We start from the raw sequence: 57,671 nt of genomic DNA, 5'->3' as shown, positions 1-57,671 counted from the left end.
CGGCGCGGGTCACAACCGAGATGCGGATCTCGCTGGTGGAGATCATCTCGATGTTGATGCCGGCATCCGACAGCGACTGGAAGAGCTTCGCCGAAACACCGGTGTTTGCCTTCATTCCGGCACCCACCAGGGCGAGCTTGCCGATCTGGTCGTCGTGCTGAACCGAGACGAAGCCGATGGCCTCCTGGTCGGCGCGCAGCGCGGTCAGGACCAGCTGAGCCTCGGACTTCGGCAGGGTGAACGAGATGTCGGTCAGGCCGGTGGATGCGGCGGAGACGTTCTGGACGATCATGTCCACATTGGCCTCGGTCTTGGCGATCAGGCTGAAGATCTGAGCGGCCTTGCCGGGAACGTCGGGGACGCCGACAACGGTGATCTTGGCCTCGCTCAGGTCGGTGGCGACACCGGTGACGATGGGCTGTTCCATCTCGTCACCCTCCTTCGGGTTATAAACGAGGGTTCCCTCGTTGTTGCTGAATGATGAACGAACATGCAGGGTGACGCCGTGGCGACGGGCGAACTCAACGGCGCGAATGTAGAGCACCTTTGCGCCGTTGGCGGCAAGCTCCAGCATCTCCTCGGCGGTGATCCTGTCGATTTTACGCGCCAGCGGAACCACGCGGGGGTCCGAGGTGAAGACGCCGTCGACGTCGGTGTAGATCTCGCACACATCGGCCTTGAGGGCGGCGGCGAGGGCCACCGCGGTGGTGTCCGATCCGCCACGACCCAGGGTCGTGATGTCGGCGGTGTCGAGCGAGAGGCCCTGGAAACCGGCGACGATGACGATCGCGCCCTCATCCAGTGCGGAGCGCAGACGAACCGGGTCTACCTCGACGATGCGGGCGGAACCGTGGTGGGTGTCGGTGCGCATTCCGGCCTGCGGGCCGGAGAACGAGCGGGCGTCATAGCCCATCGACTTGATCGCCATGGCGAGCAGTGCCACGGAGATACGCTCGCCGCTCGAGAGCAGCATGTCGAGCTCGCGCTGATCGGGGATGGGCGATACCTCGTGGGCGAGGTCCATCAGCTCATCGGTCGAGTCCCCCATGGCCGAAACGGCCACAACCACGTCGTTCCCGGCCTTGCGGGTGGCGATAATTCGCTTGGCAACGCGCTTAATGCTCTCGGCGTCGGCAACCGACGATCCACCGTATTTCTGAACGATTAGGCTCACGTGATACTCCTGGGGAAGGGTGCGGGCGTACGGCCCGCCGGATGTTTAGTCTAAATCGTCTTGAATAACGGTCCCGGCATGTTACGTCTTCCCCGCACGGTGGCGGGGAACGTAACCAGGCGGAACCTAGCCAATGACGGTGCGACCCTCGAAGGCGCGACCGAGGGTTATCTCGTCGGCGTATTCGAGGTCGCCGCCCACGGGGAGCCCGGACGCAAGGCGGGTGACCTTGATCTCCAGGGTGGTGAGCAAACGGCTGAGGTAGGTGGCGGTGGCCTCCCCCTCAAGGTTGGGGTCGGTGGCGAGGATGATCTCCTCCACGGTGCCATCGGCGAGGCGCTGCATGAGCTGCCGGATCCGGAGGTCGTCCGGGCCGATACCGTCGATCGGGCTGATCGCCCCACCGAGCACGTGGTAGAGGCCACGGAACTCGCGGGTGCGCTCGATGGCGACCACGTCCTTGGCTTCCTCAACCACGCAAATCAGGGTCTGGTTGCGACGCGGGTCGCGGCAGATGGAGCAGCGCTCCTGCTCGGCGACGTTGCCGCAGATCTCGCAGAAGTGCACGCGGGTGCGGATCTGGCCGAGGATTTCGGACAGCCGGGTGACGTCAACACTCTCGGTCTGCAGGATATGGAACGCAATGCGCTGGGCAGACTTGGGACCGATTCCAGGCAGGCGACCGAACTCGTCGATCAGTTCCTGAACAATTCCCTCGTACATGTGGTTCCTTTATCTCCGCACGGGTGAACCGTGCCGTTTCCCGGTGGTGAGCCGGAGTGTTATCCGCGGTCGAAGCGGGTGGCCGGAATGTAGGCCTGCTCCTCGAGAAACACCGCGCCGAGCATTTCGCGGACGACCGCCTCACCGTACCTGTTTCCCGATGCCGGAGCAAACCGCGTGGTTGCGGTGGGTGCCGAGCGCGTCGGTGCCGCGGGTTCGACGGGAGCTGAGGCCGGGGCAGCGGCGGGCTGTGCGGCCGGTGCCGGGGCCGCGGGTTCCATCACCGCGGCGGGTGCCGGGGGTGCGGCAACGGATGCGCGGGCGGTTGCCGGAGCCGCGGGGGTGCTCGCCGCGGGTTCGGGCGCACCATCGCTGTAGAGCGCGGCGAATCGGCCCGGTGCGGCGGCACTCGCGGCGCCGGGCGGGATGGCGGCACCCGGAGGAATCGCTGCACCCGGGGCAATCGCGGCACCGGAGCCGCCGCGGCCGCCCGGGGTACGCGGCGGACGCGAGCCGCCGCCGCCCATTCCCGGGTCGGGGAACGGGGGCTCATCGTCTGCGGGCGGGGCATCGGCGTCGTCCGGGAACGGGATGTCTTCGTCGGCGGAGGTGGGAGCGGCGGGGGCGGCCGGGGCGGCCGATGCCGGTGCCTGGCTCGCGGCTGCGACGGGTGCCGGGGCCACGGCGGACGATGCCTGCGCGGCGGCTGCCGGGGCGGGCGCGACGGCACCCGGGGCGGACCCCGGAATTGCGGCCACGGCCCAGCCGGTGGCGGCTGGTCCGAGCGTCAGACCATCCGGCAGGATCATCTCGGGTACGGCGGGGGCGGGAGCCGCGGGCGCTGCCGGGATCTCCGCGGCCGGGGCGGGGATCGCCGCTGCCGGGGCTGCGGGCTCGGCCGCGGGTTCCGGCGTCGGTGTCTGTTCCGGCGTCGGTGCGGGTTCGGAAACCGCGGCCGGTACGGCGGGGGTAACGGGCGCGGCGGGAGCGGGTGTTGCGGGGGTGCCGCCGAGTGCCTGCCCCGGAGCGATCGCCGCGGCGGGAGCGTTGGGGTCGGCCTTGGCGGTGAACTTGACCGTCACGCCGAGCACCGCGAGGATCGCGGCGCGCAGGTGCGCGCTCACGCCATCTCCGTTCGGGGAGAGCTGGCGGAAGCCGTCTACGTCGTTCTGGCTCGGGAAGGTCAGGGCGAGAACGTCGTTGCTGTACCCACGAACGGTCGCGCTCGCGGCCACGGCCCAGGAGGATCGCTTTCCGGCGGCCAGGCGTTCGAGGATCTCGGGCCAGGCGTCACGAAGCTGGGCGAAGTCGACGGGGCGTCCGGAGTGCGGGGTTCCGGCGGCGGACGCTGCGGGAGCGTCACTCGCGGCAGCGGGCGCGGGCTCTGCGGGCGAAGCTGCCGCGGGAGTTGCAGCCGCGGGCGAAGCCGCAGCGGCGACGGTTCCATTCGAACCGGGGCCTACGGCCGGGGTTCCCCAGGCAGCGGCGGCGGATGCCGCCACAGATCCGGCCGCGGCGGTCTGCACTGAAGCGGTGGCGGGTACGGGCGTTGCAGCGGGAACCGAAGCAGTAGCCGGCACCGACGCAGTAGCCGGCACCGAACCGGCAGCCGGTACCGAAGCGGCAGCCGGGGCCGCTGCCTGTGCCCGGTTCTCGGCCGGGGCTGCGGCCGCCCGGTTGCCCGCAGCACGCGCGAGGGCGGCACCACTCAGGCCGGACGAGCCGGAGAAGGCTTCGTCGAGGGCCGATCCGGCGGAGGTGAGTCCGCCTCCGATGCCGGAGCCGACCTGGCGTTCGAGGCGTTCGACGCGGGCCAGGGCACCGCGTTCGGAGTCGTCGGCGGCGGGTACCAGTACCCGCGCAACGAGGAGTTCGAGGTGCAGACGCGGGGCGGAGGCACCCACCATTTCGCCGAGAGCCTGGTTGACGATGTCGGCGGTGCGGCTGAGCGCGGCCGGACCAAATGCCGAGGCCTGGGTGGCCATCCGGTCGAGTTCGTCCTGTGGGACGCCGCGGAGCACGGCGGCCGCGGATTCGCCGGTGGCGCCGACCACGATGAGGTCGCGGAGGCGCTCGAGGAGGTCGTCAACGAAGCGGCGGGGGTCCTGGCCGGTTTGGATCACGCGATCCACCGCGGCGAATGCGGCGGCGCTGTCGCGCTGGGCGAGGGCATCCACCGCCTCGTCGAGGAGTGCACCGTGGGTGTAGCCGAGCAGCGCAACCGCCCGCTCATAGGACACCGTGGCATCTTCCGAGCCGGCAATGAGCTGGTCGAGCAGCGAGAGGGTGTCTCGGGCCGAACCGCCGCCCGCGCGCACCACGAGGGAGAGCACGCCGGGTTCGGTGGCGATGTTTTCCGACGCGCACAGGGACTCGACGTACTCGAGCATCTGGGCGGGCGGGATCAGCCGGAAGGGATAGTGGTGGGTGCGGGATCGGATGGTGCCGATCACCTTGTCGGGCTCGGTGGTCGCGAAGATGAACTTCACGTGTGCCGGGGGCTCTTCCACGATCTTGAGCAGCGCGTTGAAGCCGTTCGCCGTGACCATGTGGGCCTCGTCGAGGATGAAGATTTTGAAGCGGTCGCGGGCGGGGGCGAAGACGGCTCGCTCGCGGAGATCACGGGCGTCATCGACACCACCGTGGCTCGCGGCGTCGATCTCGACGACGTCGAGCGATCCGCCGCCGTCACGGCTGAGCTCAACGCAGCTCGGGCAAACGCCACACGGGGTGTCGGTGGGGCCCTCGGCGCAGTTGAGGCAGCGCGCCAGGATGCGCGCGGAGGTGGTCTTTCCACAGCCACGTGGGCCGGAGAAGAGGTACGCGTGGTTCACACGGTTGGTGCGCAGCGCCGTCATGAGCGGAGCGGTCACCTGAGACTGACCGATCAGTTCGGCAAAAGATTCTGGCCGATAACGGCGATAGAGAGCGGTAACCACCTCCCCAGTCTAATCGGCACCCACCGACCGTCCCAGCCCCCGGCTCATATTGGGGGTCGGGATCGTGCTTATGCGCCCGGCCCGAGATCGGGTAGGGCGATTCCGAGGTCGGTGAGGGCCGCGCGCGCGGCGGCGAATCCGCCGCGTCCGTGGACGCCGGGGCCCGGGGGAATCGAGGCGGATCCGAGGTAGAGCCCCGGCACCGGTGTCCGCCAGGGTTCGCGGGCAAATACCGGCCGGGCGAGGAGCTGTCGCAGGTTCGTCGCCCCCGTTCCGATATCACCACCGATCATGCTGGGGTTGCGTTCCTCGATCTGCGCGGCGGTGGTGTGCACGCTCGCCAGGATCGTGTCTCGGAATCCCGGCGCGAGACGCTCGATTCTGGCGGTGATGATCTCGGTGGGGTCGAGGGCACTGCCCGCGGGCACGTGCACGTAGGCCCAGAGGGCTGCCTTGCCCGCGGGGGCGCGGCCGGGATCCAGGATGGACGGCTGGGTAATCAGCACATATGGCTCTTCGGGCATGCGGCCGCGGGATACCTCCCGCTCGGCCCGGGCGATGGCTCGTGCACTCTCTCCGATGTGCACGGTCGGGGCTTCGCGCAGGGCCGGATCCAGCCAGGGCACCGGTTCTGAGAGCGCGAAATCCACCTTCGCTGATCCATTCCCGTAGCGGAATGCACGGAGGCTCCGGCGATACTTTTCGGGCAGTGCATTGCCGGCGATCTGTGCGAGGTCACGGGCCGACGTGTCGAAAATCACCGCGTCGAATCCCGCGATTTCTCGCGCGTGGGTGATTCGAACTCCGGTGAGTACCCGGCCACCGTGAGCCTCCAGATCGGTGAGCAGGGCGGCGGTGACGGCACCCGCGCCCCCGATCGGTACCGGCCATCCCTGCGGGCCATGCCCGTGAGCGGCCAGGATCAGCCCGACTGCGCTGAGCGCGAGGGAGCGAGTGGCACCATTTCCATGCGCGGCCACCCCGGCGAACAGCGCCCGTGCGGGCTCGGTACGTAACCCGAGGGTGGCCTCGCCAATCGGTGAGGCGGCGAGAACCGAGAGGCCCAACCGTGCGGCGAGCACCGGGTGGGCGGGTGCGTTTCCGAGCGGCGCAGAGATCAGGTTGAGGACGGGTTCGAGACGCGAGACCAGCGGCTCAAAGATGCGTCGCCAGCGCACCCCGTCTGCACCGAGCCCCTCGACGGTTCGGTCGAGATCCCGATGGGCAAGAGCCGTAGACCCGGGCGCCAGAGCGTGGGCGTAGGAAAGCTCAGGAACCGCATACGGCACGCGCTTGGTCAGCTCGAATGCATGGAAGAACGGCGAGGTCGCGACCATCGGGTGCACGGCGGAGCCCCAGTCGTGCCAGAACCCGGGGAGGGTGAGCTCCTCGGTGCGGCACCCTCCGCCGGGGGTGTCCGCGGCCTCGAACACGGTCACGTCGAGGCCGGCCCGGGCCAGGGTAACCGCTGCCACGAGGCCGTTTGGGCCACTACCGATAATCGCCGCCGACGTCATGGGGTCAGTCTAGGGCGCGCGTCTGATTTCGGGGGGACAATGACACCCCGCGGGTTCCCCTCGACACTCACGCAGCCGCCCTCATCCCAATCCCCCACAATCACACGGTTTTGGTGAGCTGTCACAGATCGCAACCTGAGCCTCGGACGGGTGACATTTACTCGCGATTCTTCCGAAAATTGTTACCCCACTTCGGTGGGCGGTTCCCAGGATCAATGATGTGATTAACCAGCCGCCGCGCCATAAAGACGCGGTTTTTCACCCTTCGGTTCACCCCGACCACCGTTCGGGGGACCTCTGGACGGCCAAATTACCCGTTGCTAGCCTTTTCGCACGTACGCGGGTATGCGTGCGTCAACGTTCATCCGAATGAGGGGATTCTTCGATGAGAACCAATGCTCCACCGAGTCGAAAGAAGCGCAGAACGCGCGATCGACTCCTGACGGTAACCGCGGGGGTCGCCTTCGGGGCGCTCCTCGCCGTTCCGCTCGGCAACGCCGCGGTTGCGCTTCCGAGCGACGCTTCCGAGGCACAGGGCCAGTTCCTGCGCAGCTCGCTCTTTGGGGCCAACCTCGACCTTGCCGATCTCGCGACCGCGCACTCGGGTAACCCCTCCTCTCCTGGCCCCGCCAGCAACACGCTCAACGTCGCCGCGCTCGGCCTGCTGCAGGTCGGGGTGGGCTCGGTCACCCTTCCGCTCCTCGGCCAGGGCGGCCTGCTCAACCTCGGGGGCCTCGGCACCCTCAAGAGCTACGCGGCATCGCCCACGGCGACCACGTCCGTGGCATCCTCTGGTCTGATCAACGATCAGGGCGCGATCGCCCTGACCCCCGGTCAGAACTCGGGAATCGCGCCCGCATACATTGATCTGGTTCCGTTCTTTGAGCAGGCCGGGATCAAGGCGATCACCGATCCGGTGATCAGTGAGGCGCGCGTCGAGGTGGGTGCCCTGGCATCCCGCATCGAAGCCACGGGTGCTGCGACCACCCCCTCCTCGCAATACGTGCTGTCCGAACTCGGAGTAGCTCTCACGAGCCCCGCGGTGGGCACCCTGGTGACGTCACTGCGAAACGCGGTGCAGACCGCGTTCACCGCGGCCAATGCGCTGGGCGGGACCAACGGCCCCCTCAACAACCTTCTGTTGGCACTCAGGGACGCGATCAACCTCCTGTCGCTGCCGGCTAACCTGGGTGGAGTCACCGTGCTCGGTACGCCACAGATTGCGCTGACCGGAGTCGCCGACGGAGGTCAAGCCCTGATGGATGGGCTCATTGACACGCCGCTCGCAAACCCCAGCGGATCAATCGTGATCAACCTCAAGACGGGCTCAATCAAGCTCGATCTCGCGAAGCTCTTTGTCGAGACAAACCCGACAACGAACATCAATAATCTGCCGCCGAACACGGATGTCATTTCGAAGAGACTCGTCGATGGCATCGTCGCCGGAGTAACCCAGCTGGTTACCACGTTCACCACCAAGGTGACCACCACGGTAACCAACACCATCACGAACCTCGGAGTGGTTGCTACCTTCCAGGTACGAGCGGGGCTCGGCTGTGCCATCACCCCGTTGGCTTGCACAACTATCGGCCTTGAAGTCAGGGGAACCCTGGGTGAGTTCGCCGGTCTCAGCACCACCAAACCTACCGTCCACGTGACCTCCGGAGCCGGCCCCATCGTCGATGCCGTGGTCAACAGCCTTGCTGGCGTCATTCTTGGAGTTGTAAACGGGGTGACCGGTGTCGCGTTGCAAACCGCGGTAAACCTGATCACAAGCACACTATCGACCACCGTGAACACCGCATCGCAGACCCTGACGACCCTGCTGGAACCCGCACTCCGCGGCATTCTCGATCGGGCCGTCGCCATCCGTATTAACGAACAGGTTGGCAGCTGGGCGGCGGGATCCGGCGATCTGGGGGCGAACTCCGCAACCGTTCGTGCGCTCGGAGTTCAGCTTCTTCCGGTGCTCGGGACGGTGGCCTCAATCGGCCTGGCATCCTCGACCATCCGCGTCGCAGCGGATGATCCGGGTGGCGCAGATTCCAGCGCGAATACCAACGCAACGGCAAACGCCACCACCACGGCTGACTCCACCGCCAACACCAACGCGGGTGCGACCACCAACACCGCCGCAAACGCAAACGTGAACGCTAACGCCTCCGCTTCCGCGGCAGCATCAGCGTCCGCAGACGGCAACAACAACACCGGAGCCCAGGCAGCAGCACAAGCAGCAGCCGACGGCAACAGCAACTCCGGAGCCACCGCAGCCGCCACCGCCAACGCCAACGCAGCAGCACAGGCAGCGGCAAACACCGAAGCATCATCCGATGCCTCAACCACCTCCACCGCAACGGCAAACTCCTCGGCAAACGCAGCCGCCCAGGCCGCAGCCGACGGAAACAACAACACCAGCACCAACGCAGCCGCGAACGTGGCCGCACAGGGCAACGCATCGGCAGCAGCCTCGGCCGCCGCCATCGCAAACGCCTCCACGGACGCGTCCGCCACCGCCGCAGCAAACGGATCCACCACGGCAGACCCTAACGCTGGAGCAAACACCAACGCAGGAGCCAACACCACCGCTGACGCGGCGGCCGACCCCGAAGCGGGTGCGACCACCAACACCGCCGCAAACGCAAACGCGAACGCGAACGCCTCCGCTTCCGCGGCAGCATCAGCGTCCGCAGACGGCAACAACAACACCGGAGCCCAGGCCGCAGCACAAGCAGCAGCCGACGGAAACAGCAACTCCGGAGCCACCGCAGCCGCCACCGCCAACGCCAACGCAGCAGCACAGGCAGCGGCAAACACCGAAGCATCATCCGATGCCTCGACCACCTCCACCGCAACGGCAAACTCCTCGGCAAACGCAGCCGCCCAGGCCGCAGCCGACGGAAACAACAACACCAGCACCAACGCCGCCGCGAACGTGGCCGCACAGGGCAACGCATCGGCAGCAGCCTCGGCCGCCGCCATCGCAAACGCCTCCACGGACGCGTCCGCCACCGCCGCAGCAAACGGAACCGCAACAGCCAACCCGGGCGCAAACCCGGCAGCGGACTCGCGCGGAACCGCAGACGCGGCAGCTGATCCCGAAGCGGGAGCAACCACCAACGCAGCGGCGGACCCCAACGCGGGAGCCAACGCCAACGCCACGGCGGACCCCGAAGCGGGCGCAACCACCAACGCAGCAGCCACGACCGCGGCAAACGGCAACTCCGCCGCGGGTACTCCGACTACCGCAACTGCCGCCGCTAACGCGGCAGCTGACCCGCAGGCCGGAGCAACCGCTAACGCGGCAGCTGACCCGCAGGCCGGAGCAACCGCTAACGCGGCGGCAGACCCGCAGGCCGGAGCAACCGCAACCGCAACCGCGGCGGCGAACGGGACCACTGCGGCGAACGCCCCGACGGCAGCAGCCGCTGCCAACGGGACCGCAACCGCGGCATCCGCCACCGCCACCGCATCGGCCACCGCTTCGGCAGAGGCCGCAGCTGCGGCCAACGGTGCCGCGGCCGCCGGTGGTTCCGCTGCTGCCAGCGGTACCACCGCAAGCGCAAGCGCAAGCGCAAACGGTTCTACCGCTAACGGCACCACCACCGCCAACGGAGGCAGCGCCAACGCATCGGGCAAGACGCCCGTAGCCGGTGGCTGGCTCCCGGGCACCGGTAACGACGTACCGTGGTTCCTGATCGGTGGCGCGACCCTCGTGCTGCTACTCGGTGCCGCGCTGCTCACCCGCCAGGTGCGTGCTCGTGACCGTCGGGAACAGGAGGTTTCTGACTAATCTCCCTCGCCGGTGTCGGGGTGCCCTGGGTGCCCCGACACCGGCTCTTCCCCTCGTGCCGGCCGGATCTCCCGGCCGGCACGAGGTAGTCTCGAAAGGCTTTCAACCGTGGGTAAAAAAACTCTCGCTCCCCGCTCCCTTGGAATCCGCATCGTCACCGTAGTGGCGGTTCTCTTCACCGGCTGGCACGTCCTCGCCTCATTCCTCTGGATAGCACCGCCCACTCCCCTGCGTGACGTTGTTCCAGGCAACGCGCTCACCAGCTATATGATCCCCATGTTCGGCCAGTCCTGGAGCGTATTTGCTCCCGAGCCGATCAATGGCGACTACCGATTTGAGGTACGCGCCTGGGCTGCCCCGAATGGCGGCGAACCCGAACTTCAAGACTGGGTGGATGCCACCGCGGTCGAGCTCTCAATGCTCCGAAACAACCTGTTCCCGCCGCGGGCCGGTATCCAGTCCAGTGAGCTCGCCAGCACGGTCAAGGGTCGATATGACGCGCTGACCGATGAGCAGAAGAAGGTCGTTGCCCTGGGCTATTTCAAGGGCGATGATGCCGAGGCCAGGATGGGCGAGGCGCTCGGAGGCGGCGGCCAAAACGCCGCGGTCAACAACTATCTCTTCGCGGACCGGATGGCCCGTGCCTATGCAACCCAGGTTGCCACAGCGCTGTGGGGCACCCCCGATCGAGTGCAGTTCCGCGTGAGCCGCACAAACGTCATTCCGTTTGCCGAACGCAACAATCCCGAGGCCAAGCGCCCGGCCGCGCAGGTGGCGGATATCGGCTGGCGTGCCGACCTCGTCAAGGAGGGCCAGTCAGATGCGGCCTTCGGCGATATCTTCCGTGCTCAGTATGAGGGGATCAACAAATGAGCGAAAGGGTTCGCCTGAGTCCGCAGCAGTGGCTGCGCACGATGGGCACGATGCTGGCCGGTCTGATCCGTGACGGCTGGAAGCTCCTGATCTCCCTGCCCGTTCGCGGCTGGCGGTTTGCCGAATCCTGGCTGCTGGATTCTAAGAAGGCCCGTTACGGCATCGCCGTCTCCCGGATCGTCTTTGGCGTCACCGGGCTGGGCCTGCTGCTCACAAACTTCCGCACCCGCCTGTACTCATTCGGATCGGGTTCGGTATGGAATGACGAGGTCGCCAACATCAAGAGCGATTTCCCAAAAATCTGGATCTTCAGTTCGTTCCACAACGCCATCACCAACGATGTCGCCTACACCGCACTGTACGTCTTGCTGATGCTGCTCGCGGTGCTGGTAATTCTGGGGTGGCGCATCAAGATTGTCCTGCCGGTGTACTTCGTCCTCTGGGTCAGCTTCATTGAGGCCAACGATATGATCGGCGATCAGGGCGACAACATGTACCGCATCGCCCTGTTCTTCTTCCTCTTCGCCGACACCGCCGGCCGCTGGTCGCTGGACGCTCGTCGCCGGAGAAAGAACGGCACCCAGCGGATCCTGCCGCGCGAGGTCAGCAATCTTTTCCACAACCTCGTTTTGGTGATCCTGACCGCACAGGTATCGTTCGTGTATGTCTCAGGTGCCCTCTACAAGGCCGGCGGAACACCGTGGTCAAGTGGATACGCGATCTACAACCCGCTCTCCACCGAGCGGTTCGGGACCTGGCCGTTCCTCACCGAACTGATCACCACCTGGGCACCCCTGGTGGCGTTCCTTACCGTCGGCTCGATGATCATGCAGATGTGCTTCCCGCTGATGCTGCTGACCCGCCCGACCCGCATCATCGCCCTGATCGCGATCATGAGCTTCCACATCGGCATCGGTGTGACGATGGGCCTGCCCTGGTTCTCGCTGACGATGATCGCGATCGACTTCATCTTCATCCGCGACCGCACCTGGAAGGGCCTCATCGACCGTATCCACGGCGGCTACCGCGAGGCACGCCTCGAGGCCACCGGGCCCGGGGGCGGGGCCGAAGACGACTCCACGGCCGCAACGTCCGTGGCACAGCCGGGCCCTGTCACCGCAGCGGGGAAGGCAAAGAAGACGAAGCAGACGGCCCCAGCTCGCACCGGGGACGAGGAGGGGGAAGAAACCCCCGTCACCAAGGAAGAGCGTGAACTGGTACCCACGCCCTCGGTAGCCTCCCGTCCGCGCACTCGTGCCGCGGGCAGTACCCGCAAGCGCGGAGTGGCTCCCGCCTCCTAAGCGGGCATCGCCCCCCAAAAAAACATCGCGGCCGCGGAGGGAATACCCTCCGCGGCCTCGACGTTTATCCGGCCCTAACGCTCGATCGCGGCCAGCGTCTGGCGGGCGATCTCGAGCTCCTCATTGGTGGGGACCACGAGCACGGTCACCTCGGAGTCATCGGTGGAGATGATCTTCGGGCCGCCGCGGCCCTCGTTGCGTTCGGCGTCGATCCTGATGCCCAGGCGCTCCAGCCCGGCCAGCGCACGAGCGCGCACCCGGGGGCTGTTTTCACCCACGCCGGCGGTGAACACGATGGTGTCGACCCGTTCGAGATCAACGTAGTACTTACCCACGTAGCCGCGCAGGCGGTGGTTGTAGACGTCCAGGGCGGTGATTGCGATCTCGTCCCCCTCGGCGGCGCGAGCCTCAAGGTCACGCATATCGGCGGCACCGGAGAGGCCGAGCAGGCCGCTCTTACGGTTCAACAGCGTGTCAATATCCGAGGCCGAAAGGCCCGCCACCCGCTGCAGGTGCACCAGTACCGCCGGGTCCACGTCACCGCTGCGCGTGCCCATGACCAGACCCTCGAGCGGGGTGAAGCCCATCGAGGTGTCCACGGATTCGCCGCCGCGCACGGCGGTGGCCGATGCGCCGTTACCCAGGTGCAGGATGATCTGGTTGAGCTCGGAGACATCCTTGCCCAGGAACTCCGCCGTGGCCCGCGACACATACTGGTGCGAGGTGCCGTGGAAACCGTAGCGACGCACGCGGTGGCGATCGGCCAGATCGCGGTCGATCGCATACCGGTAGGCCTTCTCGGGAAGGGTCGAGTGGAACGCCGTATCGAAGATCGCGACGTGCGGCACGGAGGGGAAGGCCCGCTCGGCCGCGACGATACCGTCGAGGTTCGCCGGGTTGTGCAGCGGCGCCAGCTCGGCGAGATCCTGAATGTTGATCTTCACCAGGTCGGTGATCCGGGTGGCCTCGAAGAAGCGCTTACCGCCGTGCACCACGCGGTGACCCACCGCGATCACCGGATGCTCCTCAACCGAGGGGCCGTGCGCCGCAAAGCGCTCCAGCATCGCCGCAAACGCGTCGACGTGATTTGCGATCGGCACCTCGGAGACGAACGGGGCATCCGCATGGGATTCCACGTTGCGGTGGGTAACCACCGCGATGTCCTCACCGATGCGCTCGATCAGACCGGAGGCCAAAACCTGCTCCCCGACCATCTCAATCAGCTGATACTTCAGCGACGAGGAGCCAGAGTTCACTACCAAAACCGCGGACATGATGTTCCTTACTGCTCGTTTGTGGCCGCGGCACCCGCCTGAATGGCGGTGATGGCAACGGTGTTCACAATGTCCTGGACCAGGGCCCCACGGGACAGATCGTTGATCGGCTTGTTCAGTCCCTGCAGGACCGGCCCGATCGCGACCGCGCCAGCGGAACGCTGCACGGCCTTATAGGTGTTGTTTCCGGTGTTGAGATCCGGGAAGACAAAGACGGTGGCGCGGCCGGCAACCTTCGAGCCCGGCAGCTTCGCGGCGGCGACCGCGGCATCGGCGGCCGCATCGTACTGAATCGGCCCCTCCACCTCGAGGTCCGGGCGACGCTCGCGCACCAGCTCGGTCGCGGCACGAACCTTCTCCACATCCGCGCCCGAACCCGAGGTTCCGGTGGAGTAGGAGAGCATCGCGATCTTCGGCGCCACACCAAACTGGGAGGCGGTCTCGGCCGAGGAGATCGCGATATCCGCGAGCTGCGGGGAGTCCGGATCCGGAATCACGGCGCAGTCACCGTAGACGAGAACGCGGTCGGCGAGGGCCATCAGGAACACGCTGGACACCACGTTCACACCCGGACGGGTCTTGATGATCTCAAAGCCCGGACGAATAGTGTGCGCGGTGGTGTGCGCGGCACCCGAGACCATGCCGTCGGCGAGGCCGAGGTGCACCATCAGCGTGCCAAAATATGAGACGTCGTTAACAATCTCGCGCGCCTTCTCGACCGTCATGCCTCGATGCGCGCGCAGGCGCGCATACTCCTCGGCAAAACGAATGGTGAGTACCGGGTCAAACGGCGACAACACCTCGGCACGAGAAATGTCGAGACCCAGCTCGATGGCGCGCGAACGCACCTCGAAGGGCTCGCCGAGGATCGTGATCCGAGCCACCTCGCGGGCCAGCAGGATGTGGGCGGCACGCAGAATGCGGTCGTCCCCTCCCTCGGGCAGCACGATGTGACGCCGGGCCTGACGAGCCCGCTCGATCAGCCCATACTCAAACATCAGCGGGGTGACCACGCCGGTGGTGGAAACCTGCAGCAGATCGAGCAGGCGATCAACCTGAACGTTCTGTTCAAACAGCGCGAGCGCTGAGTCGTACTTTCGCGGCGACTCGGCGGCCAGACGGCCGCGAGTACGGGTAATCCGCACGGCGGTCTGGTAGCTGCCGTACTCGGTGGCGATGATCGGGGTGACCGACTTCAGGCCGTTGAGCAGACGCTGCACTGGCTCTGGAAGCTCAAAGCCACCGTTCAAGATAATGCCCGAGATCGACGGGAAGTTATCGGAGGCGTGCGCGAGCAGCACGGCCAGGAGCACGTCGCTGCGGTCACCCGGAACCATGACCACGGCGCCCTCGGTGAGGCGCGGCAGCACGTTTTCCATTGACATCGCGGCGAGGACAACGCCGAGCGCCTCGCGGCGCAGCAGGTCGGAGTCACCGCTGATCATGGTGCCGTCCACGGCGTTCAGGATCGACTGCATACTCGGGGCCACGAGGAAGGGATCCTCGGGGATCGCCCAGACCGGCGGGCGCGCACCCGAACCAACGGGCAGTGCGCTCTCGATCGCCTCGACGATCTCGACCGAACGCGCGGCCTCGGCACGGTTCGCGACGACGGCCAGCAGGTGGGCGTGCTCGCTGTGCAGCTCCTGCAGTGCCTGCTCCATGACCTGACGCATATCGTCGGGCTCGCGGGCGGCGGACAGACCCAGCTCCTCACCGGTGCCGGGGCCCTCACGGCCACCCAGCACCAGCAGCACCGGGACACCCAGGTTCGCGGCAATGCGCGCGTTGAAGCCAAACTCAGCAGGGCCGGCGACGTCGGTGTAGTCGGAGCCCAGCACCACGACCGCGTCACACTGCGCTTCGACGGCCTTATAGCGGGCGACGATGTTGGCCAGGGCCTCATCGGAATCGCGGTGAACGTCCTCGTAGGTGACACCCACGCAGTCGTCGTAGTTCAGCGACACGCTCTCGTGCTTCACCAGCAGTTCCAGCACGTAGTCGCGGTCGCTGCCCTCATCGATACGCACGATGGGACGGAAGATGCCGACTCGGGGGACGCGCCGACTCAGTGCGTCTAGAACCCCCAGTGCAACCGTCGATTTTCCGGTGTGGCCTTCGGCCGCGGTGATATAGATACTCTGCGCCATTACGCTCCGTACGGGTGGGTGTTCCTCAAATCCCTCCGAGCCAACGGGTGGCGGGCCCGGAAAGCAAACGACCCCTCGCGCACCCGCCAGAGCCCGGTTACCCTTGCTACGTTTCCGTCCTGGGGGAGTTGGCCTGGATGACGCCACGCGAGGAGTCATCAGTTAGCTTACCCGATTTTACTCTGGATCACATTTCAGCAACAGTGCCGGGGTGTTGACGAACGATCGTTTGTCGCATCCGACGCGCCCCGACACTCCCGGTTAGGAACTCGCCCCACCTTCTGGGTATGATGTTGTTCGTTGCCTCGTGCAACCGCCTTGGAGAATTCGCCTAGTGGCCTATGGCGCACGCTTGGAAAGCGTGTTGGGTGTTACAGCCCTCGGGGGTTCGAATCCCCCATTCTCCGCCACAAAAAATCCCCTGGTTATCCAGGGGATTTTGGCTTTTCCGGACGCGGTTTTCGCGTGCACTCTCCCGCGAATGCGCCGCCAAGATCGCCGCGCACCCCGTGCCCGCGGCCTCACATTCGCGACGCGGAGGCGGCATTTTCACCCCCGCCCACCGCGCCAATTCCGCTTGCTGAACATCACCCGTGAAGTGGGGGTGAGCTCACCGCGGCCGTGTCGCACCACGTACGCATGGCTCGCGCTACGAATAGACGCTCCCCCGGATTCTATTGTGTTTTTGGTGTTTGCGATTAGAGTGCAGGTATGGATCAGACGCTGATGAGTACCGGCACCGCCGCTGTTTTGCTGGGCGTATCGCGCCAGCACGTCGTCGATCTGTGCGAGCGCGGCGAGCTACCCTTCACACGCGTGGGAAAGCATCGGCGCATTTCCCCGCGTGATATTGAAAACCTGACGAATCCCCTCACACCTGACGAACAGCGGTCTCTCTGGCTGCACGAGGTCGTCTTGGGGCAGCTCATTCTGGATCCAGAACGCGTAATAAGGATCGCTCGTCAGAACCTTCACCGTTGGCAGGGGCTCCACCGCAGCGATGGGATGAGCGTTCACTATCTAAATCAGTGGGAGGCAATTCTTGATCGCGGCATCGATGATGTTCGACGCGCGCTGGTCGGCATCGATCGGCAGTCGATCGAGCTCAGACAAAATAGTCCTTTCGCGGGAGTGCTCACGGAGAAACAGCGGGCAAAAGTGCTGCGCAATTTCGCCGCTCATCGCGCCGAACCTCACGGGTTGCTGATCGCATGAATCGAAATCAGCTCGCGCACCTGCTGAGGGCGGCATCACGCGTAGTTGAGGACGCGAACGTCCTCGTCATTGGATCCCAATCTATTCTCGGAACGTATGAGGAAGATGATCTGCCTGTCGAAGCGACGACCTCGATTGAAGCCGATATCGCCTTCCTCGATGACCCCGCGCGGTCCAAGGCAGACAGGGTTGAGGGTGCGATTGGGGAATTCAGCGGTTTTCACGCGATGAACGGAATCTACGCCGAGAGAATTCATATCGAAACCGCGGTTCTTCCGGCAGGGTGGAGACATCGGCTCGTCCAGTGGGACCTGCAATCATCTCACCCTGCAACGCCACATTTTCTCGACCCACATGATCTTGCGATAAGCAAGCTTATCGCCGCACGCGAGAAAGATGTCGCCTTTGTAAATGCACTTATTAGAGCGCACTTACTCGAGGTGCCCGTTCTCGTGGAACGCGCGCGACTCGTTGACGATGCAGAAGCTCTTCGCCGAGAGCGCGTACTCGCCCATCTGAGTAGCTACTGACCCGAGAGGATTCTCCATGCCACTGCCCGTAGAGATCGCCGAACGCCTCGATGCCCTCACCTCGGCCACGCGACGCGACGATGCGCTCACGCTGATCGAGACCCTGCGCCGCGTTACCGGGCTGGAACCCCACCTCTGGAAGGGGATCATCAGCTTCGGCGAGTACCACTACCGATACGAGAGCGGGCACTCCGGCACCGCTCCCGCGGCGGGCTTCGCGCCACGGGCGTCCGCAACGGTGATCTACCTGGCGGACGGCATCGGCACCTATGCGGCAGAACTCGCCCTACTGGGCCCGCACAAGACCGGCGTCGGGTGCCTCTATATCGCGCGACTGGACCGCGTCGATGTGGCCGTGCTGGAGAGTATTCTCGCCCGCTCATTTGCCGCGGTGACCGCGGGAACCTTCCTGCAGCGTGCACGCGACGGAGAGCCCGCAAAAGCGACTGATTAGACGGCATTAGCCTCGCACCGAGTTGCCGACATATTGATACTTTTTGTCCACCATTTGAGGTACGTAAGTTCACTAGGATCGACGTATGTTGTACTGGGGGGACCGCCGTGAAGCCGTGCTGTCCGAAATCACACGGATCATCGCCGACGAGAGCTGGGATGATCTCGCGCCCATTGTCGACCACTCATTTTTTGCGCTCTCCGTCACCGATCCCGACGTCGTGCACGATCTGTGGCAGCACGTGCCCGACGGTTGGCTGAACGAGCATCCCCGCTACCTGATGTCCGCTGCGATCGCGCGCAGTGGCAAACTCGGGTACATCGCGGTTCATGCGGAGGCCCAGAGACGCTTTGAGCACTGGGTAGAGCAAACGCCGCGGCCCGAGACCCGGGACCTCCTCGGCGTCCTCACCACGCGTATGCGTCAGGCGCACGCCGCGGGGCAGTTCCTGCGCGCGGCACAGCTCGCGGATGAGGCGGAACGACTCATCCACACGACAACCGAAACGAGCGGTTTCGACGACGTACTTCCCTCCGTCCTGCTCCTCAACGGGATCGCGTTCCTCCTCACCGGACACCTGCGGCGAGCGCGCGAGTGTTTCTCGGAGTCCTGGCGCTGGGCGACACACGTAATGCCCCATCCCGTTGCGCCGATCGCGGCCGAGCATCTCGCCCTGTGCCTCGCCCTCATGCATGAGTTTTCCGAGGCCCAGCACTGGCTTGACCTGGCGCGGAAGGAGACCCCCACTCGGCACGTGCCCTCGAATCGCTACCCGATGACGGGGCTTCTCGCCGAAGGCCTCATCGCCATCGAGCACGCGGATGATGTGGCCACCGGACGCGTCCTAGACGCCATCGGCTGCCGCGTTTCGGACACCGGGTTTTGGTGGCTCGAAGTGCACGTGCGCGCCCGAGCCGCACTTCACCGCGGGGTCTCCGGCCCGGCCATCCTGTTTGTCGAACGTGAGCTCTCCTCGCGTGCCCGACTGGCGGGGCCCGAGTCCGCGGCCGGGATGCTGCTGCGCGCCGACCTCGCCGATCTCTATCAGCTCGTGGGGAACCTCCCCGCGGCCCATCGAATTCTGGAGCGTACCGGTCTACCGGAAGAGCACCCACTCCTCGCAACCAGCAGGGTGCGGCTGAGCCTGTTAGAGGGAAACCCGCGAGCCGCGCTCGACCGTCTCACCCGCGAGGCCGCGCGCGACACCGAGGCGGGGGCATCCCTGCACACCCGCTGGGCCGTGCTGCGTGCTTCGGCTCTCGGGCAGATGGGCTCCCCCGCAGCGGAAACCGCAATTCGTGAGGCAGCGGAGCTGATCCAGTTCCGGTCCGCCCCCAGCGCACCCGGTGAGGCCGACCCAGCCACGCGGCGGGCGATCCAGGAGCTCCTTCGGACTCCGCCGACCCTCAGCCTGCTTGCCTACCCCTATGGCCGCAGTTCTCGGCTCACGGCGCGGGAGAATGACGTGCTCGGTCTCCTCAGCGCCGAGGCCACGCTGCCCGAAATCGCCGCCGGCATGCACGTCTCCATCAATACGCTGAAGTCACACCTGCGCAGCCTGTATCGCAAGCTCGGTGTGACCACCCGTGAGGAGGCCGTGCGGGTCGCTCGCCATCGTGCGGGTTCCGGGGTCACCGAAACGGCCGCGCCGACACCGGTGACCGGATAGCTGCCACCCCGCGCACGCACGCGTCGGGCCGCCCACCAGTGATGAGCGGCCCGACGTGTGAGATATACGGATGCGACCTCCAAGCGCTCGCACCCGGACGACTCACCTAGGAATCATGCGTCATCCGGCGACGGCCGAAGACCAGTACTGCTCCGGCAAGAAGCAGAACGGCGGTGGCGAGGCCGATCGGACCGGAGAGGTCGGCACCGGTCGACACCAGTTCCGGAGCCGCCTCAGGCACCGGGGTCGGAGTCGGGGTCGGAGTCGGGGTCGGAGTCGGTACAACGGACGGCTCCGGAGTCGGCACCACGACCGGTCCCGGAGTCGTGACGGCGACGGTTGAGGGATCCGAGGTGACCGGGTTACCCGGGTTACCCGGGGTGTGCGCCGAACCGGTTGCGGTGTTGGTGAGCGATCCAGCATCCAGGTCAGCCTGGGTAACCGCGTATGTCGCGGTGCAGGTGGCCTGCGCACCCGGAATGAGCTGTGCAGCCTCGGCCGGGCACACCACGTCCGAGAGCTCGCCGGTACCGCTAAAGTCACCCTCGGTGACCGAGGCATCCGCCAGCGTCACGTTCCCGGTGTTGGTCAGCAGGAACGAGTAGGTGACGGTCTCGCCCACCCGGGTGACGGTGGTCACATCCGCGGTCTTCACCACGGTCAGTGCCGGCGCGGGGTTTGCCGGAACGAGGGCATCGGACGGGTCCGAAACCGGCGGGGTCGCACGGGTACCCGCCGGCGGGGTTCCGGTGGCCGTAGCCGAGTTCGTGATCGAGCCGGCGTCCACATCCTCCTGCACCACGGTGTAGGTTGCCTCACAGGTGAGCTGCGCCCCCGGTGCCAGGGCACCGGTCGGGCACTCCACGGCGGAGAGTTCACCCGCACCGCTGAACGCACCCTCGGTAACCGAAACGTCGGTCAGGGTGAGGTTTCCGGTGTTGGTCACCACGAAGGAGTAGGTGACCTGCTGGCCGACCTCAATCCCCTTCTGCGCCGCCTCATCCGCGGACTTCACCACGGTCAGAGCGGGGTGTGCATCGACGTCCACCACGGCGGTGGAGGGCTCCGAAACCGGTGCCGGAACCGCGGGGTTGACCGGGGTACCGGTTGCGGTCGCGGTGTTGCGCAGCGAGCCCTGATCGATGTCGGCCTGGGTGGCCACGTAGGTTGCGGTGCAGGTGACCTGAGCCGCCGGAGCGAGGGTTCCCGCCGGGCAGATCACGTCGGAGAGCTTACCGGAGCCGGTGAAGTCGCCCTCGGTGATTGCAATGTCCCGCAGGGTGATGTTTCCGGTGTTGGTCACCCGGAACGCATAGGAGACGCTCTCACCGGCCGCCGTGAGCTGTGCCGGGGTCGCCGACTTCACCACGGACAGCGCCGGTGCCGCGGGGGCTTCCACGACGGCGGTGGACGGTACCGAAACCGGCGGGGTGACCGCGGGGTTGGTCGGGGTACCGGTAACGGTGGCGGAGTTATTCAGCGATCCGCGATCCACATCGGCCTGGGTGGCCACGTAGGTAGCGGTGCAGGTAACCTCTGCCGCGGGGGCCAGGGTTGTCGCCGGGCAGACGATATCCGACAGTTCGCCGGTGCCGTCAAATTCGCCCTCGTTCACCGTCACATCGTGCAGGGTGATGTCCCCCGTGTTGGTGACCAGGAACGAGTAGGTGACGCTCTCACCGGCAGCGGTGATCTGCGCGGGCGAAGCGGACTTCACGACGCTCAGGGCGGGTGCGGGGTCCGAGGTGGGGACACTCACCGTCGAGGGTGGCGAGACCGGTGCCTCACCGCGGGGCGGGATGCCCGTGGCGGTGGCGGAGTTGGTGACCGAACCGGCCTCATAGTCGGCCTGGGTGATCGTGTACGTCGCCGTGCAGGTGATCGCGGCGGCCGGGGCCAGCAGAGCGGCACCCGCCGGGCAGACGATATCCGACAGTTCGCCGGTACCGGAGAACTCGGCGTCGTTCACGCTCACGTCGCGCAGCGCGACGTTACCGGTGTTCGTTACCAGGAATGAGTAGGTCACAACATCGCCCGGGGTGACGTCCGCGGCGGGTTCGGCCGACTTCACCACGGTGAGCTTCGGGTCCTGCTCGGCGAACACCACGGTGGTGTTTGCGGGCGGGTTCAGTCCGACGCTGGTGATGTTGTCCGGGCCGTTGGTGTAGCTTCCGGCGGTCTCCGAGGTCACCGGCACGGTGATCGTGCAGGACCGCATGCCCTGCGAGAGGTTGCCGGTTACCCCGATGGTGGACTCGCCGGGTTCAGCGGTCACAACGCCCGCGGGGCAGGTGGTCGCGGTGGTGCCCTCGGCGACGGTCAGCCCGGTGGGCAGGGCGTCGGTGAAGGACCAGCCGTTCTTCGACGCAAGCTCCTCGGTGTTGGTCACGGTAAACGTCAGGGTCGATACCTCGCCGGCCACGCGCTGAGCGGGGCTGAACGACTTATCGAGCTGCGGGGTGGCATCCAGCAGACGGATGTTGTCAAACGAGTGATCGTTTCCAACGCCCGATCCGTTGTTGTTGAGCATCCGGATCCCGACCGAGTTATCGGTCAGCAGAACCGAACCGTTGCTCGTACTGGTTCCCACGGACACCGTCTGCGCGATGCTCTGGCCGATTGCCGGCACCGAGATCGACCGCTGCCCCTGGCAACCGTTGATCTGGCTTCCGGCCGGGACAACGGCGCTCGGGGTGACCAGCTGGAACTGCAGCAGCGGTGCCGAGACGTTACAGTTCACCGCGGCGACATCCACCGAGAAGACCACGAATCGGCCGTTGCTGTTGAGTTCGATCGGGTCGACGGTCTCAAACTCGACCCGTCCGACGCCGGGGTTTCCCGCGGTGTAGGCGGACACGGCAAAGTTCGTCTGGGGATTCGCATTGTCGTTGTATACGCCGAGGGCGTACGCCATCTGCAGAATGTTGTTCCAGTCACGGGCGTTCCGGCAGTCGGCTACCGGGCCCGCGGCGTTTACGGACTGGGTGGCCTGGGTAATCCAGCCGTTGCAGTCGCGCAGCCACACGTCATCGGCGGTATAGCGCTGGCCCTGAGCGCCGACGTACTGGTCGAGCTTCACGATGGGCTCGGCACCCGGCCGGTTCTGGAAGTCTTCCTGGTAGAGCACGGTCGATGCCTGAGGCACCCCGGGCTGTCCGGGAACGGTGGCCTGTGCGGCGGATCCGATTCCCACAATTGAGAGCGCCGCGAGGGCGGTGACGGCGGTGGCACCGAGGATTCGGTTCCCCAGGCTTCGCCCCCTCCGCGACGTCGGGTGTTGGTGTGTACCAACAAACATTTTTGCCTCCATAAGTGCGTATATGAACGGGCATGGGCATCGTCAAAACACGCAGATCCCACCCAGCCCACACTCAGTTAATTGGGCACCGGAAGATCGATTCACATAAAACCTGTGATCTCACCTGAGATTCCACCCCGGGGTGAGGGGCGGCCACCCCCTCTCCTCACCCCGTGTCCGAAAGGGCGTCACGACGCGCATCCCCTCCGCTAGGCTGGAAGGCTCGGCTGCCGAGCACCCTTCTCGAATAAGGAGCCAGCATGACCGATTCCACGCCCTCACCGCTCACCGATGAGTCACGCGATATCAACCGTGCCAACTGGGACGCCCGCGCACCGCTGCACATCGACTCTCCGGGCTACGCCGTGAACGCCCTGATCGGCGACCCCACGCGGCTATCCGAGGTTGTTGCCTACGATCGCGCACGCCTCGGTGACATCACCGGCCTGCGCACCGTGCACCTGCAGTGCCACATCGGCACCGACACCATCTCGCTCGCACGCCTCGGTGCCGTCTCGGTCACCGGCCTCGACCTCTCCCCCGCCTCGATCGCCGGTGCCCGGGACATCGCCGCCCGCGCGGGCGTCGACGCCACCTTCGTGGAATCCGATGTCTACCGCGCCACCGAGGTGCTGGGAACCGAGGTGTTTGATCTCGTCTACACCGGTATTGGTGCACTGTGCTGGCTGCCCGATATCCGCGCCTGGGCACACACCGTCGCCACCCTGTTGGCCCCCGGCGGCCGCCTCTTCATCCGCGAGGGACACCCCATGCTCTGGGCCATCGATGAAACCCGCAGCGAGGGCCTCGTGGTGGGCTACCCCTACTTCGAGCAGCCCGAACCCAGCGTCTGGGACGACGACAGCACCTATGTCGAGACCGACACCCCGCTCACCGCGACCCTCACCCACGATTGGAATCACGGGCTCGGCGAGATCATCGGCGCGCTGCTGGCCGAGGGGCTCACCATCACCGGCCTCGAGGAGCACCGCAGCGTGCCCTGGGAGGCCCTCCCCGGCCGCATGCACCATATTGGCGACGGGGAGTGGGCACTCACCGAGCACAACGAGCGCCTTCCACTGACCTATACGCTGCAGGCGGTCAAGGCCGGCTAACTCGAGGATTCCGCACCGGCCCACGAAACGGTTAGTGTGTGAGGGCAGAGAACGGAGAATCATGCCCGAGCACACCACGCTTCCCCTCGTGGGTCACCCGGATCGTCGGTCATTCTGGCGTGCCTATCTGGTCTACGCCGTGGTCATGCTGCCCTTCTTCGTGCTGCTCTACGGCCTCGCCGGCAACTCCGGTGAGGTGCTCACCGTGCTCCTGGTGCACATCGGGTTGTTGCTCCTGGGTGGCCTCGCCGGTGTCCGCTTTGTCCGTACCACCATCTGGCTCGATGAGGACGGCCTGCACGAGCGCGGTTTCCTCGGCCGGGTGAGCTTCCTCCCCACCGAACGGATCGGCAGCCACGTCGTTCTCGACCTCCACCGCGCCCTCGCCTCCCGCACCACCCCGCAGCTCTTTGTGCTCGACACCGACGATCGGCTGTTCTGCCGCATGCGTGGGGAGTACTGGTCACGCGGAAAGATCGACCGGTTCTCGGCCGCCCTGCCCGGCGAGTGCACCCGACCCACGCACCCCTTCACACTCGACGAGCTGCAGCGCAACCACTCTGACCTCCTCTACTGGTACGAGCGCAGTCCCTTCCGCCTTGCGTAGCGCTAGCGTTCGGGCTCACCTGGCGTAGCGCTAGCGGTAGTAGACGGCGAGCGGGTACGGCCCGTCACTGCGCACCCGCACCTCGGTGTCAAAGAGCGCACCCAGCACATCGTCACGCATGATTTCCGCGGGCGTCCCCACGCTCACCAGCTCGCCATCGCGCAGTGCGACGATGCGGTCGGCATAGGCCGAGGCAAAGTTAATGTCGTGGATCACGATCACAAACGTCTTCCCCAGCTCATCGGCCGCGCGGCGCAGCTGGCGCATCATCGAGACCGCGTGGTGAATGTCGAGGTTGTTGAGCGGCTCGTCCAGCAGGATGTAGCGAGTGTCCTGCGCGAGCACCATCGCCACATACGCGCGCTGCCGCTGGCCTCCCGAGAGCTCGTCGAGGAAGCGATCACGCAGATCACCCAGGCCCAGAAAGTCGAGCGCCCGCTCGACGTGCGCGTGATCCTCGGCGGTGAGCCTCCCGCGCGAGTGCGGGAAACGGCCAAAGGCCACCAGCTGGGCCACCGTCAGTCGGGTAATGAAGTGGTTTTCCTGCCGCAGGATCGAGAGGATCTTTGCGAGCTCGCGGCTCGGGGTGGTCGCCACGTCCGCACCGCCCACCACCACGCTGCCGGTGTCGGGGTCGAGAAGTCGCCCCATGATCGTCAGCAGGGTCGACTTTCCGGCGCCGTTTGGCCCCACCAGCGCGGTGATCCCGCCCGCGGGCAACTCGAGCGATATCGGCCCCAGCACCCGCCTGCCGGCATAGCTCTTGGACACATCGGAGAGCGAAATCATAGCCGCCCCTTTCGCAACAGGAAGATCAGGAAGAACAGGCCGCCCACAAACTCGATGAGCACCGACAGCACCCCGGCGGCGGAGAACACGTGGCGGAGAATGAAGTATCCGCCGAGCAGCGTGATGAGGCCGAGGAGGAATGCGAACGGCAGCACATGGGCGTGCCGGGACGAACCGGTGAGCTGATACGCGAGGGTCGCCACGATGAAACCGAAGAAGGTGAGCGGGCCCACCATCGTGGTCGAGATCGAGATCAGCACCGCGGTGATCACCAGCAGCTGGGTGACCTCCCCGCGGAAGTTGAGCCCGAGGTTGGTGGCGGTCTCGCGGCCGAGTGCGAGCACGTCCAGGCGGTGCCGTTTGACCCAGACGATCGCGATCACCGCACCGATTACGAGCGTCGCCCAGGGAATGTACTCGGGGTTGGAGTTCGACATGTTGCCAAACAGCCGCGCGGACAGCACGTCGAACTCGCTGGGCGTCAGCATGCGCTGCATAAACGTGGCCACCGAGGCGAAACCCATCCCGAGGATCACCCCCACCAGCAGCATCGTGTGCAGGTTACCCAACCGGCCCGAGAAGAGCCAGCGGTAGAGCAGGGTCGCGAAGACCACCATGAGCGCACTCTGCAGCGCCACCTTGAGCAGGCCATCGGTGGCCGCGAGACTCTGCGCGCCCCAGAAGAACACCAGGGCCGTCTGCATCACCACGTACAGCGCCTCGAAGCCCATGATCGACGGGGTCAGGATACGATTGCTGGTCGCCGTGTGAAACAGCACCGTGGCCACCGACTGCGCCGCGGCCACCACGATCATCGTGGCCACCGTGATGCCGCGGCGCTCCACGACGAGCCAGAATCCGCGGCTGCCGGGTTCGGGCCCGATCCCCCAGGTCAGGACGCCGAGCGCACACACCGCGGCCACCACCCCGAGGATCACAAACCGCGGCCAGACCCGCGCCTCTCGAGAGGCTTCGAGCACCCGCGGCTCAGCCACGACGCCGCACCCCGAGGACGAGGGCGATGAACACCGCGGATCCGAGCACCCCGAGAATCATTGAGGCGGGCACCTCGAACGGCATTCGAATCAGGCGACCGATCAGGTCACACACCACCACGATCGCGATTCCGCCGAGGCACACCCACGGGATATTCGAGCGCAGGTTGTCGCCCCGGATCATCGACACCACGTTCGGCACGATGAGCCCCAGGAACGGCAGAAATCCCACCACCACGGTGGTCACACCGGTGGAGACCGCGACCAGGCTGGTACCCAGGATGAGCGTGCGCTGATGGTTGAGCCCCACGCTCGTGGCGATGTCTCGGCCGAGGCCCGCGACCGTAAAGCGATCGGCCACGATGTACGCAATCACGACGATGATCCCGACGATCCACAGCACCTCGTATCGGCCGCGCACCACCCCGGTAAAGCTGCCCATGAACCAGGTGCCGAGCATCTGCAGCATGTTGGTGGTGAGCGCGAGGTAGGTCGTAAACGCCGACACCACGGCCCCGAGCATGATGCCCACGAGCGGCACGATGAGCGAGGAACTCAACGCGATGCGCTGCAGAATGGCCAGGAAGATCATCGCCCCCACAAAGGCGGCGATGCTCGCCACCACCATGCGGGTGCCGAGCGTGGCCTCGGGCACCCACAGGGTGACGAGCAGCAGTCCGAGTGCGGCCCACTGGGTGGTACCGGTGGTGCCGGGCTCGACGAATCGGTTGCGGGTGATCATCTGCATGATCAGCCCGGAAACCGCCATCGCCGAGCCCGCGAGCACGAGGGCCGCGGTGCGCGGAACCCGCGAGATCCAAAACATTTCCGCGCCGAACTCATCGCCGCGAATGTCGTAGACGCCCACATTTAGGGACACCGCGATCAGCGCGGCCACCACCAGGGTGGCCGCGCCCAGCAACACACCGTTCCGGCCCCGGGCACGTTTGCGCATCGGGGCCTGAGCGGGCTGAGTGGTCAGCGGCTGACTCACGCCGCCGCGGAGAAGGCGGTGCCCAGGTCGGTGAACAGTCGGGTGTACGACTGGATGCCCTCATCGAGGTAGAACGAGGGGTCGGCGTAGACGATCTGCCCCTTCGTGACCGCGGTCACGTTCTTCAGCGCCTCGGCGTTTTCGAGGACGTCCTTCGCGGGGACGTAGTCGCTCTCGCCGAATCCGCCGTCGCGATCGAGCACGACGATCCAGTCGGGGTTGGCGGCGGCGATGGCCTCGGGGCTGAGATCGTCTCCGTGGGAGGTGTTTTCGGCGTCCTGCTCGATGGCCGGGGTCAGACCGAGCGTGGGGTAGAGCAGGCCGAGGCTGCGGCCGGTGATCGGTGCCACATAGCCAATCTTGCCGCCCGAGACGATCACGGCGAGGACCGTGCCGATGCCGGCCGAGGCGGTCTTAGCCTCGGTGATCGCGCCGTCCAGACCGCCGGAGAGTTTCGCGGCGTCCTCCCGACGATCAAAGATGCTGCCGAGGATTTCGGTCTGTCGCTTGAGCTCGGAGATGACGTCCTCCTCGGCGCGCGGGTTGATCTCGATGGTGGCGGGCACCATCTTTTTGATCTCCTCGTAGTAGCTGCCAAAGCGATAGCCACCGAGGACCAGATCCGGGTCGGCCTCGATGATCTTCTCGAGGTCCGGCTCGCGGTGGTTCCCGATATCGAGAACGTCGCTGTTGTCTACGTACTTCGGCCAGGCGGTGCCCATCACCCCCTTGGGGGCGGCCACCAGGTCAATGTTCCAGTCGTTGAGCGTTTTGAACAGGGTGTTGTCGAGAGCAACCACGCGGCTCGGCTTCACCGGAACGGTGATCTCGCCGAAGTTGTCGGTGATGGTGACGGTGGATGCGGAGGCACCCGGTGTGGCCGATTCCGCCGTTCCTCCGGGAGCCGCCGTGCAGCCCGTGAGGATCAGGGCGGCCAGCGTGGCTAGCGTGGCCGTGGTGGTCAGTCTGGTGCGAAGCATGCTGTGATATCTCCTCGACGTTAAACGAGTCTGTGCGCACGCCAAATACCGCCCTACCGCGCGCCCACCTCGTCTTCGGTACGGATGAGGGTTCATCCAAAATTAGTTTAGGCTTTCCTAAGTATTAAATGTCAAACGGGTGTGCGCGTGTTTGGTTTTGCCCGGAATTACGCCGATTCTTGGCACCGCCGAAAGCGGCCATCACGGACAAGTCGTGATGGCCGCTTTCGGCGGTGCCCTGTTTACGGTGCGCTATCGTCGCCGACGCGTGCCGAAGATTCCCTCGACGACGCCGGTCAGGAGATTCTTTGTCGCCTTCGACCCCAGAACCTCCTCCAGCACGTTCTTCGGCGGGCTCGCCTTGGTGGATCGTCCGGTTCCGGCGGTCTTTTTCAGGAGGCGCTCGTATTCGGCGTCGGCCTTCTTCCGGGCGGCCTCCTGCGCCTTGTCGATCGCGGCCTGCTGTTTCGCATATTCGGCGTCGATCTTGGCCTGATCCGCGGCCGCCTGGGTGGCCTCGGCCTGGGCGTGGGCAGCGTCGAGACGGGCGGTGAGGATTTCGCGGGCAGACTCGCGATCGATGGCCGTACCGTATTTTGCGAGCAGGGGCGAGGCGGCGATGGCTGCCTCGATCTGCGGCGTCGGGGTGGGATCCATCCGTCCCTGCGGCGCGCGCAGCCTGGTCCAAGCCACCGGCGAGGGCGCACCCTTCTCGTTCATCACGGTGACGACGGCCTCACCGGTGCCCATGGCCTGCAGCACCTCGGCGAGATCGTATCCGGACTTCGGGTATGTCGATACGGTGGCCTTCAACGCCTTGGCGTCGTCGGGGGTGAAGGCGCGGAGCGCGTGCTGCACCCGTGAACCGAGCTGGGCCAAGACATCGGCCGGAACATCCTTCGGGGTCTGGGTCACAAAGAAGATGCCCACACCCTTGGATCGGATCAGGCGCACCGTCTGGACAACCTGCGAGAGGAAGTCCTTGGAGGCGTCGGTGAAGAGCAGGTGCGCCTCATCGAAGAAGAACACGAGCTTGGGCTTGTCCAGGTCGCCGACCTCGGGCAGGGTGTGGAACAGTTCGGCGAGCAGCCACATGAGAAACGTCGAGTAGAGGGCGGGCTGATCCTGCACCCCGGGCACCTCGAGCAGCGAGATGATGCCGCGGCCATCCGCCGCCACCCGCAGGAACTCGGCGGCGTCGATCTCGGGCTCCCCGAAGAAGCGGTCGGCCCCGCGGTCGGCGAAGGTGATGAGCTCGCGCAGGATCACACCGACGGTCGCGGCTGAGAGCCCACCAAGATCCTTGAGCTCGGCCTTGCCCTCATCGCTCGCGAGAAAGGTCAGGACCGCGCGCAGATCCGAGAGATCCAGGAGTGCAAGACCGGCCTTATCCGCGTAGTGGAACACGAGCCCGAGGCTCGACTCCTGGGTGGGATTGAGGCCCAGCACCTTGGACAGCAGCGTGGGGCCGAAGCCGGCGATCGTCGCCCGGATCGGCACGCCGGTGCCCACACCGCCGAGGGAGAAGTACTCCACCGGGAAGCTCGCGGGCGTCCAGTCCTGCCCAAGGGCCGAGGTGCGCTTCAGCAGCTTCTCGTTGCCCTCACCTGGAGTCGCGACACCGGAGAGATCGCCCTTGATATCGGCGGCGAACACGGGCACTCCGTGCGCACTGAGCTGCTCGGTAAGACCCTGCAGCGTGCGCGTCTTGCCCGTTCCGGTGGCCCCGGCGACGAGTCCGTGCCGGTTCATCATGGCCAGCGGGATGCGCACCTGCACGCTGGGATCCGGCTCACCGTTCATCAGCGCACCGATGTCGAGCGCGGGACCCTCCAGGGTGTACCCGGCACGAATAGCCTCCGCCTGCTCGGCGGTGAGCGGGGCACCCGGGGCCTGCGCTGGCGGGGCCTGCGCTGCCGGGGTTGCTGGCGGGGTCGCTGGCGCTGAAGCCTGTGCTGCTGGCGCGGGTGCCTGTTCAGGAGCGTCGGCCTCGGCCTCGGGAGCCGGAGGTGCGGGCGCGGATTCAGCGGGAGCGGGCTCTGCCTGAGCCGCCGGCTCCACTGGGGCCGCGGGAATCACGGGTGCCGCCTGGGCGTTTGCCGCCGCGAGGGCGGCCAGTGCCTCCTGTGCACGGGCGACCGCGGCGGTGGCCTCCTCCTGGGCGCGACGGGCAGCCTCGGCGAGCGCCGCGGCATCCTGTGCCGCGGCATTCGGTGCGTCTGCGGGCGTTCCAGCGGTTTCGGAATTCTTGGCGTCTGCGCTCATGGCACGAGCATAACCATTCCCCCGCCCGGTGTCACTGGGTGATCGGCAACCCCTTCGCCCCAGTTCGGGCCCGGCCCGCCAGAATCCTCCCCCGCTCCCCCGACCTCCCTAATTTGAGCGCTCAATGAGCGCTCAATTTGACGCCGAAAAACGAGGGGCCCCGGCAAAATCCCCCCTCGAAAAACGACGGCTGGTTTTGAGCGCTCAATGAGCGCCCAAAATCAGCCGTCGATGTCAGAGGTCACGCCCCCGCACCCCGCGAACTACGAAACGGGGCGAGGGGTACGCGGCGCACACGGGATCGGCACCGAGGCTAGCGCGCGGCCCCGATCCGCTCGATCACGGTCATGATGGTGTCCGCGGCGTCGGAGGGAACCTCGAGCACCACGCGGCTGAGGGCACCGGCGCTGACCGGCACCGCGTAGTTCCGGAAGCGTCCGCGAAGATCCACGATGGTCTGCCCACGGGCGGGGCCGCGACCGGTCTCCACCACGACCGAGGCGGCCGGGGCAAGGGTGAGCTCGACATCCCCGGTGGCGATGGCGGCGGCCAGCGGATCGTGCAGGGCCGCGCGGCGCTCACCGTAGACGCCGATGTAGAAGTCGAGGTAGGTGTCGAGCATCGCACCCAGGGCGCGCAGTCCCGGCTGCGCCGAGGCCGACAGGCGCTCCTGCTCGGCGGGGCCAACGGTGTGCTCCATCGTGACATCCAGCGGCACCAGCACGGTGTTGAACCCCGAGGTGAGTACGGTCTGGGCGGCGACGGCATCCTTATAGATGTTGGCCTCGGCCGCGGCGGTGGCGTTACCCGGGGCGAGGGCGGCACCACCCATGATCGTGAGCTCGCCAATGAGCTCGGGCAGGCGCGGCTCCAGGGCGAAAGCCAGGGCGATGTTGGTGAGCGGGCCAATCGCAAGCACCCGCAGCGTGCCGGGATTCGCGCGGGCTAGATCGACCAGCAGCTGCGCGGCACTGGTGTCGACGCGGGCGGCATCCACCGCGGGCAGGTCGACATCGCCGATGCCGTTCTCCCCGTGTACAAACGCCACCGTGCCGGCAAAGACACCGTCCAGCGGGTGGTGTGCCCCCACGGCGATCGGAATATCGGTGCGGCCCAGGGCACCGAGGAAGCGCGCGGTGTTCTCGGCGGCCTCCGCCGCACTGGTGTTTCCACTCACGGTGCCCACACCCACGAGGTTCACGCCGCGCCCAATCAGATAGGCGATGGCAAGGCAGTCATCGATACCGGTGTCACAGTCCAGAAAAAACGGATCGGCGAGGGGGTGGGTGGCGACCGACATGCGGGGCTCCGTTCGAGGGGATCAGCGGGTGGCGGAGACGGCCGATCTCTCTCGCGCGGGGCGGAAGAACACGAGCCACATCAGCAGGGCAACACCCGTGCCGAGCAGGGTGCCCGCCAGGGTATCCGTGAACCAGTGCGCGCCCAGCAGATTGCGAGACAGCGCCATGATCACCACGTATATCGTACCGATCCAGGCGATCCACCAGCGACCAAAGATCAGCGCCAGCGCAACCATCATCGTGGCGGCGTTTGCGGTGTGCCCCGAGGGGAACGATCCGTGATCGGCCGAGACCATCAACACATCGGGACGCGGGCGCTCAATGATCTTCTTCACCAGCTGCACCAGCAGGGCACTGATCGCCGAGGTGACTAAGAAGAAGAGCCCGGTGCGCAGGCCGCGCCGCCACCACAGCAGGCCCGAGATCAGCAGGGGAAGCACGTAGGTGCCAACAATCCCGCCACCAAAAGCATTGAGGAACAGGGCGATCGACACCAGTACGCCGCTGTCACGCCAGCTCAGGAGATCCTGCATCCAGGCGTGATCCCAGCGAGTGCTCACGCCGGTCACCACGAGCACCAGGATGATCGCGAACGCCACGAGCAGCGCTCCCCCACCGATACCCAGGGCCCGTCGCCGTGCTGTCGTCATAGTGCATCCCTTACCGAACCAATAGTCGGTTCAGGCTATCCCCGGATTCCCGGCCACGGAGAAACCGCGCGCCGAGAAATCCCGGACGCACCGTGCATCCCCGGTTAGCACACAGATTCTATCCAGGGATGAACGGAAGGCGAAAGGGTGATGACTAGTCGGTGAGTGCGGGCACCGTCCTCGGGCGAACAACCGCCCAGAGCACGATGATCGCGGCCACCGAGGTCCCGGCCATGACCATTCCCATCGCCGGCCCATCGCCGCCCAGGATACCGACCGCCGGGGAGAGAATGCCGGCCAGGCCGAAGTTCACGGCACCCATCAGTGAGGCCGCAATACCGGCGGCGTCCCCGTGACGGGCGAGCGCGGTCACCTGGGTCGCGGGGAACCCGAAACCGCAGGCCATGATGAACACAAACAGCGGCACCAGGATGCCAAACAGCCCGGCACCGGAGCTAGCCAGCGCGATGATCGCGACCGCGGCGATCAGCTGCACGATGGTCGAGCCGGCAAGCACCCACTGCGGGGCGATGCGGCGCATCAGGCGCGAGGAAATCTGCACACCAGCGACGATGCCCACCGAGTTTCCGGCAAAGAGGAAACCATATTCGGTGGCACTGAGCCCGAAGAAGTCCTGGAACAGGAACGAGGAGGCCGAGAGATACGCGAACAGACCGGAGAAGCTGAGCGCACCGATCAGGATGGCCCCCACGTAGATGCGGTCCGAGAGCACCGAGCGATAGCCCGCGAGGGTGGCCTTAAATCCGGCAGAGCGGCGGCGCTCGGGCGGAAGGGTCTCGACGATCCACAGCGATACCGCAACCATTACGGCGATGCCGTAGATGGCAAGGACAACAAATAGACCACGCCAGTCCATGAAGGAGAGGAACATCCCGCCGAGCATGGGGGCCAAAATCGGGGCCATACCGTTGACGAGGGCGAGCCTGGAGAGCATCACCACGAGGGGACGTCCGCCGAAGAGGTCGCGGACGGTCGCGGTGGCTACCACCGCGCCCGCCGCCGCTCCGGCACCCTGCAGAACCCGGAAGATGCCCAGCACCATGAGGTCCGGTGCGAGCATGCAGCCGAGCGAGGCGAGCACGTGCACGGCCGTCGCGATCATCAGCGGCGTGCGGCGCCCCACCTTGTCACTCCACGGCCCCATAAAGAGCTGGCCAATCGCGAAGCCCACGGTGGTGCCGGTCAGCGTGAGCTGAATGGCGGTCACGCTGACGTCGAAGTCCGCCTGCAGCCGCGGGAACGCCGGCAGGTAGAGGTCGATCGTGAAGGGGCCAAGCGCGGTGAGCGCACCAAGAATAAAAACGTAGGCCAGGCGCTGGCGGCGGGAGAGGGCGTCACCGGGGTGTACGACGGTGGTCACGGGGTCCTTTGCAGTGGGGGTCGAAGTATCGAATCGATTCGATGAATCCGTTAACCCTATCGACAACCACCCGGCACGACCAAGCCGAAGGCGACAATAACCGGGCTAAATTTTACGAACGCCCGGGATTGCCGACGAGCGTGCGCGCGCTACCGCTGCAGTTCGGCAGGACGCGCACCCGGGAGTCGCACGGGCATGCGACCCGGATCGGCAATCAGGCGATCGATCACCGGTTCGGCCGCACCGATGAGGAGCAGATCGGCCCCCAGCTCGGCGCGCACGATCTCCGCCTCCTCCCCCGGAGGCACCAGAGCGTAGCGAGCAACCCGCGCGGCCAGCAGTTCGGGCTCACAGGCGGCGATGATGCCAAGGAACCCACCCAGCACAATCCGCGAGGGATTCACGATATTGATCATGCCGCCGAGCGAGCGGCCAAGAATCTCGGCGTGAGTGGCGGTGATCGGATGCGGCGTCGCGCGCAGCAGCCGCTCGAGTTCGGCATCGTCGATATCCGCCCCCGGCGCCACCGCGTCCACCAGGGCGTCGCGGGTCACCGCGCGCTCCAGCGGGATCCCGCCCTCGGTCGAGAAGGTGTGACCAAACTCCCCCGCGTATCCGCCCGCACCGCGAATGGGTCGGCCGCCGAGGATGAGGCCACCACCGATACCACTGGCACCACCATTGAGGTAGATCAGGTCGTCGATGCCGCGGCCCGCGCCGAAGTGATACTCGGCGCGCGCTCCGAGGCTCGCATCGTTGTCCACCAGGACGGGGAGCCCGGTAACGTCGGCCAGCAGCTCGGCGAGGGGGGCGTCCACCCAGCCCAACCGCGGGGCAAGACGCACCATGCCGTCCTCAGCGCGTACGAGGGCCGGGACGGCCACACCAATTCCCGCAATGCGCACGTCCGAGGGGAGCCTGCCGCGCAGCTCACTCACCAGTGCGGCCGATTCGGTTACGGCGCGCTGAACACTCGGTCCGGTGCGGAAGCCGCGACGCACGCGCTCGATCACTCGCCCGCCCAGGGTGACCGCGGCCACGGTGATGGCGTCGTATTCGGGATTGATCGCGAGGACCACGGTGCCCTCGCTCGGCGACACCACGGGCGAGGGGCGCCCCACCACGCCCTCGGTGGCCGGTACGCCCTCCACCACAAGGCCGCGCGATACAAGCTCGGCAACGAGCGCCGCAATTGTCGATCGGTTCAGCCCCGTTTCGCGGGTGAGGGCCGAGCGTGAGAGTGAGCCCTCGCGATGCACCAAATCCAGGATTCGACCGAGGTTGTGGCGGCGCACCGCGTCGAGATTACTACCCGTTGGCTTCACTGACTCCCCTTAGTTTCTCCTGAATCTTACCCCCACAATTATCTTTTGGTGGCGTAAACAACAATTAGCCCGTAATATGTCCTGCAACGCAACAAACTCCCTGGATGAATGGACATCAGCATGGCAACGAAGCCCACCAAAGCCGACCGGTTCTCCTTTGGACTCTGGACCATTGGCTACAACGGAACCGACCCGTTCGGCGGCCCCACCCGCCCCGAACTCGACGTCGTCGAGGCCGTTGAACGACTCAACGAACTGGGTGCCTACGGCCTGACCTTCCACGACGACGATCTCTTCGCCTTCGGCTCGACCGACGCCGCCCGGCAGAAGCAGATCGACCGCCTGAAGCAGGCCATGGCCGACACCGGCATCGTGGTGCCGATGGTCACCACCAACCTCTTCTCCGCTCCGGTGTTCAAGGACGGCGGCTTCACCTCCAACGACCGCGACGTGCGACGCTTTGCGCTGCGCAAGGTCATCCGCAACCTCGACCTCGCCGCCGAACTCGGCGCGAAGACCTTCGTCATGTGGGGCGGCCGCGAGGGCAGCGAGTACGACTCCGCCAAGAACATCGGTGCGGCCCTTGAGCGCTACCGCGAGGCCGTCAACCTGCTCGGCGACTACGTGACCGACAAGGGTTACGACATCCGCTTCGCGATCGAGCCCAAGCCCAACGAGCCCCGCGGCGACATCCTGCTGCCGACCCTCGGTCACGCCATCGCCTTCATCAACACCCTGGATCGCCCCGAGCTCGTGGGTGTCAACCCCGAGGTGGGCCACGAGCAGATGGCCGGTCTGAACTTCACCGCCGGTATCGCCCAGGCCATTGAGCACGGCAAGCTCTACCACATTGACCTCAACGGCCAGCGCGGCATCAAGTACGACCAGGACCTCGTGTTCGGTCACGGCGACGTGATGAACGCCTTCTCCCTCGTTGACCTGCTCGAAAACGGTGGACCGAACGGTGGCCCGGCCTACGACGGCCCGCGTCACTTCGACTACAAGCCGAGCCGCACCGAGGACATCACCGGTGTCTGGGACTCCGCCGCCGCGAACATGGCCAACTACCTGATGTTCAAGGAGCGCGCCGCGGCCTTCCGCGCCGACCCCGAGGTGCAGGAGGCACTCGCCGCCGCCAAGGTGGCCGAGCTGTCCCAGCCCACGCTGAACCCGGGCGAGAGCTACGACGACCTCATCGCCGACCGCTCGGCCTACGAGGACTTCGGTCCCGAGCGCTACCTCGGCGGCCAGGGCTTCGGCTTCGTGCGCCTGCAGCAGCTCGCGGTTGAGCACCTGCTGGGCTTCCGCGCCTAACCCACACGCAGTACCCTCGTGGCGGGTGGATCGTACGTCGATCCACCCGCCCCACAGATTTTCTAAGGACACCCATGAGCCTCGTTGCCGGCGTCGACTCCTCGACCCAGAGCTGCAAAATTGTTATTCGCGATGCCGAAACCGGTCGCCTCGTGCGGCAGGGCCGCGCGAGCCACCCGGACGGAACCTCGGTGGATCCGGCGGCCTGGTGGAGCGCCCTCGGCACCGCGATCGCCGACGCCGGCGGCCTCTCCGATGTGGCGGCGATCTCGGTGGCCGGGCAGCAGCACGGCATGGTGGTACTGGATGCCGCGGGGCGTGTGATCCGTGACGCCCTGCTCTGGAACGACACCCGCAGCGCCCAGGCCGCACTCGATCTGATCGACGAGGTGGGTGCCGACGCCTACGCCGAGCGCGTGGGCGTTGTCCCGGTGGCCTCGTTTACCGCCACCAAGCTGCGCTGGCTGCGCGATGCCGAACCGGAAAACGCCGCCCGGGTGGCCGCGGTGGCACTGCCGCACGACTGGCTGACCTGGCGACTACGCGGCTTCGGCCCCGAGGGCGAGAGCCCGCTCGGCCCGGATCTCGAACAGCTGCGCACCGATCCCTCCGATGCCTCCGGCACCGCCTACTGGTCGGCCCGCTCGGGGCAGTACGATTTCGAACTCTTCACGCGCGCCCTCGGTCGAAGCGCCCGGGTGGCTGGCGCATCGGCCGCAGCGACTGCCGGCGCCTCGACTCCCGCGGGCGAGGTCATCCTGCCCGCGATCGTGGCCCCGGGTGAGGCCGCAGGCACCGGAATCGACGCCCGTCTGCTCACCGGAGCGGTGGCAGACTCCCCCGGGGGAATCACCTCGGGGGTCATCGTGGCCGGCGGTGCCGGAGACAACGCGGCCGCGGGCCTCGGCCTCGGCGCGCAGAGCGGCGACGTCGTGGTGTCGATCGGTACCAGCGGCACCGTTTTTGCCGTGACCGATGCCGCACCGAACGACCCCACCGGCACCGTCGCGGGTTTTGCGGCGGCCTCGGGAGAATACCTGCCGCTGGTGTGTACGCTCAACGCCGCCCGCATCCTCGACGCGATCGCCGGGCTGCTCGGCGTGGATCACACCGGCCTGGGCACGCTCGCACTCGAGGCCGAACCCGCCGCTCGCGGCCTCGTCCTGCAGCCCTATTTTGAGGGCGAACGCACGCCCAACCTGCCGGATGCCACCGCAACGCTGTTCGGTATGACCCTCGACTCCACCGCCCGCCCGAACCTCGCCCGCGCCGCGATCGAGGGTCTGCTGTGCGGCCTCGCCGACGGCCTCGATGCCGCCCGCGAGCAGGGGGTAGACGCCCAGCGCATCCTGGTGATCGGCGGTGCCGCGCAGAACGTCGCCGTGCAGGCGATCGCCGCCCAGGTGTTTGACGTGCCGGTGGTCATCCCGACTCCCGGTGAGTACGTGGCCGACGGCGGCGCGGTTCAGGCCGCCTGGGCCCTCACCGGCACCCGACCGGACTGGGCGCTGGAGATCTCGGCTGCGCCCGCCCCGAATCACCATCCCGAGATTCGAGCCGGATACGCCGCCCGCGCGGTGCGCTAGCCGACGGATGAAACGCCGAACGCCCGGCCCCCTCTCGCGGGTGCCGGGCGTTCGTGTGTTCCGCGGGCTAGTGACCGACCGGCACCGCGATCTGTGCGGACTGCGCGCTGCGTAGCTCGGCCTCGTTGGGAAGCTTGAGGAACATCGTGACGATGAACGCGACGCCGTAGAGGGCGATCAGGCCCCAGGCGATGCCCTGGTATCCGGTCACGGCCACGAGGGCGGCCACGAGACCCGGGCCCACCACGGCGGCGAGTCCCGCACCGAGGTTCAGCACCGACATGATCGCGCCGGTTTCGCCGTGACCGTGGGCGATCGCGAGCGGGTTCATCGGCACGTACGCGCTCGCTCCGGCGCCCATGATGACCGAGGCGAGGGCGATGAGTGCGAAGTTCGGGCCGACGAGCTGCGGGATGTAGTAGTAGGCGAAGATGCCCAGCGCACACAGCGGGGTCGCGATCCACTGGGTCGCCCGGTGCCAGCCGATGCGGTTGCCGAGGTTGCCCCAGACCACGTTGCCGATCACCGCGGAGATGCCGTAGACGGTGAAGACGTTGATCGCGAGGTATTCGGGCAGGTGGATCTCGGAGACCAGGTAGGGCACGTAGAACACGGCCACGGCCAGGGGACCTGCGAGGTTCACGACCTTGACGATCAGCAGCAGCGAAACCTTGGGGCGACGCCAGAGGATCGAGAGACCACGAGCCAGGGCCGCCGAGGCTCCTCCGTGCTCGGTCGGGGCGGTCGCCTCCGCGGTGCGACCGAGGAAGACGATACCGGCGATACCACCGAGGGCGGCGAGCGCGAAGCCCACCCAGAGGGTCGCGATCGCGCCGGTGCCGGGCAGCAGCACGCTCGCGAGGGCCGGGCCGATGATCTGCATGCCGGAGGAGAACGCGAACCAGAACCAGCCGGCCACCGAGGACTGCTTCTCGGGGGCGGAGGAGTTGAGCACCCAGGTGAGGAAGCCGTAGGCGAAGAACGGATAGCCGATGCCGCGCAGCGCGTAGATGCCGATCACGAGGCCGAGGTTCTGGGAGGGCAGCGCCACCAGGATGAACAGCGCGGCGAACACGAGGAACACCACGAGCCCGATGGTCATCACCCGGCGCACGCCGAGCGCCTCGGGCAGCGCGCCCGAGAAGAACGAAGCGATGGCCACGACGATGCCGTATGCGGTGATCACGGCGCTGGCCTCGGCGACGGTGAAACCCTCGGCCGTGTGCAGGTAGTTGGCCAGCCAGACCGATTCGATGCCGTCGCCGATGAGGAACACGGTGACCGCGGCGAGACCGATCGCGATCGGCGCGGTCAGGCCGAGGCGTTCAAGAATCCCGCGGCGCGGGACGAGGGTGGTGGTCATACGGGGGCCTCGGTTTCGGTACGCAAACAGTGAGGGTGCACGGAAGGTACTTCTCCTCATTGAGTGAAACTGCGTGGGGGATGATTTCCTCACGCTAACACGCGATTTTTTGCGCACCCCCGCCCGTTCCCTCCGCCAAAATGACCGTTTCCTAACCGATTGCCTCCCCCACGAAACCCCAGTATCACGGGGATCTCCTCCTCTCACGCGCCCGCACCCTTACCGTTCGGTCACCCATCCTGCCCGCTCTGCGTGGCCCTCGGAGTCGATCGCGGCCTCCGTTTGGGGGTGGGGTGCCCCGGGCACAAAAAACCGAGCGGTTTCCACGAGGGAAACCGCCCGGTTGACTTCCGTTTTCTGAGCGTGAGCCGAGTGCGCTTACCTACCGCGCGGGGAAGCGGAACGAGGCGGCGTGGTGCCCGGGGTCGAGGCGGCTGGAGCCGTCGGCGCGCAGGCGTGAGCGAAGGGTGCCGGTGGGGGCGTCCTCGCGGTAGAGCCCGCGCTTGATGAGCTCGGGCACCACGAGGGTGGTGAAGTCCTCGAGGGAGCCCGGCGAGATGAACTGCGTCAGCATGAAACCGGTGGTGCCGGTGTAGGCGGCGCGCTGCTCAATCTGGTCGGCCACCTGCTCGGGGGTGCCGACGAAGGTGGTGCCCTGTCCGCGGGTGACGCTCGAGAACTGCGCACGCAGCTCGCCCGCGGTGATCGGGGTGGCGGATTTCCCGTGGTTGCGCACGTTCGAGGCGAAGCCCTCGCTGTGCGAGCCCAGGGGTTCGTGATCGGCGTACTGGCTGAGGTCGATCCCGGTGTCGCCGGCGTAGCTCACCAGCTGCGCCTCCAGGTGATAGTTGCTCTGCAGGAGGTCGTACTTTTCCTGCGCCTCGATCTCGGTGCGACCCACCACGAGGCGCATCACGCTGAGCGACTGCACCGCGTTTTCCTCGCGGCCGAGGGCGCGCGCCTGGGTGTTGATATCGATCAGGCCGGTGCGCACCGCCTCGGGGTCGCCGTTGCCCACGAACACCATCTCGGCGTGCTTCGCGGCGAACGCCTTGCCGCGCGGGCTCCATCCGGCCTGGAAGAGGAACGGCGTGCGCTGCGGGGTGGGGCTCGTGAGGTGCGGCCCCTGGACGCGGTAGACCGCGCCCTCGTGATCGATGCGACGCACCCGGCTACCGTCGGCATAGCGCAGGGCCGCCTTGTCCGCGATGATCGCATCGTCGGCCCAGCTGCCCTCCCACAGCTTGTAGACCACGTCGAGGAACTCCTCGGCACGGTCGTAGCGGTCATCGTGCTTGATCTGGCCATCGAGCCCAAAGTTCCGGGCGGCGTTCTCCAGATACGACGTCACGATGTTCCATCCGATGCGCCCCTCGGAGAGGTGATCGAGGGTGCTGAGCCGGCGCGCAAACGCAAACGGGTGCTCATAGGTGGTGCTCGCGGTCAGGCCGTAGGCGAGGTTCTTCGTCTGGGCGGCGAGTGCGGCCACGTAGAGCAGCGGATCGTTCGCCGGAGCCTCCACTGCCCACTCGACGGCGGACTCATGCCCGCCGCCATAGATGTCATACAGGCCGAGGACATCACCAAAGAAGAAGACATCGAGGTTTGCCTGCTCGGCAATGGTGGTCATGTTCTGCCAGAACGGCAGGCGGTCGATACCGAGTCGCTCATCCTCGGGGTGGGTCCAGAGGCTCGGCACACCGCCGAGGCCCACGGCGGCTTGCTCGTAGACGCCAAAGACGAGGGGTTTCTGGGGAGTGGTCATGCTGTCCTTTTCAGGCTAGGGAGTGGGGAGGGGATGCGGGATGGCGGCCACGAGCTCACGCGTGTAGGCGTTCTCGGGGTGTTGCAGAACCTGGTCCGCCTCCCCGATTTCGACGGCGCGGCCGTGCCGAAGCACCAGCACGCGATCGCTCACGTGGTGGATCACCGCGAGGTCGTGGCTGATGAAGAGGTAGGTGAGCCCGAGGGCGCGCTGGAGATCCTGGAGGAGGTCGAGCACCTGCGCCTGAACCGAGACGTCGAGCGCTGAGACGGGCTCATCGAGGATGAGGACGTCGGGGGCGCAGGCCAGCGCCCGGGCGATGGCCACGCGCTGCCGCTGGCCGCCCGAGAGCGAGAGCGGATGCCGGTCGGCGAGATCGGTGGAGAGGCCCACCTGGGTGAGCAGTTCGAGTGCGCGCGCACGCTGCGCCGCTCGATCGGTGATGCCACCGGGGCGATCCGCGTTCACCCGCAGGGCGTCGAGCAGGATCGTGATCACGCGGTGCCGCGGATCAAACGAGCTCAGCGGGTCCTGATAGACAACCTGCACCCGGTGTCGCACGGGCACACGCTCGCGGTTACTGAGGGCCGACCAGGGCTCACCGAAGACGGTGATCTCCCCGGTGTTCGGCGTATCCAGTGCGCCCAGGAGACGCGCGAGTGTCGACTTTCCCGACCCCGACTCCCCGACGATACCGAGGGTGGTGCCCCGGGGAACGTCGAAGCTGATGTCGGCCAGGGCGAAGCCGCCGCGAGCGGTGTAGGTGCGTCCCACGCCGCGTGCGCTGACCGCGGTATCGGCCGTGACGTCTCCCGCGGTGCTCGCGGGCACCGGTGCCCCCGCACGCCCCTCGATCGCCAGCGGCGGGGCCGCGCTCAGCCGCTGTCCGCGACGGCTCGGATCCGGGATCGCCCGGAGCAACGCCCGCGTGTACTCGGCCCGGGGTGCGGTCAGGACCTCCCGAGCGCTGCCGCTCTCCACCACCCGGCCCTCCCCGAGTACCAGCACGGTGTCGGCCAAGCGACCGACGACGCCGAGGTCGTGGGAGATCAGCAGGATGCCGTGGCCACGATCCCGCAACCGCTCAAAGAGGTCGAGAATCTGGGCCTGCACCGTCATATCCAGGGCGGTGGTGGGTTCATCGGCGATGAGGAGTTGGGGACCGGCCGCGAGGGCCTGCGCGATGAGTGCACGCTGTCGCTGCCCACCCGAGAGCTCGCCCGAGCGAGCCCGGACGTACCGCTCGGGCTGGTCCAGCCCCGCCTCGGCGAGCGCGTCCAGCACGCGGGCACGTCGGGTGTCGCGGGTTCCCCAGCGGTGCGCGGTGAGGGCACCACTGATCTCGCGGCCGATCGGGCGCAGCGGATCGAGCGAGGTCAGGGCGTCCTGCAGGATGAGCCCCACCTCGCGGCCACGGATCGACCGCCACTGTCGGTCGGTAAACGCGCGGGCATCGCGGCCGAGGACGTCCAGCCGCTCGGCCCCCACCCGTGCGCCCTGCCCGGCGAGCCCGATCAGGCTGCGCGCGGACACGCTCTTGCCCGATCCCGACTCCCCCACCAGGGCGGTGATCTTGCCCGGCTCCACGGAGAAGCCGAGATCGTGCACCGCGGTGATCCGGCTTCCATCGGCGCGCTCAAACTCCACGCGCAGGCCCTCAACCTCGGCCAGCGGCCCGGTGTACTCCCGTGTGGTCATGGCTGACGTCCTTCCGTGCACTGGTCTCGAAAACGATCGATGGTCGTCATGGCTATCGTCCCTCCGTGCGCTGCTGCAGGAACCGGCCGATAATCGTGAGGCTGAGCGCGCTGAGGGTGATGAAGAGGCCGGGGAACAGCGAGATCCACCAGGCCACCTGGAGGTAGTTGCGCCCGTCGGCCAGCATCGTGCCCCACTCGGGCGAGGGCGGTGCGGCCCCGAGGCCGAGGAACGACAGGCTCGAGGCCCAGAGGATCGCCTGGCCCACACCGAGGGTCGCGATCACGAAGATCGGACGGATGACGTTGGGGGCAATGGTCTGCAGGAGCACCGCGGTACTCGAACGGCCGAGGGCTCGGGAGGCGGCCACGAACTCCCCGTGCTTGACCTTGAGCGCCTGCGCGCGGATGAGGCGAGCGCTATCGGCCACGGTTCCGAGCCCCACCGCGACGATCAGCGGACCGATTCCGGAGCCGAGAATCGAGATGAGGATGAGCGCGATCAGCACGGTCGGAAACACAAACAGCACCTCGATGAGGCGGCCCACCACGAGGTCCACGGCGCGCGGTGCGAGTGCCGAGCCGAGCCCGAGGATGAGCCCGCCGCCCACCCCAATCGCGGTGGCGGCCACGCCAATCAGAAGCGACTGCTGGGCACCGAACACGATGCGGGTGTAGATGTCGCGGCCCGCGTGATCGGTACCGAAGATGTGCGCGGCCCCGGGGGCAGAAAACGCCGCGGCGGGGTCGGTGGCAAACGGGTCACCCCACGCCACGATCTGCGGGGCGACCGCGGCCACCAGCAGAAACAGGGCGAAGGCGAGGGCGAGCGCTACCCCGAACGGGATGCCCCACAGCCGGACGCGGCGCGGGCGGAGGTCCTGCCGCACCGAGGAGAGCGAGTACTGGGTCTGAGTCATGCGCCGTTTACTCCGATTCGCGGATCAATGATGCGGTACAGAATGTCGACGATGATACTCACGAGCACGTAGCCCACCGCCACCACGATGACCACGCCGAGCACCAGCGGGAGATCACGGGAGTTCACCGCCGCGAAGATCACGCGGCCGATCCCCGGGCGGGCGAAAATCTCCTCCACCACGAGGGTGCCGCCAAGCAGCCACCCGATCGACTGCCCGGAGAACGCGAGCGCCGGGATGAGGGCGTGGCGCAGCGCGTGCCGGAAGCGCACCGAGAGATCCGAGAGCCCGCGGGCGCGAGCGGAGAGCACAAACGGCTGGTCAAGCGCCTCGGTGAAGGACTCACGAGTGAGCTGACCGATGAGCCCGGCCAGCGGGATCGCCAGGGTGAGTGCGGGCAGCACGATTCCGGAGAATCCGGTGCCGCCGGAGACCGGGAACCAGTGCCAACCGATCGCGAACACGAGCAGCAGCATGAGCCCGAGCCAGAACTGCGGGAGGCTCGCGGCGATGATCTCGACCACGCGGCCGGGGGTTTCGATCAGGCGGCGACGCCCGGCGGTCAGCAGGGTCGACACCGTGGCGAGGATCCAGGCGAACCCCAGGGCGGTGCCGGCGAGCTGCAGCGTCGAGAGAATCTGCGGACCGAGGATCAGCGACACCGGTTGCCGCTGCAGGTACGAGGTGCCAAGGTCACCCGTGACGAGCTTGCCGAGGTAGATGCCATACTGCACGATCAGGGAGTGATCGAGGCCCAGATCGGCCCGCACCGCGGCGATCTGCTCGTTGGTGAGTGCCCGCCCGTTGGCACCGATCAGCGTCTGCACGGAGTCGGCCCCGGGGACCAGGCGCAGGAGGAAAAACCCGAGGCTCACCGCGACGAGCACCACGCCGAGACCGGCGAGGATGCGCAGCGCGAGGAAGGTGAGGAAGGCACGGGTATCGTCCCGCCGATCCGCGCGAGCGCGAGGATCGGCGGCGGGAGGACTCGGGAGTGCGGCCGCAGCGGGGGGAGCGGCATCAGCGGGTTCGGAGGCATGGGCAGGTTCGGAGGCAGGGGCGGCGAACGCCGGTACGGAGGTTTCCGTACCGGCGGGCACCGCTTCGCTCCCGGATGCGCGTGGCGGGGAGCTCTGGGTCATCGAGCGAGGACCCAGCTGTCGTAGAAGGACGCCTGGTTCGAACGCGGGTCGGTGTTGACCCCGGCCACCCGATCGTTGCGGTACAGGTACTGCAGCGGCTGGATGTACAGCGGCACCGCGAGGGCCTGCTCGGAGATGATCTTCTGCGCGGTCGAGTACAGTGCCTGACGCTTGGCGGGGTCGGTAATCAGGTTTGCCTGGTTGATGGCTGCGTCGAGCTCGGGGTTTTCGTAGCCGGTGCCGTTGTTGTGGTACCCGGCGGCGGTGGGGATGTTCTGGGTGCTCTCGTAGAGGAAGAAGAGCGCGGCGGCGGTGTTCGGGCCACCCCAATAGTCCTTGGTCAGGTCGTAGTCCCAGTCGGCGCGGCGCTGGGCAGCCTGGCCGTCATCGAGCTTCTCGTACTGGAGGTCGATACCAACCTCCTTGACGCTGCCCTGGATCTGGTCGAGCAGGAAGTACTCCTGCGGCAGGGTGCCGAAGCCCATCGAGACGTTCGCGGTGAGGCGCTTGCCGTCCTTGGTGCGGTATCCGGCGGAGTCGCGCGTGGTCCATCCGGCCTCGTCGAGGAGCTTGTTCGCCTTGTCGAGGTTGCGGGTGTAGGTCTTCTCAAACGCCGGGTCGAAGAAGATGGTGCTCGGCGAGAGCGCCCCGCCGAAGCCCTGGTAGGCACCGAAGAACACGCTCTTCAGGCCCGCCTCCACGTCGGTGGCGTAGCGGAATGCCTGGCGCACGGAGACGTCGTTGAACGGGGCACGCTTGGTGTTGAAGTCGAGCTGGACCGGCACGCCGGCGCGCTTACCGTCGATCAGGGTCAGGTTGTCGCTGCTCGTTGCGGTCTGGAAGCTCTCCGGCGGGATCGTCTCGATCGCGTCGACCTCACCCGACTGCAGCGCGGCAAAGCGGGTGGTCGGTTCGGAGATGAAGCGCCAGATGATCTTGTCGAGGTGCGCCGGGCCCTGGTGGGCGGCGGTGGCCGGTGCCCAGTTGTAGTCCTTGTTACGGACCAGGACCACCTGGGACTGCTTGTCCCAGGACTCGATCTTGAAGGGGCCGGATCCGATCGGTGCGGCAGCATTGCCCTCGATACCGCGGGCGATACCGGCGGGCGACTGGATGCCCGCGAAGGAGGAGGCCAGCACCGAGAGGAAGTCGGCGTAGGGCGCGCTCAGTGTGATGACCACGGTGGAGTCATCCGGGGTTTCCAGGCTCTTAAAGTTCTCAAACGCGCTGGAGGTTTCCGAGGCGGCGGTGGCGGGGTCGAGCCAGTAGTCCACGTTGGCCTTGACCGCGGCGGCGTTGAACGGGGTGCCGTCGGTGAAGTGCACGTCGGTGCGGAGGTGGAGGGTGTAGGTCAGGTCGTCCGGCGAGATCTCCCAAGACTTCGCGAGCCACGGCGTGAACGAACCGTCCGACTCCTGGCGCACCAGGGAGTCGAGGTAGGCGCGGGCGATGAGGGCCTGCGGCTGGTCCTGTCCGGCGGCGGAGTCGAGCGAGCGCGGTTCACGGTCGGTTGCGAAGGTCAGCGTACCGCCATCGACGGGCGCACCGACGTCCTTGGTGCCGCCTCCGGGTGTGGCCGCACCGGGGGCCGCACAGCCCGCGAGCAGCGCTGCCAGTGTCAGTGTGCCAAGGAGCGGGAGCAGTTTTTTGGGGCCCAAACGCATCGGGGTGCCTTTCGAGGGGGATGGTGACAATTTGCCACGTGAACGGGTGTCAGCATGTTCACACGCGTATCACAACGCCCGCTATCCGAAAAGACGCCCCGAGTCATCCCCCGTCACACTTCGCAATGCACCACGGCACAAAAAACCGGGTGACCCCCGAAGGAGCCACCCGGCAGTGAGGGCGTGTTACTGAGCCAGACGCTCCGCGGTGCGATCGAAGGCGCGCTCGAGGTCGGCCAGCAGGTCCGCGACGTCCTCGACGCCCACGGACAGGCGCAGCACGTTGTCCGGCACGGCCAGCTCGGTGCCGGCAACCGAGGCGTGGGTCATCAGCGCCGGGTAGTTCATGAGCGATTCCACGCCGCCGAGGGACTCCGCAAGCTGGAACAGCTCGGTGCTCTCGGCAAACGCGATGGCCGCGTCGCGTCCGCCACGCAGGGCGAACGACACCATACCGCCAAAGCCGCTCATCTGCTTCTTCGCGAGCTCGTGGCCCGGGTGGCTCTCGAGGCCCGGGTAGTACACGCGCTCGACCTCGGGACGCGACTCCAGCAGCTCGGCCACGGCCTGCGCGTTCTCACCGTGCTGACGCATTCGCAGGGGCAGGGTCTTGATACCGCGGGTGGTCAGCCAGGCCTCGAGCGGGGCGGAGATCGCGCCCACGGCGAACTGCTGGAAGCGTACAGCCTCGGCCAGCTCGTCATCGTTCAGCACGATCGCGCCCCCGATAACGTCCGAGTGGCCGCCGATGTACTTGGTGGTGGAGTACACCACGATGTCGGCGCCGAGGGCGAGCGGCTGCTGCAGCACCGGGGTTGCGAAGGTGTTGTCCACGAGCACGCGCACGTTCTTCGCGTGGGCGATCTCGGCGAGCGCCGCAATGTCGGTGATCGCGAGCAGCGGGTTCGAGGGGGTCTCGACCCAGAGGATCCTCGTGTTCTCGGTGATTGCCGCGGCCACGGCATCGGCGTCGCCGAGGTCCACCACGGTGTGGGTGATGCCCCACGGGCCGAAGACCCGGCTGATCAGGCGGTAGCTTCCGCCGTAGGCGTCGTTTCCGATGACCACGTGGTCGCCGGGGCGCAGGATCGCGCGCAGCAGGCCGTCCTCGGCCGCGAGGCCCGAGGAGAAGGTGATCGCGTGGGCGGCGTTATCCAGCGCCGCCATCTGCACCTCGAGCGCGGTGCGGGTGGGGTTGCCGCCGCGGGAGTACTCGTAGCCGCCGCGCAGCTGACCCATCCCGGCCTGCACGAAGGTCGAGGTGAGGTAGAGCGGCGGGATCACCGCACCGGTGGTGGGGTCAAACTCCTGGCCGGCGTGGATGGCGCGGGTAGCGAAACCCTCGAAGGAGGAGGAAGCGGAAGAGGAGGTGGTCATGGGGTGTCCTTTCGGAAAGAGCGTGTGCGCGCGTGGCGCGGAGGGGCGTGCGAGGCACGCCAGGAGTGGTGGCGACGGGGTCGCCCGAAACGCGATGTTACGGGGCGATTAGCGCGGACACTCGCCGGTGATACCGGACACGTTCTGGGTCGCGGTGGCGGCGAGCACGGCCACCGGAACCCCGAGGATCTCGCTCATTATGCCGTGGCCTTCGCGGCCAGTGCGTCCAGCAGGATGCCGGGGGTCAGGATCGCGACGGGCTTGCCATCGGTCAGCACCAGCAGAATGCCGTGCTCGTCCAGGGCGGCGCGGGCCTCGGTGATGCTGCGGCCCGAACCGATGGTCGCGATGCTGGCGCCGATGCCGCGGTCCACCGCGGTGTCACCGGAAATCTCACCGGCGAGAATGCCGGAGAGCAGGTCGGACTCGCGCACCGCACCCCAGACCTCGCCGAGTACGGGATCCTCGGTGGTGGTGATGATGGGCAGCGCGGGCAGGCCCAGCTCGCGCAGGCGGGCGCTCGCGGCGGTCACGGTGTCGGTGGGGGCGAGGCGCGGCAGCGCGGCGCTCACGTCCGCGGGCAGCACGCTCGCGAGGGTCTCGCCCTCGCCGTGGTCGTAACCGAGGTCACGCATCCAGGTGTCGTTGAACACCTTGGTGAGGTAGCCGCGGCCGGAATCGGGCAGCAGGATCACCACGACATCCTCCGGGCCGAGCTCCCGCGCCACGCGCAGCCCGGCTACCACGGCCATGCCGCTGGAACCGCCCACGAGCAGGCCCTCCTCGCGGGCCAGGCGGCGGGTCATCGCAAACGACTCGGCGTCGTTCACCGCGATGGCCTCGTGCACGAGCTCGGGGTGATAGGTGCCCGGCCACATGTCCTCGCCCACACCCTCGACGATGTAGGGGCGACCGGTGCCACCGGAGTAGATCGACCCCTCGGGGTCGGCGGCGATGATGCGCACGCCGTCATCCGAGACCTCGCGCAGGTAGCGCGCGGCCCCCGAGATCGTGCCGCCGGTGCCGGCACCGGCCACAAAGTGGGTGACCCGGCCGTCGGTGTCGCGCCAGATTTCCGGACCGGTCGACTCATAGTGGCTCAGCGGGCCGTTGTTGTTGAAGAACTGGTTGGGCTTATACGCCCCGGGAATCTCGGCGGTCAGCCGGTCGGACACCGCATAGTACGACTGCGGGGAATCCGGGCTCACCGAGGTGGGCGTCACCACGACCTCGGCACCGTAGGCGCGCAGCACGTCGCGCTTCTCCTCGCCCACCTTGTCCGGGGTGACAAACACGCACTTATATCCGCGCTGCTGCGCGACCAGGGCCAGGCCCACACCGGTGTTACCGCTGGTGGGCTCCACGATGGTGCCGCCGGGGCGCAGCTCGCCGGACTTCTCCGCGGCGGTTATCATCTTCAGCGCGACGCGATCCTTCACCGATCCGCCGGGATTCAGGTACTCAACCTTCACCAAAACGGTAGCGGTGATGCCCTCGGTGACCCGGTTCAGCTTGACCAGCGGGGTGTTGCCGATCAGGTCCACGACGGACTCTGCGTACTTCATGCGTGTGATTCCTTACTCGCGCCCGGGATTTTCGGGCGGCGGCGGAGAGCTATCCGCAACCATAACTGTAACCGGCGGAAACCGAGTGTTACGTTATCGAGGTTTTCTCGGGATCAGCCGTGCATCTGCTCGGCGAACAGTCGGGCATACAAACCCTCGGTTGCGAGCAGTTCCTCGTGGGTTCCGGACTCCACGATCCTCCCGCCCTCGAGCACAAATATGACGTCCGCGGACACGATCGTCGACAAACGGTGCGCGATAGCCACGGTGGTGCGCCCCTCCGACGCCTGCTCGAGCGCGCGCTGCACCACCCGCTCGGAGAGCGTATCGAGCGCGCTCGTGGCCTCATCAAGGATGAGCACGGGCGGATCCTTGAGTAGAACGCGTGCAATAGCAACGCGCTGCTTCTCCCCACCCGACAGGCGGTAGCCGCGCTCCCCCACCAGGGTGTTGTACCCCTCGGGGAAGCGCGCGATGGTGTCGTGAATATTGGCGGCGCGGGCGGCGGCCTCGAGCTCGGCATCGGTCGCATCGGGCTTTGCATAGCGCAGGTTCTCGGCGATGGACGCGTGGAACAGGTAGGTTTCCTGGTTGACCACGCCGATGCGGTCCACCAGCGACTCGTGGGTGAGCCCGGTCACCGGGGTGCCGGAGAACCGCACGGTGCCGCCGGTCGCGTCATAGAAGCGCGGAATCAGATACGAGATCGTGGTTTTTCCCGCGCCACTCGGCCCCACAAAGGCCGCGAACTGGCCGGGGCGAATGCTGAAGCTGACGCCGTCCAGGGTCGCGCGCTCGCTCTCGGTGGCATCCGGATAGCGGAAGGTCACGTCGTCGAAGTCGATCTGCCCGGCGGGGCCGGGTGCCTCGGCCACGTCCACCGCGTTCGGGGCATCGGCGATCGCTGGCTTGAGATCGAGATACTCGAAGATTCGCGCAAACAGCGCCCCCGAGGTCTGCAGGTCGAGGCCCACCCGCATGATCGAGATCAGCGGGAACAGCAGCCGCGACTGCACCGTGGTGAACGCGACGATCACACCCGCGGAAATATCGAGGTGCCCATCGGTAATCAGGTACCCCGAGGCGAGGTACACGATCGCGGGAATCGAGGACAGGAAGATGTTGACCATCGCGAAGAACCACTGGCCGCTCATCTGCTGGCGCACCTGCAGACTCACCTGCACCCGGTTGGCCGACTGGTAGCGACCGATCTCGGCCTCCTGACGGCCGAAACTCTTCGCCAGCAGAATGCCCGAAACGCTCAGCGTCTCCTGGGTGATCGCGGTCATCTCCGACAGCGATTCCTGCGTCTGGGTCGCGATGCGGGCACGCACCTGGCCCACCCGACGCTGCGCGATCACGAGGATGGGCATCAGGATGAGCGCGATGATCGTGAGCTGTACGTTGAGCATCAGCATCGCGACGAGCGCCGCGAGCACCGTGACCGTGTTGCCCAGCACGCTCGAGATCGTGTTGGTGAGGACGGAGGACACCCCGCCCACGTCGTTCTGCAGCCGCGACTGGATCACACCGGTTTTGGTGCGGGTGAAGAAGCTCAGCTCCATCTCCTGCAAGCGGCGAAACAGCCGCACGCGCAGGTCGCCCATGACGGAGTTTCCGACGGTGGCGGTGAGCCAGGTCTGCCAGACGCCAAGTGCGGTGGAGACGATGAAGATGGCGATCATGACCAGGACGATCCAGGTCAGCACCGGAAGGTTGGGTGTCCCCCCGGGCGGGAACAGGCCCTGGTCAAACGCCCGCGAGACCAGCAGCGGCGGAATGACGGAGAGAGCCGCCCCGATCAGCACCAGCCCGATGGTGAGGGATATCTTGGTCTTGTAGGGGGCAAAGAGGGTGAAGATTCTGCGCAGCAGGTGCGGGATCTTGGGGGCTTGCGCGTTCATTGCCCGCTGGGCGGACTCGTCCGCACCGCTCACTCGCCCGCCGCCGCGGCCTCCGCCGGGCCCACGCATGCTCATAGGGCGGGGATCTTTCCGAAACCTCGGCCCCGGACCCCTTCGATTCTCACCCTCGTTACGCGCATACCCATGCGGTCAGCATACCCCCGGAAACCCGACACGAGGGCATATCAATCGCACCCCGTCCGGGTGGGCGGACCGCCGTTTCGGCCCGCCTCCGGCTAACCCTTGGTCGCGCCGGCCAGCAGACCCCGGACGAAGTAGCGCTGTAGACCGAGGAAGACACCCAGCGGGATGATGATGGAGATGAACGCGGCCGCCGAGAGGAGGTAGGTGTTTTGGCCCTGTGTTCCAACCATGTTTGTGAGCATGACCGTGATCGGGTTTTGATCGCTACTGGAGAAGACCAGTGCGATCAGGAGATCGTTCCACACCCAGAGGAACTGGAAGATCGCGATCGAAGCGATGGCGGGCATTGCGAGCGGCAGCACGATGCGCAGGAATATCTGCCCGTGCCCGGCACCGTCGATGCGGGCGGCCTCGAAGAGGTCTGCGGGGAGGCTCGCCACGAAGTTGTGGAGGAGGAAGATCGTGAGGGGCAGGGCGAGGATTGTGTGTGCCAGCCAGATCGAGGCAAACCCGGTGCTGCCATCCAGCGGACGCACCACCACCGTGCCAAAGATCTCCCCGCCGCTGAACAGCCGCAGCAGCGGCACCATGACCATCTGTACGGGCAGGATCTGCAGCGCGAACACCGTGATGAAGAGCGTGTTGCGGCCGCGAAACGGAATCCAGGCGAACGCATAGGCGGCGAGCAGGGCGAGCCCCAGTGGCAGGATCGCGCCGGGGATCGTGATCGCGAGGGAGTTGATCAGCCCCTCGGCGAGGTTGACCTGGACCCGGGTGGGATCAAAGATGGCCGCGTAGTTGTCGAGGGTGAGGGCGTCGTCGCCGAACGCGCGCCACCAGCCGCTGGAGGCCACGGCGTCCGGCGTGCGGAACGAGGAGACCAGGAGCCCGAGTGAGGGCAGGGTCCAGACCACGGCGATCAGGAGGGCGACCGCGGTGGCGGCCCGGGAGCTCAGCCGGGCGCGGACGCGGTCAAGGCGGCCGGTGCCCGTGCCGCTGGTGCTCGGTCGGCGCTCGGCTTTCCGCGGCGTGTGCCGCGTGGGTCGCCGGAAAGCTCCGCTCGCGGGAGGTATCTCGGTGTGGGTCATCGGGCTAGCCCTCTCGGCTGTGTCGGAGGTTGCGAACGTTGATCACGATCAGCGGGATCACGAGGAGGCACAGCAGTAGCGCGTAGGCCGCGGCCCGCCCGTTCTCGCCGAGGGTGAAGCGCTCGTACATCTGCTGGGCGAGCACCCCGGAGGAGTTGCGGCCGTTGGTCATCGCGATGACGATGTCGAAGATTTTGAGGGAGGCGATCGAGGCGGTGGAGAGCACCACGATCAGGGTGGGGCGGATCCACGGCACCGTAATCTGGGTGAATCGGCGCAGCGCCCCGGCACCGTCGAGCGCCGCCGCCTCGAGCTGATCGGCGGGCACCCCCTTGATGGCGGCGGAGATCACGACCATCGCGAACCCGACCTGGATCCAGACAAACACCACGATGAGCGCAAACGTGTTGGCCGGGGCGCTCGAGAGTGGGTCGACCGGGGCGGCTCCGAATACCCCCAGGATCGCGTTGAGGAGGCCCACCTGGGCGTCGCCCTCTGGACGTGCCTGGTACACGAGTCGCCAGATGATCGATGCCCCGACGAAGGAGATCGCCATCGGCAGGAACACCAGGAGCTTGTAGACCCGTTCCCCCCGGGCGTTGTCGATGAATACCGCGTAGAGCAGCCCGAGGAGCGTGGATGCGGCCGGGGCCACGAGCACCCAGATCAGGGTGTTGCCGATGGTCGCGAGGCTTTCGGGGTTTGAGAAGATCCAGGTGAAGTTGCGCAGCCCGACGAACTCGGTGCCGGCGTCGTTTTGGAAGGCGAAGAACACGGTGCGGACGAAGGGGATCACGAGCCCCACCACCAGCAGCACGGCGGCCGGGAGCAGAAACGCCAGGAGCTGGAGCAGGCGGCCCGCGCCGCCGCGGGAGCGCCGGTCGAGGAGGAAGAGGCCGAGCCCCACCAGCGCGCCCCCGGCGATGGCGATCTCGTAGGTGTGCAGGAGTGCAAGCAGAACCACCGGCACGAGTATCGAGAGGGCGAGACGGAGGAGGGTGCCGCCCCTCCCCGGGCGCGGCAGGTATTCGACCGCGAGGATGATCAGCCCGATCAGGGCCACGAATACCGCCAGGATCGCGACGCCCTGCAGCAGAGCGGGGAGCGTCGCGATCCAGGTAAAGAGTGCGGGCACGCGGTATCCCCGCTAGTTCTGATCGGGCCAGGTGGCGTCTATTCGGGCAGTGACATCGGGAATCGAAGCGCCGTCGATCCAGTTGGTGACGCCGGTGAAGAACCCGGAGGTTCCGACGGCGGCGGGCATGAGGTCGGAGGCATCGAACCGGAAGGTGATGTTCGGGTTTTGCAGCACCGCGATCGACTCGACGAGGATGGGGCTCGTGGCGGATGCCGGGTCGAGCCCGGTGTTGGGCGAGATGACGCCGCCGAGCTTTACCCGGGCGTTTGCCCACTCGGGCGAGGCCAGGTACTCGAGCACCTTTGCCGTGGCTTCGCGATCATTGAACGCCGCGACGATGTCGCCGCCCCCGGTGACGGCATTTTCGCCGCCACCCTCGGTGCCGAATCCGGGCGTCTGGAAGGCCCAGAGGTCGGCCTCCGGGCCCACGGTCAGGCCGGCCGTGCGCGCGAAGGTGTCAAAGAAGGCGCCCTGCCGGGTGAGCGTGCAGGTTTCGGCCTTCAGCGCCGCGGCGATTTCGTCGCCGTATCCGACGGTGTTGATCGAGGAGACACCGCCGAAGCCCGCGTTGACGTACTCGGGGTTGGTGAGGATCTTTCCGGCCTCGGTGAAGGCCGACTGGATGCGCGGATCGCTAAACGGAACGCTGTTGTCGATCCACCCGTCGTAAACCTCGGGGCCGGACTGACGCAGCACCAGGTCTTCGATCCAGTCGGTGCCGGGCCAGCCGCTCGCCGCCCCCGCCGCAAACCCGGCGCACCACGGCGCCGTGGAGGTATCGGCACGGATCTGCGCGGTGAGGTCGAGCAGGCCCTGCCAGCTGGTGGGCACGTTCCAGCCGCGCTCGGCGAACGTCGTGGGCGAGTACCAGACGAACCCCTTGACCGAGGCGAGCATCGGCACACCGTAGGCGACGCCGTCTACCGTGCCGTACTGCTGCCAGTCTTTGGTGAAGTTCTGGGTGAGGGCCGCGGCCACCGGTGCAGGCACGGGGGTCAGGGCGTCTTTTCGGGCGAGGTCGGTGAGGAGGCCGGGCTGCGGGAAGATCGCAAGATCCGGGGTCTTATTTGCCTGCACCTGGGCCTGGATTCGCTGTTCGAATCCGTTGTCGGTGTTGAGCCGGATGGTGATGTCGTTTTCCTTGGCCCAGTCTGCCCAGGAAGCTTCGAGTGCCACGCCCTCCTCGCCCCCGATGCTGGTGGTGATGGTGACGGTGGTGCCGTCGTCCGTGGCGGTACCGCCGCCGGGGCCGCCACAGGCGCTGAGCGCCATCACCGCGGCACCGGCCAGCGCAATGCTCGGGATAAACCGAGCACGCCCCGCGCGGGAACGGAGTGGCCGAGTGAAAACACTCGGGGGTGACGAATGGGTGGTGGGCAGGATGGGTGAAGGCATGGTCACGCTCCCTCGAGTGGCGCCTAGGTGAAGCCTCAGGATCGCAGCGTGGGCACCCCCGAACAACAGCCAAACACCTGCAATCCACTGGGAGTCCAGGGCATTGCACCCGGATCATCCCTCCGAAAACGAGGGCGCGGTGGGTCCGGTTCCCCGGAAACCCACCGCGCCAGCGTCCACAACGGATGTGAGTGCTAGGCGTCGCCCAGGGCGATGTCCGCGGCCTCCTCGACGACGCTCTCGTGTCCGATATCGGCCGAGACGAGTGCCTTCCGACCGAACACCAGGATCAGCACGCCCACGAGCGCGGCGGCCGCGGCCAGGTAGTACGGGGCCGAGGGGGCGATCGCCGCGGCGAGCAGCGCACCGACGGGCGGGGCCACGGCACCACCGAGGAAGCGCACGCCCGAGTAGGCCGAGGAGGCGACCGAGCGCGGCAGGTCGGTGGACTCCATGACGGCCTCGGTGAGCACGGTGTTTGAGATACCGAGGATCAGGCCGCCGACGATGATCGTGACGATCAGCGCGGTGCGGTTCTGCACGACCAGCGCCGCGGCGATGAGGTCGAGGGTCAGTGCGCCGAGCACCACCATGAGGAGGCGGGAGCGGCGGAAGTGCCGGATCAGAATCGGCGCGATCACCACGCTGGTAAAGGCCAGCGCTACACCCCAGCCGAAGAACACGAACCCGAGCCCGGTTGCACCGAGCTCAAGCGGGAAGGGGCTGTAGGCGAGCAGGATAAAGAACGCGATGTTGTAGAAGAACGCGGTGGCCGCGAGCAGTGCGAGTACCGGACGGCCGAGGGCGCGGAAGGCCGCGGTCACTCGCACGGGCGCGGGCTTCGCGGGCTCCTTTTTCAGCACGGTCAGGATCGCGATGAATCCGATCGCCATGAGGCTCGCGGTGCCGAAGAACGGGCCACGCCAGCTGATGTTTCCAAGCAGGCCGCCGAGCAGCGGGCCCACGGCGATCCCCACGCCGAGCGCCGCCTCATAGAGGACAATGGCGGACCCGGCACCGCCGCTGGCCGCCCCGACGATCGTCGCGAGCGCCGTGGAGATGAAGAGCGCGTTTCCGAGGCCCCAGCCCGCGCGGAATCCGATGATCTCATCCACGCTGCCCGAGAGCGCCGCACCGAGCGCGAACACCACGATGATGACGAGGCCGAGCAGCAGCGTGCGCTTGGCTCCGAGCCGGCTGGAGATCCAGCTGGAGAAGAACATCGCCACCGCGGTAACGAGCAGATAGGAGGTGAAGAGTAGCTCGGCCTGGGCCGGGGTCGCGTCGAGATCCTTGGCGATGGCCGGCAGGATGGGGTCAACCAGACCGATACCCATGAACGCGATGACCGAGGCAAAGACCACGGCCCAGACAGCGGTGGGCTGCTTCCACATGCTGGTGCCGGTTTTCTGGCCGCTCATGCGCGGGGCTCGGTGTAGTCTGCCTCAGCGGCCTCATCCGCAGGCGGCTCGGCTACCGCAGGCAGCTCTGCGACTTCGGGGGCATCGGGGCGCACGGGGCCGGTGCCGCTGACCAGCTCGGCGAGGATCGCGGCGGCGGCATCCAGGGTGTCGAGCTGCCCATCGGAGAGCACCGCGAAGCGGGGTTCGAGCGCGCCCAACAGGGTTTCGCGCCAGGTGGTCAGGGCGTCCCGGCCCGCGGCGGTCAGTTCCAGCACGGTCGCGCGGGCGTCGCTCGGATCGGCGACGCGGGCGACCCACTCGCGCTGCTCCAGCAGGCGGATGATCTTGCTCATCGTGGGCTGGGACACCCGACCGTGGCGGGCAAGTTCGCCCGTGCGCATCGGCCCGGTGGTGTTCAGGGCGTCGAGGGTGCGCCAGATGGCGGGCGATTCGGTGCTGGAGGTGGAGTGGGCGGCGAAGCGGGTGAGTCGGTGTGCCGAAAACACGAGGTCGCCCAGGATGGCGTGCAGATCACGCCGCGAGGTGGATACTTCAGAACTGGACATACCCACATAATACATAGCCAAGCTATATAAATACTGTGAGGGGATATTTCACCGCTTAACGCGGTAACGCGTGGCACCCGGGGGTGCCACGCGTTACGAATGCGATCAGAAGATCGACTCAGCGCATTACGCTCAAGTAAGTGCTCCTCGCGGAGCCCAAATTACTTGACGGTAACGGTTGCGCCAGCCTCTTCCAGAGCAGCCTTTGCCTTCTCGGCGGCTTCCTTGTTTGCGCCCTCGAGCACAGCCTTGGGGGCACCGTCGACAACAGCCTTGGCCTCGCCCAGACCCAGCGAGGTGAGCTCGCGCACAACCTTGATGACCTGGATCT

Annotated in this window: 42 protein-coding genes, 1 tRNA gene and 1 other RNA gene (1 of these 44 running past the window's edge); 12 read left to right on the top strand and 32 right to left on the bottom strand. The window is 66.8% G+C overall.

Translation table 11 applies throughout. The features are described from left to right. The 4 genes from D9V32_RS13800 to D9V32_RS13785 all read right to left on the bottom strand — a co-directional run. Positions 1–1,174, bottom strand: partial view of an aspartate kinase gene (locus tag D9V32_RS13800; RefSeq protein WP_121649499.1) — the 5' portion only. 92 nt of this gene lie to the left of the window's left edge; the window shows 1,174 of its 1,266 coding nt (coding positions 1–1,174); the start codon lies at positions 1,172–1,174; its stop codon lies beyond the left edge, outside the window. Between the two features lie 126 nt (positions 1,175–1,300). Next, positions 1,301–1,897 carry a recombination mediator RecR gene (gene recR, locus D9V32_RS13795; RefSeq protein WP_121649498.1) on the bottom strand — a complete coding sequence of 199 codons (597 nt, stop codon included), beginning with the start codon at positions 1,895–1,897 and terminating at the stop codon, positions 1,301–1,303. 59 nt (positions 1,898–1,956) lie between these two features. Further along, the gene (locus tag D9V32_RS13790) at positions 1,957–4,836 is read right to left on the bottom strand and encodes a DNA polymerase III subunit gamma and tau (protein WP_121649497.1); all 2,880 of its coding nucleotides are present in this window, start codon (positions 4,834–4,836) and stop codon (positions 1,957–1,959) included. A gap of 68 nt (positions 4,837–4,904) precedes the next feature. Beyond that, positions 4,905–6,353 (bottom strand): phytoene desaturase family protein, encoded by a 1,449-nt coding sequence (locus tag D9V32_RS13785; protein ID WP_121649496.1) that lies wholly within the window; start codon positions 6,351–6,353, stop codon positions 4,905–4,907. 385 nt (positions 6,354–6,738) lie between these two features. Here D9V32_RS13785 and D9V32_RS13780 point away from each other — a divergent pair, with 385 nt between their 5' ends. The 3 genes from D9V32_RS13780 (at position 6,739) to D9V32_RS13770 (ending at position 12,317) form a co-directional block, all read left to right on the top strand. Next, positions 6,739–10,143: a choice-of-anchor G family protein gene (locus tag D9V32_RS13780; protein WP_121649495.1), complete on the top strand. Its 3,405-nt coding sequence runs from the start codon at positions 6,739–6,741 to the stop codon at positions 10,141–10,143. A gap of 108 nt (positions 10,144–10,251) precedes the next feature. Next, entirely contained in the window at positions 10,252–11,016 is a 765-nt protein-coding gene (locus tag D9V32_RS13775; protein WP_121649494.1) for a DUF5819 family protein, read from the top strand. Further along, positions 11,013–12,317: an HTTM domain-containing protein gene (locus D9V32_RS13770; RefSeq protein ID WP_121649493.1), complete on the top strand. Its 1,305-nt coding sequence runs from the start codon at positions 11,013–11,015 to the stop codon at positions 12,315–12,317. Before D9V32_RS13775 ends, D9V32_RS13770 begins: the two co-directional genes overlap by 4 nt. Before the next feature lie 74 nt (positions 12,318–12,391). Here D9V32_RS13770 and D9V32_RS13765 read toward each other — a convergent pair whose 3' ends face one another. The 3 genes from D9V32_RS13765 to ffs all read right to left on the bottom strand — a co-directional run bounded on the left by D9V32_RS13765 (position 12,392) and on the right by ffs (position 15,901). Next, positions 12,392–13,591: an acetate/propionate family kinase gene (locus D9V32_RS13765; RefSeq protein WP_121649492.1), complete on the bottom strand. Its 1,200-nt coding sequence runs from the start codon at positions 13,589–13,591 to the stop codon at positions 12,392–12,394. Between the two features lie 8 nt (positions 13,592–13,599). Beyond that, positions 13,600–15,741: a phosphate acetyltransferase gene (gene pta / locus D9V32_RS13760; RefSeq protein WP_121649491.1), complete on the bottom strand. Its 2,142-nt coding sequence runs from the start codon at positions 15,739–15,741 to the stop codon at positions 13,600–13,602. Positions 15,742–15,804: 63 nt separating this feature from the next. Continuing rightward, an RNA gene (gene ffs / locus D9V32_RS13755) (signal recognition particle sRNA small type) lies at positions 15,805–15,901 on the bottom strand. Positions 15,902–16,061: 160 nt separating this feature from the next. Here ffs and D9V32_RS13750 point away from each other — a divergent pair. The 5 genes from D9V32_RS13750 (at position 16,062) to D9V32_RS13730 (ending at position 19,609) form a co-directional block, all read left to right on the top strand. Beyond that, a tRNA-Ser gene (locus D9V32_RS13750) sits at positions 16,062–16,151 on the top strand. A gap of 301 nt (positions 16,152–16,452) precedes the next feature. Continuing rightward, the gene (locus tag D9V32_RS13745) at positions 16,453–16,956 is read left to right on the top strand and encodes an excisionase family DNA-binding protein (RefSeq protein WP_121649490.1); all 504 of its coding nucleotides are present in this window, start codon (positions 16,453–16,455) and stop codon (positions 16,954–16,956) included. Then, the gene (locus D9V32_RS13740) at positions 16,953–17,486 is read left to right on the top strand and encodes a DUF6036 family nucleotidyltransferase (RefSeq protein WP_121649489.1); all 534 of its coding nucleotides are present in this window, start codon (positions 16,953–16,955) and stop codon (positions 17,484–17,486) included. Before D9V32_RS13745 ends, D9V32_RS13740 begins: the two co-directional genes overlap by 4 nt. A gap of 16 nt (positions 17,487–17,502) precedes the next feature. Beyond that, a complete protein-coding gene (locus D9V32_RS13735; RefSeq protein ID WP_121649488.1) occupies positions 17,503–17,940 on the top strand; it encodes a DUF1801 domain-containing protein in 438 nt (145 codons plus the stop codon). An 85-nt stretch (positions 17,941–18,025) separates the two neighbouring features. Next, the gene (locus tag D9V32_RS13730; protein ID WP_121649487.1) at positions 18,026–19,609 is read left to right on the top strand and encodes a helix-turn-helix transcriptional regulator; all 1,584 of its coding nucleotides are present in this window, start codon (positions 18,026–18,028) and stop codon (positions 19,607–19,609) included. 106 nt (positions 19,610–19,715) lie between these two features. On the opposite strand, the gene D9V32_RS13725 is transcribed toward D9V32_RS13730, so the two are convergent. Continuing rightward, the gene (locus tag D9V32_RS13725) at positions 19,716–22,907 is read right to left on the bottom strand and encodes a DUF7507 domain-containing protein (protein WP_183086325.1); all 3,192 of its coding nucleotides are present in this window, start codon (positions 22,905–22,907) and stop codon (positions 19,716–19,718) included. Between the two features lie 260 nt (positions 22,908–23,167). On the opposite strand from D9V32_RS13725, the gene D9V32_RS13720 reads away from it, so the two are divergent. Together D9V32_RS13720 and D9V32_RS13715 are read left to right on the top strand one after the other, a co-directional pair. Continuing rightward, on the top strand, positions 23,168–24,022 hold the full coding sequence (locus tag D9V32_RS13720) for a class I SAM-dependent methyltransferase (RefSeq protein ID WP_121649485.1): 855 nt from the start codon (positions 23,168–23,170) through the stop codon (positions 24,020–24,022). 61 nt (positions 24,023–24,083) lie between these two features. Further along, positions 24,084–24,629: a hypothetical protein gene (locus D9V32_RS13715; protein WP_121649484.1), complete on the top strand. Its 546-nt coding sequence runs from the start codon at positions 24,084–24,086 to the stop codon at positions 24,627–24,629. 30 nt (positions 24,630–24,659) lie between these two features. Here D9V32_RS13715 and D9V32_RS13710 read toward each other — a convergent pair whose 3' ends face one another. From D9V32_RS13710 to D9V32_RS13670, 9 genes are all read right to left on the bottom strand, one after another. After that, on the bottom strand, positions 24,660–25,418 hold the full coding sequence (locus D9V32_RS13710; protein ID WP_121649483.1) for an iron ABC transporter ATP-binding protein: 759 nt from the start codon (positions 25,416–25,418) through the stop codon (positions 24,660–24,662). Further along, positions 25,415–26,413: an iron chelate uptake ABC transporter family permease subunit gene (locus tag D9V32_RS13705; protein ID WP_121649482.1), complete on the bottom strand. Its 999-nt coding sequence runs from the start codon at positions 26,411–26,413 to the stop codon at positions 25,415–25,417. Before D9V32_RS13705 ends, D9V32_RS13710 begins: the two co-directional genes overlap by 4 nt. Continuing rightward, a complete protein-coding gene (locus D9V32_RS13700; protein WP_121649481.1) occupies positions 26,406–27,368 on the bottom strand; it encodes an ABC transporter permease in 963 nt (320 codons plus the stop codon). The genes D9V32_RS13705 and D9V32_RS13700 overlap by 8 nt, the downstream gene beginning before the upstream one ends. Positions 27,369–27,403: 35 nt before the next feature. Continuing rightward, on the bottom strand, positions 27,404–28,387 hold the full coding sequence (locus D9V32_RS13695) for a siderophore ABC transporter substrate-binding protein (protein ID WP_121649480.1): 984 nt from the start codon (positions 28,385–28,387) through the stop codon (positions 27,404–27,406). 252 nt (positions 28,388–28,639) lie between these two features. Next, positions 28,640–30,652 carry a helicase HerA-like domain-containing protein gene (locus D9V32_RS13690; RefSeq protein WP_121649479.1) on the bottom strand — a complete coding sequence of 671 codons (2,013 nt, stop codon included), beginning with the start codon at positions 30,650–30,652 and terminating at the stop codon, positions 28,640–28,642. A 313-nt stretch (positions 30,653–30,965) separates the two neighbouring features. Beyond that, positions 30,966–31,952, bottom strand: a complete 987-nt coding sequence (locus D9V32_RS13685; RefSeq protein ID WP_121649478.1) for a nucleoside hydrolase — start codon at positions 31,950–31,952, stop codon at positions 30,966–30,968. A 21-nt stretch (positions 31,953–31,973) separates the two neighbouring features. Beyond that, positions 31,974–32,603 carry a phosphatase PAP2 family protein gene (locus tag D9V32_RS13680; RefSeq protein WP_121649477.1) on the bottom strand — a complete coding sequence of 210 codons (630 nt, stop codon included), beginning with the start codon at positions 32,601–32,603 and terminating at the stop codon, positions 31,974–31,976. A gap of 154 nt (positions 32,604–32,757) precedes the next feature. Then, a complete protein-coding gene (locus D9V32_RS13675; RefSeq protein WP_121649476.1) occupies positions 32,758–33,984 on the bottom strand; it encodes a multidrug effflux MFS transporter in 1,227 nt (408 codons plus the stop codon). A 149-nt stretch (positions 33,985–34,133) separates the two neighbouring features. Continuing rightward, a complete protein-coding gene (locus D9V32_RS13670) occupies positions 34,134–35,309 on the bottom strand; it encodes an ROK family transcriptional regulator (protein WP_121649475.1) in 1,176 nt (391 codons plus the stop codon). A 120-nt stretch (positions 35,310–35,429) separates the two neighbouring features. On the opposite strand from D9V32_RS13670, the gene xylA reads away from it, so the two are divergent. Together xylA and D9V32_RS13660 are read left to right on the top strand one after the other, a co-directional pair. Continuing rightward, positions 35,430–36,623 (top strand): xylose isomerase, encoded by a 1,194-nt coding sequence (xylA, locus tag D9V32_RS13665; RefSeq protein WP_121649542.1) that lies wholly within the window; start codon positions 35,430–35,432, stop codon positions 36,621–36,623. A gap of 74 nt (positions 36,624–36,697) precedes the next feature. Next, the gene (locus D9V32_RS13660) at positions 36,698–38,209 is read left to right on the top strand and encodes a xylulokinase (RefSeq protein ID WP_121649474.1); all 1,512 of its coding nucleotides are present in this window, start codon (positions 36,698–36,700) and stop codon (positions 38,207–38,209) included. A 67-nt stretch (positions 38,210–38,276) separates the two neighbouring features. On the opposite strand, the gene D9V32_RS13655 is transcribed toward D9V32_RS13660, so the two are convergent. The 15 genes from D9V32_RS13655 to D9V32_RS13585 form a co-directional block, all read right to left on the bottom strand. Continuing rightward, entirely contained in the window at positions 38,277–39,572 is a 1,296-nt protein-coding gene (locus D9V32_RS13655; protein WP_183086324.1) for an MFS transporter, read from the bottom strand. A 382-nt stretch (positions 39,573–39,954) separates the two neighbouring features. Further along, positions 39,955–41,337 (bottom strand): NtaA/DmoA family FMN-dependent monooxygenase, encoded by a 1,383-nt coding sequence (locus D9V32_RS13650; RefSeq protein WP_121649472.1) that lies wholly within the window; start codon positions 41,335–41,337, stop codon positions 39,955–39,957. 15 nt (positions 41,338–41,352) lie between these two features. After that, the gene (locus tag D9V32_RS13645; protein ID WP_121649471.1) at positions 41,353–43,035 is read right to left on the bottom strand and encodes a dipeptide ABC transporter ATP-binding protein; all 1,683 of its coding nucleotides are present in this window, start codon (positions 43,033–43,035) and stop codon (positions 41,353–41,355) included. A 52-nt stretch (positions 43,036–43,087) separates the two neighbouring features. After that, a complete protein-coding gene (locus D9V32_RS13640) occupies positions 43,088–43,954 on the bottom strand; it encodes an ABC transporter permease (RefSeq protein WP_121649470.1) in 867 nt (288 codons plus the stop codon). Then, a complete protein-coding gene (locus D9V32_RS13635) occupies positions 43,951–45,096 on the bottom strand; it encodes an ABC transporter permease (protein WP_121649469.1) in 1,146 nt (381 codons plus the stop codon). Before D9V32_RS13635 ends, D9V32_RS13640 begins: the two co-directional genes overlap by 4 nt. Further along, complete coding sequence (locus tag D9V32_RS13630; RefSeq protein ID WP_121649468.1) at positions 45,093–46,760, bottom strand: ABC transporter substrate-binding protein; 1,668 nt, start codon at positions 46,758–46,760, stop codon at positions 45,093–45,095. Before D9V32_RS13630 ends, D9V32_RS13635 begins: the two co-directional genes overlap by 4 nt. Positions 46,761–46,946: 186 nt before the next feature. Next, positions 46,947–48,137: a cystathionine gamma-synthase gene (locus tag D9V32_RS13625; RefSeq protein WP_121649467.1), complete on the bottom strand. Its 1,191-nt coding sequence runs from the start codon at positions 48,135–48,137 to the stop codon at positions 46,947–46,949. A 197-nt stretch (positions 48,138–48,334) separates the two neighbouring features. After that, positions 48,335–49,702 carry a cystathionine beta-synthase gene (locus D9V32_RS13620; RefSeq protein WP_121649466.1) on the bottom strand — a complete coding sequence of 456 codons (1,368 nt, stop codon included), beginning with the start codon at positions 49,700–49,702 and terminating at the stop codon, positions 48,335–48,337. Between the two features lie 113 nt (positions 49,703–49,815). Further along, positions 49,816–51,675, bottom strand: coding sequence for an ABC transporter ATP-binding protein (locus D9V32_RS13615; RefSeq protein WP_121649541.1), 1,860 nt, complete (start codon positions 51,673–51,675; stop codon positions 49,816–49,818). 167 nt (positions 51,676–51,842) lie between these two features. After that, a complete protein-coding gene (locus tag D9V32_RS13610; RefSeq protein WP_121649465.1) occupies positions 51,843–52,838 on the bottom strand; it encodes a carbohydrate ABC transporter permease in 996 nt (331 codons plus the stop codon). 4 nt (positions 52,839–52,842) lie between these two features. After that, entirely contained in the window at positions 52,843–53,973 is a 1,131-nt protein-coding gene (locus tag D9V32_RS13605) for a carbohydrate ABC transporter permease (protein ID WP_121649464.1), read from the bottom strand. 12 nt (positions 53,974–53,985) lie between these two features. Next, the gene (locus tag D9V32_RS13600; protein ID WP_121649463.1) at positions 53,986–55,371 is read right to left on the bottom strand and encodes an ABC transporter substrate-binding protein; all 1,386 of its coding nucleotides are present in this window, start codon (positions 55,369–55,371) and stop codon (positions 53,986–53,988) included. Between the two features lie 194 nt (positions 55,372–55,565). After that, positions 55,566–56,792, bottom strand: coding sequence for an MFS transporter (locus tag D9V32_RS13595; protein WP_121649462.1), 1,227 nt, complete (start codon positions 56,790–56,792; stop codon positions 55,566–55,568). Further along, entirely contained in the window at positions 56,789–57,340 is a 552-nt protein-coding gene (locus D9V32_RS13590; protein WP_121649540.1) for a MarR family winged helix-turn-helix transcriptional regulator, read from the bottom strand. Before D9V32_RS13590 ends, D9V32_RS13595 begins: the two co-directional genes overlap by 4 nt. 161 nt (positions 57,341–57,501) lie before the next feature. After that, positions 57,502–57,671: ribosomal protein L7/L12 (locus tag D9V32_RS13585; protein WP_147440493.1), on the bottom strand; the 170-nt coding region annotated here is incomplete at its 5' end.

Source organism: Mycetocola tolaasinivorans (assembly GCF_003667565.1).
GTDB classification, from domain to species: Bacteria; Actinomycetota; Actinomycetes; order Actinomycetales; family Microbacteriaceae; genus Mycetocola; species Mycetocola tolaasinivorans.
Note: the sequence above shows the minus strand (reverse complement) of the source record. Positions and strands in the feature narration are given on the sequence as shown.

What these genes read in the sequence shown, in the direction of transcription:
- D9V32_RS13700 (WP_121649481.1), bottom strand. Translation starts at nt 27,368, where the DNA reads ATGCGCAAACGTGCCCGGGGCCGGAACGGTGTGTTGCTGGGCGCGGCC.
- D9V32_RS13680 (WP_121649477.1), bottom strand. Translation starts at nt 32,603, where the DNA reads ATGACGACAGCACGGCGACGGGCCCTGGGTATCGGTGGGGGAGCGCTG.
- D9V32_RS13690 (WP_121649479.1), bottom strand. Translation starts at nt 30,652, where the DNA reads ATGAGCGCAGACGCCAAGAATTCCGAAACCGCTGGAACGCCCGCAGAC.
- D9V32_RS13725 (WP_183086325.1), bottom strand. Translation starts at nt 22,907, where the DNA reads ATGTTTGTTGGTACACACCAACACCCGACGTCGCGGAGGGGGCGAAGC.
- D9V32_RS13620 (WP_121649466.1), bottom strand. Translation starts at nt 49,702, where the DNA reads ATGAAGTACGCAGAGTCCGTCGTGGACCTGATCGGCAACACCCCGCTG.
- D9V32_RS13615 (WP_121649541.1), bottom strand. Translation starts at nt 51,675, where the DNA reads ATGCGTGGGCCCGGCGGAGGCCGCGGCGGCGGGCGAGTGAGCGGTGCG.
- pta (WP_121649491.1), bottom strand. Translation starts at nt 15,741, where the DNA reads ATGGCGCAGAGTATCTATATCACCGCGGCCGAAGGCCACACCGGAAAA.
- D9V32_RS13660 (WP_121649474.1), top strand. Translation starts at nt 36,698, where the DNA reads ATGAGCCTCGTTGCCGGCGTCGACTCCTCGACCCAGAGCTGCAAAATT.
- D9V32_RS13780 (WP_121649495.1), top strand. Translation starts at nt 6,739, where the DNA reads ATGAGAACCAATGCTCCACCGAGTCGAAAGAAGCGCAGAACGCGCGAT.
- D9V32_RS13730 (WP_121649487.1), top strand. Translation starts at nt 18,026, where the DNA reads ATGTTGTACTGGGGGGACCGCCGTGAAGCCGTGCTGTCCGAAATCACA.
- D9V32_RS13710 (WP_121649483.1), bottom strand. Translation starts at nt 25,418, where the DNA reads ATGATTTCGCTCTCCGATGTGTCCAAGAGCTATGCCGGCAGGCGGGTG.
- D9V32_RS13650 (WP_121649472.1), bottom strand. Translation starts at nt 41,337, where the DNA reads ATGACCACTCCCCAGAAACCCCTCGTCTTTGGCGTCTACGAGCAAGCC.
- D9V32_RS13735 (WP_121649488.1), top strand. Translation starts at nt 17,503, where the DNA reads ATGCCACTGCCCGTAGAGATCGCCGAACGCCTCGATGCCCTCACCTCG.
- D9V32_RS13645 (WP_121649471.1), bottom strand. Translation starts at nt 43,035, where the DNA reads ATGACCACACGGGAGTACACCGGGCCGCTGGCCGAGGTTGAGGGCCTG.
- D9V32_RS13610 (WP_121649465.1), bottom strand. Translation starts at nt 52,838, where the DNA reads ATGACCCACACCGAGATACCTCCCGCGAGCGGAGCTTTCCGGCGACCC.
- D9V32_RS13720 (WP_121649485.1), top strand. Translation starts at nt 23,168, where the DNA reads ATGACCGATTCCACGCCCTCACCGCTCACCGATGAGTCACGCGATATC.
- D9V32_RS13785 (WP_121649496.1), bottom strand. Translation starts at nt 6,353, where the DNA reads ATGACGTCGGCGGCGATTATCGGTAGTGGCCCAAACGGCCTCGTGGCA.
- xylA (WP_121649542.1), top strand. Translation starts at nt 35,430, where the DNA reads ATGGCAACGAAGCCCACCAAAGCCGACCGGTTCTCCTTTGGACTCTGG.
- D9V32_RS13685 (WP_121649478.1), bottom strand. Translation starts at nt 31,952, where the DNA reads ATGTCGGTCGCCACCCACCCCCTCGCCGATCCGTTTTTTCTGGACTGT.
- D9V32_RS13630 (WP_121649468.1), bottom strand. Translation starts at nt 46,760, where the DNA reads ATGCGTTTGGGCCCCAAAAAACTGCTCCCGCTCCTTGGCACACTGACA.
- recR (WP_121649498.1), bottom strand. Translation starts at nt 1,897, where the DNA reads ATGTACGAGGGAATTGTTCAGGAACTGATCGACGAGTTCGGTCGCCTG.
- D9V32_RS13635 (WP_121649469.1), bottom strand. Translation starts at nt 45,096, where the DNA reads ATGACCCAGAGCTCCCCGCCACGCGCATCCGGGAGCGAAGCGGTGCCC.
- D9V32_RS13600 (WP_121649463.1), bottom strand. Translation starts at nt 55,371, where the DNA reads ATGCCTTCACCCATCCTGCCCACCACCCATTCGTCACCCCCGAGTGTT.
- D9V32_RS13765 (WP_121649492.1), bottom strand. Translation starts at nt 13,591, where the DNA reads ATGTCCGCGGTTTTGGTAGTGAACTCTGGCTCCTCGTCGCTGAAGTAT.
- D9V32_RS13740 (WP_121649489.1), top strand. Translation starts at nt 16,953, where the DNA reads ATGAATCGAAATCAGCTCGCGCACCTGCTGAGGGCGGCATCACGCGTA.
- D9V32_RS13595 (WP_121649462.1), bottom strand. Translation starts at nt 56,792, where the DNA reads ATGAGCGGCCAGAAAACCGGCACCAGCATGTGGAAGCAGCCCACCGCT.
- D9V32_RS13770 (WP_121649493.1), top strand. Translation starts at nt 11,013, where the DNA reads ATGAGCGAAAGGGTTCGCCTGAGTCCGCAGCAGTGGCTGCGCACGATG.
- D9V32_RS13625 (WP_121649467.1), bottom strand. Translation starts at nt 48,137, where the DNA reads ATGACCACCTCCTCTTCCGCTTCCTCCTCCTTCGAGGGTTTCGCTACC.
- D9V32_RS13640 (WP_121649470.1), bottom strand. Translation starts at nt 43,954, where the DNA reads ATGACTCAGACCCAGTACTCGCTCTCCTCGGTGCGGCAGGACCTCCGC.
- D9V32_RS13590 (WP_121649540.1), bottom strand. Translation starts at nt 57,340, where the DNA reads ATGTCCAGTTCTGAAGTATCCACCTCGCGGCGTGATCTGCACGCCATC.
- D9V32_RS13745 (WP_121649490.1), top strand. Translation starts at nt 16,453, where the DNA reads ATGGATCAGACGCTGATGAGTACCGGCACCGCCGCTGTTTTGCTGGGC.
- D9V32_RS13695 (WP_121649480.1), bottom strand. Translation starts at nt 28,387, where the DNA reads ATGCTTCGCACCAGACTGACCACCACGGCCACGCTAGCCACGCTGGCC.
- D9V32_RS13715 (WP_121649484.1), top strand. Translation starts at nt 24,084, where the DNA reads ATGCCCGAGCACACCACGCTTCCCCTCGTGGGTCACCCGGATCGTCGG.
- D9V32_RS13655 (WP_183086324.1), bottom strand. Translation starts at nt 39,572, where the DNA reads ATGACCACCACCCTCGTCCCGCGCCGCGGGATTCTTGAACGCCTCGGC.